The following is a 56,040-nucleotide window of genomic DNA, read 5'->3' on the forward strand; positions in this document are numbered from 1 at the left end:
AGGTGACCGCGTAGTAGTACTCGCCGGGCACCCTGTCACCGACCACGTACCGCTGCCCCGCGGGCAGGGAGTACGACAGCGGGGACACCGCCTGCGCGGGCACTCCCGCCGGGTAGGCCGAGGCCTCGGGGTAGGCGCGCCCGTACACGGGGACGCTGCCCAGGCCCGGCTTGGGAGTGACCACGAACCCGGACGCGTTCACCGCGGCCGGGTTCTTCCTCGTGTTCCTGAACCACGCCTTCTGGCCGAGGTACCAGATCGCCGTCCAGTCCCGGTAGTGGCCCGCGACCGCGTACTGCTGGCCGGTGGACACCCGCGAGCCGACATCGTTGACGTCGATCGTCGAGGCGGCGTTTCCATGCAGACCGACGTCCTTGATCAGCGCGGAGTTCTCGTCGTGGTCGGAGTACAGCCGCACCTCGCTGGAGCCGTGCGCCGCGCAGGGCTGGTCCTTGGTGACGCAGCCGGTGTACACGGGCTGGTTGGCCGAGTAGCCCGGGAGGATCGTCACCAGTCCGCCGGCCTTGCCCGCGGTGCGCTCGAAGGGCCGGCCCAGCAGTGCGAAGTAGTGCCGCCAGTCCCAGTACGGGCCGGGGTCGGTGTGCATTCCGGGAATGGTCGACGTGGTCGGACCCGGCACGTTCTCGTGGCCGAGGATGTGCTGTCGGTCCAGCGGGATGCGGTACTTCGCGGCCAGGTACCTGACCAGCCGCGCCGACGAGCGGTACATGGCCTCCGTGTACCAGGCGTCGGGCGCGGCGAGGAAGCCCTCGTGTTCCAGGCCGATCGACTTGGCGTTGATGTACCAGTTGCCCGCGTGCCAGGCCACGTCCTTGGTCTTCACATGCTGGGCGATGAACCCGTCCGTGGAGCGCAGCGTGTAGTTCCACGACACATAGGTGGGGTCCTGTACCAGCTTCAGCACGCCGTCCCAGGAACCCTCCGTGTCATGGATGACGATGTACCTGATGCTCTGCGATGCCGGGCGGTCGCCCAGGTCGTGGTTGCCGTAGTCGTTGTCGCCGAACTCCTCGTACGGGGCCGGGATCCACTCGCAGGACACGGACCTCGGGCACTCGGTGCCCTCGTCCGAGACCGTGCGCAGGCCGGTCCTGCCGATCTGCGCCGTGTCGGGGGCGAGGTTCGGCCGGGCCGCCAGGGCGACCTGCTGCCCACTGTCCGTGGTGCGCTCCTCGCCGGTGCGGATCACGTCGTACACGTCGTTGGCGTACGCGGCCGCCGTCGCGGTGTCGTCCGCGCCCGAGAAACGCGCCACCGCGCCGTACCAGTCCGCCGGATCGGCACTGAGCGGCTCGCCCAGATCCTTCTGTGCGGCGGCCAGCAGGGCGGCACCGCCCGCCACGTTGGCGGCAGGGTCCGTACGCAGCCGCCCGGCGCTCAGCCCGGTCAGTCCGGCCGCCTTCGGCAAGGTCCTGAGCCGGGCGGGGAGTTCGGAGTTCTCCGGCACCCTTGTTTCCGGGTGCAGGGCGGCGCGGGCGCTGTCGCCGCGGGCATCCTCCCTGCCCTCGCTGTGGTGCGAGGCGGTGGCGAGCGCGGTGCGGGCGTCGGTGAGGTGCATCGGGCCGTACCCGCCGCTCACGCTCGGCGCGCCCTTGTGCGTGTCCCAGCGGGATTGCAGATAGGAGACGCCCAGCAGCACGCTCTGCGGTACGTGGTACTTGGCGGAGGCCGAGGCGAACGCCCCTTGGAGCCCGTCCGCGGAGGACTGGGCGTCGGACGGCGCCGCGCCCAGCAGCGGCAGCATCAGCGCCGCCGCGGCAAGGGCGCCGGCGGCCCTGCGGGCGCGTCTGTGGCCGGGAGCGGACGTGGGGTCGGTGACGGATCCTCGCAATGCAGCCTCCTGGGACGTACGAGCGTGGCGGGGCGTGCAGGGCCGAGCGGTGGGTCTGTGTTACCGGCTGGCCGACGATCCGTCAATCATGCCCAGAGGCGGGGGATTTCCCATGTCAACACGAGGATGGAGGAGTTTCGTGGCGGCGCCCTGCGGGCCTGCGGGGCGTCAGTGGCGTACACCAATGGCCCGCCGCGAAGGTATTTTCCGGGCGGGCCGCGCGGACCCGGACATACGAAGGTCCGCGGAGCGCCGCTGTCCAGGGCGCACCGCGGACCTTCGTCCCCTCAGCGAGTGCCGACCGCCGCGCGCACGGCCCGTCGGGCCAGCTGGCAGTCGTCGTGCAGCCGCCTCAGCAGCAGCCGCTGTTCCTCGCCGGACGGCGCAGCACCCGGGTGGGCCGCTCCCGGTGCCGCCGGGGTCGAGTCGTGCATCGAACGCTGCACGGCCGTTTCGTAGGTACGGATCTCACGGGTCAGTACGAGCATCAGGTTCACCAGGAACGCGTCCCGAGAGGCGGGGCCCGCCGACTGCGCGATCTGGCTGATCTGACGGCGCGCCACCGGAGCGTCCCCGAGGACCGACCACAGCGTCGCCAGGTCGTACCCCGGCAGATACCAGCCCGCGTGCTCCCAGTCCACCAGCACTGGACCGGCCGGTGAGAGCAGGATGTTCGAGAGCAGGGCGTCGCCGTGGCAGAACTGGCCCATGCCGTGCCGGCCCGAGGCGTGCGCGATGCCGTGCAGCAGCTTCTGCAGGTCGCCCATGTCGCGGTCGGTGAGCAGGCCTAGCTCGTGGTAGCGGGAAATACGTGCCGCGTAGTCGAGCGGGGCGTCGAAGGTGCCGGCCGGGGGCCGCCACGCGTTCAGCCGGCAGATGGCGCCGAGCGCCGCCCTGACGTCCGCGCGCGGTGGGGCCTCGGCCGGGTGCCGCTGCAGGGCAGCCACCCTTCCTGGCATCCGCTCGATGACCAGAGTGCAGTTGTCCGGGTCCGCCGCGATCAGCCGGGGCACCCGCACGGGCGGGCGGTGCCGGACGAACGAGCGGTACGCCGCTATTTCGTGGCGGATCCGCTCGGCCCACGCGGGGGAGTGGTCCAGTAAGCACTTGGCGACGGCCGTGCTGCGTCCGGTCGTACCGACCAGGAGCACGGATCGTCCGCTGCGGCGCAGCACCTGCACCGGAGCGAACTCCGGGCAGATCCGGTGCACCGACGCGATCGCCGTACGCAACTGGGCGCCCTGGGGGCCGGACAAGTCGAGTCTCCCGCTGAGCGGTTGGGTGCCGAGCCCCGGCAGCCGCCGGGCCCTGCCCGCGCCGAGCGCGGGAGCCGCCGGACGGGGCGCGGGGTCGAGATAGGGACCGCTGCCCGCCGGGCGAGGCTGCAGCGGCCGGGGCGGGGCGGACACGGAGGACGATGCTGTGTACATGGGCGAAACAGATCCCTTCGTGTGCCTGCGACGTCAATGCGCTGCCCGGCCCGGAACCTCAGGTGCACCCTGGGGAATGTCCCTCGGCAACCGGGTCGGGGTGGCGCTTTCCTACCTGACACCCGATGCCCAGTGGCACACCATCTGGCGCACCCTGGCGAACCCTGGCGAATAGTCGCCCGGCAACTTGCACCGGGCTACTGTCAACTCAGCCGAGAACCTGGGGGCTTGACGTGAGCGGACAACCCAACACCCGCCTGGCGGACCTGTTCGGCCTGGCCGGCTGGTCCAAGGGCGAACTCGCGAGGCTGGTCAACCGGCAGGCGGCGGCCATGGGCCACCCCCAGCTGTCGACCGACACCTCCCGGGTGCGGCGTTGGATCGACACGGGAGAGATCCCGCGCGATCCGGTGCCGAGGGTGCTGGCGGCGCTGTTCACCGAGCGTCTCGGCCGTGTCGTGACCATCGAGGACCTCGGTCTGGTCCGGCACGGGCGTGTGGGGAAACGGCAGGACGCCGGGAGCGTGGAACATCCCGACGGTGTGCCGTGGGCGCCCGAGCGGACTGCGGCGGTCCTCACCGAATTCACGGGAATGGACCTCATGCTCAACCGACGCGGTGTGGTGGGTGCGGGTGTCGCGCTCACCGCAGGATCCGCACTCAGCAGCGCCATGTACGACTGGCTGCACACAGATCCGACTCTCTCCGCCGACGCCCCCGACTACGACAATCCCCTGCATGCCGACCCCGCTGGGTTCGACCGCTACGAGGCAGCCCCCATCGGGTCGCAGGAGATCGAGGAGCTGGAGCGCTCGGTCGAGGTGTTCCGGGCCTGGGACGCCGCCCGCGGCGGCGGGCTGCAGCGCAAGGCAGTCGTGGGCCAGCTCAACGAGGTGGGCGGCATGCTCGCCTACCGCCACCCCGACCATCTCCAGCGCCGCCTGTGGGGCGTCGCCGCCAACCTCGCCGTCCTCGCGGGCTGGATGTCGCACGACGTCGGCCTGGAGCCCACGGCTCAGAAGTACTTCGTCATCGCCGCCCACGCGGCCCGTGAGGGCGGTGACCGGCCCCGCGCCGGGGAGGCGCTCTCCCGAGCGGCTCGCCAGATGGTGCACCTCGGCCGGCCCGACGACGCACTCGACCTGATGAAGCTCGCCCAGTCCGGTTCCGGCGAAGAGGTGCTGCCGCGCACCCGGGCGATGCTCTACACCATCGAGGCCTGGGCTCAGGCCTCCATGGGCAAGGGCCAGGCGATGCGCCGCACTCTCGGCCGGGCGGAGGACCTCTTCGTCTCCGACAAGGGCGACGTGCCGCCGCCGAGCTGGATGCAGATGTTCAAGGAGGAGGACCTGTACGGCATGCAGGCCCTGGCCTACCGCACACTGGCCGAGCACGAGCCCGGAGCGGCCGCGCACGCCCAGCACTACGCGGAGAAGGCCCTGGCGCTCAGGGTCGACGGCCGGCAGCGGTCGAAGATCTTCGACTTCCTGTCCATGGCCTCCGCCTGCTTCATCGCCGACGACCCCGAACAGGCCGACCGGTACGCACGGCTGGCCCTGATGTCGATGGGAACCAACTCCTCCCACCGCACCTGGGACAGGCTGCGCCAGATGTACCGGCTCACCGCCGAGTACTCCAGCTACCCGAAGATCCACGAGCTGCGGGAGGAGATCAAACTGTCGTTGCCGAGGACGGCGAAGAGCGGCAACAGCGCACGGGCGTAGGGGGTTCGTGCAGCTGCCGCCGATTCATCTCACCGCTGGTTCACATCACCGCTGGTTCACATCACCTTGGCGAGGAGTACGCACGCGTCGTCCTGACGATCGGCCTCGCCGAACTCCTCCATGACCATCCGCACGCAGTCCTGCGCGGTCCGTGCCTCGCCGAAGCGGGGGGCCAGGTCGAGGAGCCGGTTCGCACTCTCCGTGCCGTTGCGCCCGGGCACCAGCCCGTCGGTGTGCAGCAGGAGCAGGTCGCCTGTCTCGAGGGTCTCTTCGACCTGCTCGTAGGAGGCACCCGAGGTCGCGCCGAGCAGGACGCCGTCCGGTGCGTGCAGCCTGCGCCCCGTCCCGTTGCGGAACAGTAGCGGGGCGGGGTGTCCGGCTTGTGCCCACGTCAGTGTGCGGGTGGCGGGGCGGTAGCGGCAGCAGACGGCGCTGCCGAGGGCGGGTTGCACGGTGGCGTCGAGTAACTGGTTGAGCCAGGACATCAGTTGGCCGGGTTCGGTGCCGGCCATCGCCATGCCGCGTACGGCGCCCAGCAGCGTCGCCATGCCCGAGGTGACGGCGACGCCGTGTCCGGTGAGGTCGCCGACGCTGAGCAGCGTCTGGCCGTCGGGCAGTTCCAGCGCGTCGTACCAGTCGCCGCCGATCAGTGCGCTCGTCGACGACGGCAGATAGTGCGCCGCCAGATCCAGTGTCTCGGGGCCGTGGTGCGGGAGCCGCAGGGAGCCACGCCACGGCGGCAGCACGGCCTCCTGCAGCTCGACCGCGAGCCGGTGCTCGGTCTGCGCGCGGTGCTGGTGGCTCTGCAGCGAGTCACGGGTCTCGCTCACCACCTTCTGGCTGCGGCGCAGTTCACTGACGTCACGCAGTACGGCCCACATCGAGGCGGTGCTGCCGTCGGTGTCGAGCACGGGCTCGCCCATCATGTGCACCGCGCGCACCTCGCCGTCGGGGCGCACGACGCGGAACTCACCGTCGATGGGCTTGGCGTCGACCAGGCAGTCCGTGACCATCGCCGTCAGCTTCGCGCGATCCTCGTCCAGTACCAGGGACGGCAGTTCGTCGAGGGTGAGCGGGGGAGCGGCGGGGTCGCGGCCCAGGATCTGGTAGAGCTCGCCGGACCAACTCGCCTCGTCCGTCAGCAGGTTCCACTCGGCGCTGCCGACCCGGCTGAGCAGTGAGCCGCGCCGGGGAGCGTGCGGCACGGCACGGACAGGTGCCGACTCCGCGATCGGGGGCACGGGGGTCGGGCCGTCCCGCAGCTGCCCCAAGTGGGCGGTGAGGTCGGTGAGTTGGTGCAGCGCCAGATCGCACAGCGCGCGCTGCCACCGCTCCTGGGGGTCCGAACCGTCGCTGTGCGCGTCCCGCCGTACGGCGTCCACCTCGCCCTTGAGCCGGCGAGTCTGCGATATCAACGCGTCGACCGAGCCGCGTCCTGGCGGCTGGGCGGCTGGGTGATCCGCAGAGAGATGGGACGACATGACGCACTCCGATGCGGGACGGTACGACCGGGGCTGACGGCTTGGGGACCGTTACGACTGTGGCACAGCCCGCGACGCCCTGTAAGGGATTCGGCAACACCCGATACGGTGGTGCTTCTGGCATATGCCACAGTCTTCACGGAGCGACCGTGCGGTGCGGATGGCGTACGCCGCTGACGGGCCAAGTCGTAGGCAGAGTACGCGATTTGATGTCTCGGTGAGGACTCCCGGTGGGCGTTCAAGCGCACGTTCGACGGCTGCTTGTTCTATGGGGTCTCAGTGATCCCGCCTCGCCTCATGCGCGGCAGGAAAGGCTCTGGCTGCCAAGTGACGCAGGTCACACAAACCCGCAAGCGCTTCCACGTAATGCGAACGGCACTTGGGTGCTCGTACAAGCACACCGGTCAATCCGGCCGACCTCCTACCGCAGCGGAGACCGACCATGGACATCACCCTCCGACAACCCGCCCACGGCCGTCTGATCACCGCCGACGAGCAGGAGCTCCCCGTTCCCGCCACGTTGCGTTATGCCGCCACGGATCCGCTGGCCGTCTACCTCGACTTCCCGCCCGAGGTCTCCCTCGACGGCACGGGGGTCACCTGGACCTTCGGCCGTTCCCTGCTGGAGGAGGGGCTGCGCGGCCCCGCCGGCGGGGGCGACGTGCACATCTGGCCGTGCGGCCGCGCCCGTACCGTCGTGGAGTTCCACTCGCCCTACGGCCTGGCCCTGCTGCAGTTCGACACCGACGCCCTGCGCCGGTTCCTGCTGCGCACGTACGCCGTGGTCGCCGCCGGGCAGGAGGACATCGGCGCGGCCGTGGACGAGGGCCTGAACTCGCTGTTCGGCAGCGTCTGACGACCCCCGCCCCTGTGGAGAACGGTTTCGACTCCTGTTCATCTCGGGCTCACCGCACAGGTACGGCCCCTGACGAGCACCCCGGGCAGCCTTGCCGCGGTGTGCCGCCCGGGCACCCCGGTGGTGACGAGGACGGGGCGAATGACACCGATCAGCCGAAGGGGCTTCGTGAGTTTCGGGGCGACCGTCGCGGCGGGTATGGCGACGGGCGTCGGTTCGGGAATGGCGACGGGCGTCGGTTCGGGAATGGCGACGGGAGTCGGTGCGGGTATGGCGCCAGGAGTGGGTACGGGCACGGAGGCCGCTGTGCGGAGTGCGGCGACCGGCACGATCTCGGACGTGAGGCACGTGGTGATCCTCATGCAGGAGAACCGCAGCTTCGACCACTACTTCGGGCGTCTGAAGGGCGTCAGGGGCTTCGACGACCGCAGCGGCATCACCCTCGCCGGTGGTCACCCGGTCTTCAACCAGCCGAACGGCTCGGGCCGCCAGTACCCGTGGAAGCTCAGCGCCACCCCTGACGCGGGCGGCAGGGACGGCGAGACCCTCGCCCAGTGCAACGGCGAGCTGCCGCACACCTGGTCCTCGCAGCACTCCGCCTGGAACAAGGGCCGCCTGGACAACTGGGTGTCCGGCGTGGGCAACGTGCGCTCGCTCGGCTACCTGGACCGCTCCGACATCCCCTTCCACTACGCACTCGCCGACAACTACACCGTCTGCGACGCCTACTTCTGCTCCGCGCTCAGCGCGACCGGCCCCAACCGCACCTATCTGTGGAGCGGCAAGGTCGACTCCTCAAGCCACGACGGCGGCGACGAGTCCGGCCTGACCTGGCAGAACTACGCCGAGGCGCTGCAGAACGCCGGAGTGAGCTGGAAGGTCTACCAGAACGCGGCGGACAACTACGGCGACAACGGCTGCGCCTACTTCAAGAACTTCGCGAACGCCCGGCCCGGCACCCCCCTTCACGACCGCGGCATGGCCTCCGTTCCCGGGGTGACGGGCTCGACCCCCGACGACATCGCGGCCGCCATCAAGGCCGACGTCCTCGCGGGCACCCTGCCGCAGGTCTCCTGGGTGGTCGCCAACCAGGCCTTCTCCGAGCACCCCTTCGCTCCGCCCGGCGACGGCGCCCACTTCGTCGACCTCGTCTACCGGGCCCTCGCCGCCGACAGCGACGTCTTCGACTCCACCGTCCTGTTCCTCAACTACGACGAGAACGACGGCTGCTTCGACCACGTCCCGCCCCCGGTCCCGCCCGCGGGAACCGCCGGGGAGTTCCTCGACGGGGTGCCGTACGGCCTCGGATTCCGCGTCCCGATGATCGTCATCTCGCCCTGGACGCGGGGCGGTTGGGTCTCCTCGGAGGTCTTCGACCACACCTCGGTCCTGCGCTTTCTGGAGACCTGGACGGCGGCTCTGGGCAAGCCCGCGACGTGCCCCAACATCAGCGCCTGGCGCCGCAAGGTCAGCGGTGACCTGACCGGCGCCTTCGACTTCGCCCACCCCGTGTACGGTACGGCGCCGCTGCCCGCGACGAGCGTCCTCGGCTACGACACCTGCCGGCCGCTGCCCAACCCCGTCCCCACGACCAACGCTCTGCCCGCCCAGGAGCCCGGCACCCGCCCCGCCCGTGCGCTGCCGTACCAGCCGAACGGCTTTCTGGACCGTCTGGAGTTCGGGACGGGCGGCAAGATCCTCGCCTGGTTCACCATGGCCAACCAGGGCGGCGCCGCCCGGCGTGCCGCGCACTTCTCCCTCCACCCGGGCGCCTACCGGGACACCACACCGTGGCAGTACACGGTCGACCCGGGCGGCACGGCCATCGAGTCCTTCAACGTCGGTGCCGGGTACGGCGACGGCAGGTACGACTTCACCATGGTCGGCCCCAACCGCTTCCTGCGGCGCTTTCGGGGCGACGCCACGAAGGCCGGCAAGTCGGCCGAGGTGAGCACCCGTTACGCCGTCGAAGCGGGCACGGGAAAGCTCGCGATCTACTTCAGGATGGTCAACTCCGGTTCCGTACCGGTGCAGTTCACCATCACCGCCGGCCACTACCGCGGCGACGGCCCATGGACGTACACCGTCGCCGCGGGGGGATCGGCGGAGGACCCCTTCAACGCGGTGGCGTACCAGGACGGCTGGTACGACTTCACGCTCACCGTCGACTCCGACGCTTCCTGGTCGCGCCGGTTCACCGGGCATCTGGAGACGGGTGCGCCGAGCGTCAGCGGCTGACGCTCGGCGCGGTACTCGTGCCGGGCGAGGTTCAGTAGCGCAGTATCCCCGCGATCCCGTGGGCGTCCCCCAGCATGCCGTCCGGTACGAACCGGACGTCCGCGCCCGTCTCCAGGCACTGCTCGACGATCTCGTCCACGATGTCCTCGCGGGAGTCGAGGTCACCGCTCGCCGCCGGGACGAGGTGGTCGCCGAGGACATCGCGCACCGTCATGCGGTAGTTCTCCTCGACGGCCAGCAGCCGTACCCGGCCCTCGCGGGCGCTCTGCCAGACCTCGTCGACACCGGCCGCGAACGCCTTGCGGCCACGGGCCGTCTCGAGTTCCCGGGCCACGGCGTCGCTGCTTCTGCGGGCCTCGGCGGCGACCATCGGCCGTACCGCCTGCCACACGGCGTCGGGAGTGCCGTGCGCGAGACCGCCGTGGGGCAGGTGCAGCGCCTCCTTGGTGACGCTGCCGACCTCGTCCAGCACGGACAGCGCCGCCTGTTCACCGGTGACGTAGAGGGGCCGCGGCTGCTCGCGCAGGACCATGCCCATCGTGGCGTCGGCCTCCCGCAGGAAGTGCCGGGTGCCCTCGTCGCGGTAGGTGCTCGGGAAGTCGCCGATCCGCTCCTGCCGCTCGGCGTCGAAGTTCTCGGGGCGCCGGGTCAGGGGGAACCCGCCGGCCCGGTCCTCCATGACGCGATCCGTGCCGCCGCTCCACAGGGTCGCCTGGTCGGAGGAGACCGACAGCACCCAGAACGGCCGCTCGGCGGCGTGCGCGGAGACGAGGTTGCGGGTCAGGAAGGTGTCGGAGAGCACCACGCGCTCCGGCACGGTACGGGCGAGCGACCACACCTGGTGCTCACCCGGAGCGGCGAAGATCACCAGACCGTCCTCGGCATGCGCCAGATCCACCTCCGTGAGGGCCTGGTCGAGCTGATGAACCACGTCGTGGCGCCGTTCCCGGGTGACCGAGGGATCGGACTCCAGCTGTTTCTTGGCCTCGGCCACCACATTGCGCAGCCGGACCGGATCCTGGGCGTTTTCGGGCTCCCGGCGGTGTGTCGGCGTCAGCACGGACACGGCCGGATAGGCGCGCGGGCGCCGGAGCTCGGACAGGGTTGAAGGACTCAGGTCGTGCTCCATAACAAGCACCATAGGACCCTTTCGCCGATCGGGCATTAGGGGCAGTCGAGCCAGGCATACGGGACAAGGCAGACGCCTCAGTCGTCCTCCTCCTCGGGCCCGCACGAACTGCCGGTCGGCGGCAGGCTGCCGTACAGCAGGAAGCTGTCGACCTTCAGGTGTACGCACTTGGACGACGCGTAACCGGTGTGTCCCTCGCCCTTGTTGTCGAGCACCACGGCCGAGGAGCCGAGCCGCTGCGCCGTCTCCACGGTCCAGCGGTACGGCGTCGCCGGGTCGCCGCGGGTGCCGACGAGGAGCATCTTCGGCGTGTGGACGTCGTGCACGTCCTTGCGGATGAAGTCGGTGCCCTTGGGGCGGCCGTAGCACATCAGCAGCTCGGTGAGGCGGTAGCGGCCGAAGACGGGGGACGCCTGCTCGTACTCGGCGCGCAGCCGGCCGAGGTCCTTGAGGATCCTGTCCGCGGCGGGGCGATCGGGGTCGTCCGCGCAGTTGATCGCCATCAGCGCCGCCGGAAGGTTGTCGAGCGGGACGTCGTTGGCGTCGACCAGTCCGCCGCCGGTGCGCCCGCGTACGGGGAACACGGCGCCGCCGGTCGCGAAGCCCATCACTCCGCGTGTGTCACCGTCCTCGACCAGCTGGCCGAGCGCCCGCTCCAGCGACGGCCACAGCTCCTTGCTGTAGAGCGCCTGGCTGATGGCGCCCACGAGGTCCTGCCCGGAGAACTCCTGGCCGAAGTCCGTCGGTACGGGGTCCTCGTCGAGGGAGTCGACGAGGTGGACGACCTGCTCCCGGCCGTCGCGCGGATCCTGTCCGAACGGGCAGGCGATGTCCTTGGCGCACCACGTGATGAAGTCCTCCAGCGCCGTCTGCTGCCCTTGGGCGCCCGCGACTCCCTGTTCGGACATCGGTTCGGTCAGCGTGTCCACCCCGTCGAGCACCAGCCGGCCGACCTTCTTGGGGAACTGGGCCGCGTAGACCGCGCCGAGCCGGGTTCCGTAGGAGAAACCGAGGTAGTTGAGCTTCTTGTCGCCCAGCGCCTCGCGTATCACGTCCATGTCGCGCGCGGAGTTCACCGTGCCGATGTGGGGGAGTACCGGACCCGAGTGCTTCGCGCACTGGGCGGCCGCGGTCCGCAACGCGTCGAGCATGGCCCGCGGATCGTCGGCCGCCGCGCTCTCGTCGGTCGCCGCCGAGGCCTCGGCGGCGCCGTCTCCGCAGCTGACGGGCGAGGACCTGCCGACCCCGCGCGGGTCGAACGTCACCACGTCGTAGCCGTTCGTCAGGCCCATGAAGTCGTCGCCGCCCGCGGCGAGTTCAGGGACACCCGCGCCGCCTGGACCGCCGAAGTTCAGCAGCACCGAGCCGCGCTTCTTGCCCGTCGCCCGGTAGCGGGCCAGCGCCAGGTCGAGCGTGCCGGCCTTCGGCTCGGTGTAGTCGAGAGGGACCGTGAGCTTGCCGCACTGAAGGTCCTTGGGCATGTCGTCGCCCTGGCACGCGGACCAGACGATCTTCTGCCGGTAGAACCGTGTCAGATCGGGGCCGGAGCCGTCCGAGGCTGCGGCGGGCAGACCCGCGGCCACCAGGGCCAGACCCACGGCTGCGCTGACGGCGCAGCGTCGGACAGCGGGCCGCGTTGACAACTTGGCCAGCATCGATGCCTCCAGGGGCGCCCGCCGGGGACCGGGAGAACGGCGCCTCGATCACGATAAGCGGGCGCTGCGGGGCCCGCCTCCGGGCCAGCGGGACCTCACGGAGTGCCCTACCCTGCGCACCCTCCGTGCGCATACGGCAGTTTTGCTGCTAGTTCGATAACCGTGCCGCTCGATGGGGTGAAAGACCGATAAGCCATAACCCGGATGGTTCGCCCGCGTTTTAACCCGTGCGGGCCAGTGCCCGCTTCTCCGGCGCGGGTACGTGCCCGCGACCATGTCTGGAAGGCAGGGAACCTATGAGAAGGGTTACCCGAAATGGTGTGATCGCCGTCGCCGCGGCTTCGGGCGCGATGGCTCTGGCGGGTCCGGTGAGCGTCGCTTTCGCGGCCGACGGGGGCTCCGCCGCGAGCGGTGCCACCGCTGATTCGCCCGGCGTGCTCTCGGGCAACACCGTCCAGCTGCCGGTGCACGTCCCGGTGAACGTGTGCGGGAACACGCTGAACGTGGTGGGGCTCCTCAACCCCGCCGTGGGCAACAGCTGCGTCAACAGGAGCGCGAGCGGCAAGCACGCAGCGGGCAAGGCCACCTCAGGCGGCAGCGCGGCGCACGGCAGCGGAAAGGATTCGCCGGGCGTGGTCTCGGGCAACACCGTCCAGCTGCCGGTGCACGTCCCGGTGAACGTCAGCGGGAACACGGCGAACGTGGTCGGCGTCGGCAACGCAGCTGTCGGCAACGAGTCCGGGAACGTCTCCGGCCACGCACACCACTGCGCCAAGCCGGCGCCGAAGCCGTCCGCTCCGGCCAAGGCGCATCCGCAGCCGGTGACCGCCCAGCGCGCCACGCCACGGCAGGCCCCGCCCTCCCTCGCCCACACGGGCGCCGACCAGACACTGCCCGCCGCCGCGGCGAGCGTCGCGCTGGTCCTGGGCGGAGTCGCCGTCCACCGGAGCTTCCGGCGACGGGCGACACGCTGACCGCACGGCACGCACGCACGCATCGCAGCGGAGAAGGGCCCTGCCGGGCGGGGGACCGGCAGGGCCTTCCGTGACCTCGGTGAGCCCGGTGGGGCCGCGTCCTCCAGCTCGGCTAACGGGCCACCGCGGTCATCAGCACCATCCCGGAGTCCCCGTACTCCGGCAGCGTCGGGTCGCTGTCGATCCGGGTGACGGACAGGTCGCGGGTCATCGGGGTGAACACCCTGGTGACGATCTCCGGGTTCACGGGGCAGCCCGGCCAACGGGACGCGGGCCCGATGCGGTAGGTGGGCATGTTCTCCATGAAGGCGGCCACCAGGTACCCGCCGGGGACCACGCAGCGGACGAAGGCGCGGCAGAAGTCGGTGAATTCCGCGTAGTCCTCGGTGGCGCCCTCGGCGACGAAGTGCATGGACGCCAGCTCGTATCCGGCGGGCTCCAGCTCCCTGACGTCGGCGTGGACGACGTTGACGTGTGCCAGTGCCCCGGCCAGCGTGGTCGGCAGGTCGGGGTTCAGGCGCCGGGACAGCGCGTGGAACGGCTGCCAGCTGGCGTCGGGGCCGCAGAGGATCTGGTCCTCCAGGTAGGCGATGTTGCCCGCCCCCGCCTCGACGGCCTCGATACGGCGGCTCGCGGCGGCCGCGAGGATCAGGGGATAGAGGTTGGGGCCGGCCCCGAACTCCACCGAGCGGCCGACGGAACCCGGCACGAACCGCCGGTAGAACGCCGAGTGGTGGCTGATGACCGCGGCGTCGGACCGGTGCAGGTCGCGATAGTTCTCCGCGAGGTAGTCGGCGACCGGCCAGGTGTCCCAGTCGACGTCGTCGTTGTGGGTCGCCATGGCGGGCTCAGCCCTTCGCCTTCAGCGGGAAACGCGCGGACAGCCGGGTCAGGGTGCCGTTCAGCCGGTCGATGTCGGCGTCCGAGTTCAGAGCCGTGATCTGGACCCGGAAACCGACCCGGTCGCGCGGCACGAGCGGATAGGCGGCCAGCGTCACATAGATGCCCTCCTCCCAGAGGAACGCGGCGACCGCGTCGAGATCGTCCGCGTTCGCCAGCGGTATCTCGATGATCGGCAGCCGGTCCGTATTGAGCGTGCCGACATCCAGCCCGTCGAGGTGGTCCAGCACCCGGACCGTCCTGAGGTACAGGTCGGCGCGCAGGACGTCCCCGCGCCGGTCGTTGACGTCGAGCCCGGCGAGTGCCGTGGCCAGGGAGGCCGTGGGGGAGGGGCCCGAGTACAGGTAGGGTCCGGCGGCCGTCTTCAGCCGGTTCTTCAGCTCGGTGGGCAGAGCCAGGAAGGCGAGCAGCGACGAGTACGCCTTCGAGAAACCGGAGACCAGGACGATCCCGTCGTAGGACTCGCCGGTGTGCCGCACCACGCCGTTGCCGCGCGAACCGTACGGACAGGGCTCCAGCGGTCCGCGTTCCCCGATCACGCCGAACCCGTGCGCGTCGTCGACGTAGAGCGTTGCGCCCCCCGCGCGGCACACCGAGGCCAGCGCGGGCAGGTCGGGAACGTTGCCGCTCATGCTGTTGACCCCGTCCAGACACACCAGCCGCGGCAGACCTGCGGGCACCGAGGCCAGCAGGGACTCCAGCTCTTCGGGGCGCTCGGCGTGGAAGCGGTGCAGGGTGGCACCCTGGCCGCGGGCCACGACACAGCCGTCGTACACCGTGCGATGCGCGGTCGCCTCCACGAACACATGGCCGCCCTCGGCCAGGACGGGGATCACCGACGAGTGGATCAGCGTCAGGGTGGGCAGCAGCAGCGTGTCCGGGGCGCCCAGCAGTGCCGCGAGCCGTGCCTCGATCTCCGGGTACAGGCGCGGGCTGCCCAGCAGCCGTGACCAGCTGGGGTGTGTGCCCCACCGTCGCAGTGCGGGGTCCACGGCCCCGATGACGTCCGGGTCCCAGTCGAAGCCGAGGTAGTTGCAGGACGCGAAGTCGATCAGCCAGTGACCGCGGCTGCGGATGCGCCGGCCGCGCACCTCGTCCAGCACCGCGTCGGTCATCGGGCTGGTCCGCCGCAGATGTTCGAGGTCCGCCCCGAGCGCCGCGCGGCGCTCCGGGGACGAGGGCCGCGCCGTCGGCACGAGCGCCGACTTCGGGTGGCCTTTCGCGCGCGGGTAGCACCGCCCGACGCGCTCCCGCAGGACCCGCTCGCTCTGCTCCAGCGTCATCGGCCTGTCGAACAGGTACCCCTGCCCGAACCGGCACCCCATGCCGGCCAGCAGATCGCGCTGCGCCGCGTCCTCGATCCCCTCGGCGATCACCTGCATGCCCAGGGTGTCGGCGATCCGCACGATGCCCTCGACCAGCGCGACCTGCTGGGCGTCGCGTGTGATGTCGTCGATGAACGTCTTGTCGATCTTCAGCGTGTCGATGGGGAAGTCCCGCAGATAGCGCAGTGAGGAGAACCCGGTCCCGAAGTCGTCGACCGCGATGTGCACGCCCAGTTCCTTCAGCGAGCGCAGCACCGACTGGATCTGGGTGTCGCGGCGCAGCAGCACCGTCTCGGTGAGCTCCAACTGCAGCGAACCGGGTGCCAGGCCCGGCGTGCGCAGCGCCTGGTCGACCTGTTCCAGGAATCCGGCGTCGCGGAACTGGCGGGCGGACACGTTCACGCTGACGTACGGCGGACTGACCGGGCCGGGCAGCCGCTGCAGGCCGACGATGTCACTGACCGCGTTCTCCAGGACCCACGCCCCGAGCGGCGCGATGTGCCCGGTCTCCTCGGCCAGCGTGATGAACTGCTCCGGTGTGACGGGCCGGTGCGGTGCTCGCGGCCAGCGGACCAGCGCCTCGAAGCCGACGACCTCGCCCGCACCGATGTCCACGACCGGCTGGTAGCGCAGGGCGAACTCCTTGCCGGCGACCGCCTCGGCGAGCCGGCTCTGCAGGTCGTGGCGCTCGACCATGCGGGTGTGCAGCAGCGGCTGGAAGCGGCGCCACTGACGCTTGCCGGCCGACTTCGCCGCGTACAGCGCGAGATCGGCGTGACCGAGCAGCTCCTGTGCGTCCGTGCTGTCGCGGGCGGTGGCCACGCCCACGCTGGCGGACACGGTCACCGACTCGTCGGCGAGGTCGAACGGCCTGGTCAGCGTCTGGATCACCTGGGCCGCCAGGATTTCCGCGTCCAGCGGTTCCCGGGCGTCCTCCATCAGCACGGCGAACTCGTCGCCGCCGAGCCGGGCCGCGGTGTCGGTACGCCGCAGGGTCTTGGAGAGACGGTTGCCGACGGCGATCAGGAGGTGGTCACCGGCCGAGTGCCCGAGGGTGTCGTTGATCAGCTTGAAGTCGTCGAGGTCGATGAAGAGCAGACAGGTCATGGAGGACTCGCGGTGGCCGCGCAGCAGGGCGCGTTCGATCCGCTCCAGCAGCAGGGTGCGGTTGGGCAGGCCGGTCAGCGAGTCGTGGAAGGCCCGCTGGGTCAGCTCGTGCGCCAGCCGGCGCTGCTCTGTCACGTCGCGCAGGGTGACGACCAGTCCGGCCACGGTCCGCTCGTCCCGGAAGTCGCTGCACCGCACCTCCACCTCGACGCGGCCCGCGCGGTGCCGCACCCACCAGTGGTCGTGGGTGGCCCGCGGGCCGTTGTCCCGCACGGCCGTCAGTTCCCGCGTGGCGCGTTGCCGGTCACGGGGGTCGACCAGGTCGGGCAGCGACTCACCGACCACCTCGGCGGTACCGAAGACGGTCGCCGCCGAGGGACTGGCGTACCGGATGGTGTTGTCGTCCTCGACGATGAGGATGACGTCCGAGGTGTTGCGCACCAGGGTGCGGAAGTACGCCTCGCTCTCCCGGCTGCTGATCTCCTGGCGCAGGGCGATGCGCTCCATTGCCAGCCCCGCGTGCGAGGCCAGGATCTCCATGGAACCCCGTGTCTCGGTGAGCGGTCCGGCCGGCCCGGTGACCAGGAGGACGCCCGGAACATCGCCGTACGGGCGCTCGGGCGGGGTCATCAGGCACACCAGGACGGTCGTCGCGCCGTCCAGCTCGGCGACGCTGCCGGGACCGAGGTCGCGGGCGTGCGCGATCCGCGCGTGGTACGGCGCCAGGTCCGCCGCCCGCTCGGCGGGCAGCAGCAGGGTCCGGTGGCCGACCTCGGTGCCCAGCAGCCGGTCGACGGCGGCCTCGCAGGACTGCGCGACCTCCAGCGGCCGGACGGCCGAGACCAGTGAGGCGGCCGCCTGGCGCAGCGCCGTTTCCCGTGTCACCGCCCTCCGGTGGGCCACCACCATCCCTGCCAGCCGCCAGATCACCAGCAGGAACAGGAGGGCCGAGAACGCGGCGATGGCGGCCGCGTCGTGCGCCGAGCGCGTCAGCGCCTCGTACAGCAGGATCCCCGGCGCGATGAGCGTCGTCACGGCCAGCATCAGCAGCCGGCGCGGCGGCGGCAGCAGCGACCCCTGCCGGGGCGCGGCAGCGGTCAGCTCCACCATGTCCGGATGCAGCGCGGCCTGGCCCCAGGCCGTGTAGAAGATGATCCATCCGACATCCAGCCCCGTGCCCGCCTGCCAGGTGTCGTTGAGCTGCAGGATCCCGTACGCGATGTCGAAGCCGAGCAGCGTCACCGTGCCGACGACCAGGAACTGCACGGACCGGTTGGGCGCGTCGACCGGATTCGGTGCCAGCAGCCGCACCAGCAGGGCCAGGACCAGTACGTCGCCGAGCGGGTAGGCGATGCTGATGGCCCGCTGCTCCCAGGTCAGCCCCTCCACCTGCGTGAGCGGCTGCACCAGATACACCCACACGGGCAGCGCCAGACCTGCCGTGATGATCAGCGCGTCCAGCAGGCTCGGCAGGTCGTGGCCCGCCCACCGGTAGCGGACCAGGCCGGACAGCCCGATGGCGAACAGCGGGTACGTGGTCAGGTACGCGGCGTCCGAGGGGGAGGGGAAGGGGTTGGAGGCCTGGAAGTACTGCTCCACGATGTTGTAGTACGTGTCGCCCGCGATGAAGGTGAGCAGGGCGGCGGCCAGTACCCACCAGGGCCAGCGGTGGGCGGGTCGGTTGACATGGCTGCCGACCATCACGGCGGCCGTGCCGGCGAGGCCGATGACGGCCCAGACGGGGGCACGGGCGGCGGGCAACGCCATGTAGAGGGACGTGGCGACGGCGACCAGTGCGAGGTGGGCCGCCATCAGCCGATGTGCCGACAACAAGGGCAAGCGCCTCCTCCCTTGGAGGAGACCGGGCCGTCCACCTGGTCTGGTTCCCCATAGATGGTAGGCACCGCGGCCCGGACCTGCATCTCGGGAACAGCGGCCCCGGGATGCTCAGGCGCCCCGCCCGTGAAAGCGCCGGTGCAGGGCCCGCACCTCCTGAGCCAGCTCGGGCACCGGGCCTTCCACCACCAGGTCCGGCGCGACCTCGTTCACCGGCAGCGCCCGCACCGGCGCCGCGGGAACCCCCAACTCGGCCAGCCACGAGGACAGTTGCCGCGACGAGGCGGCGTACACGATCCGGCCGAGGCCCACCCAGGCGTGCGCGGCCGCGCACATCGGGCAGTGCTCGCCGGACGTGTACACCGTCGCGGCCGCCCGCTCCTCGGGAGTCAGACGGGCCGCGGACCAGCGGGCCAGCTCGAACTCGGGATGCCGGGTGCGATCGCCGGAGGCCACCCGGTTGTGGTCCTCGCCGAGCACCGTCCCGTCGCCGCCCACCAGGACCGACCCGAACGGCTCGTCCCCGGCCTCCAACGCCTCCCTGGCCAGCTCGACGCACCGGCGCAGATACGGCAGTTCGGCGTCCTTCACGACCATGGTGCTCGACCTCCTCGCGATGTGATCTTCGCAGCGCAGCCTAGGCGCGCCCCCGTGCTGCCGGAAAGGCGTGGCGACGGGCGAGGGCCACGGTGACGAGGGCGGTCGTGATCAGGGGGAGCGCGATCCAGGGCAGTGCTCCCGGGCCCAGGTTCTCCAGGGTCACGCCGCCCGTCAGCGAACCGGCGGCGATGCCCGCGTTGTACACCGTGGTCTGCAGGGACGTGGCGACGTCCGCGTGAGCGGGGCCCGAGGCGTCGACCAGCGCGGTCTGGATCAGCGTGGGCGCACCGCCGAACGCCACGCCCCACAGGGCCACCGAGCCGAGAAGCACGGCGGGGGCCTGGGCGTTGAGACCCAGGGCGGGCATGACGGCCGCGCACACCGCCAGTGCGGCGAGCAGCGTGGCCCGCAGACGCCGGTCCACGAGGACCCCGGTGATCCAGATCCCGGCCACCGTGGCCGTCCCGAACACCAGCAGCACCACGTCCGTACGGCCGAAGCCGGCGTGCGCGGCGAACGGGGCGACGTACGTGTACATCACCTGGTGCCCGAGGAGCAGGAACAGCGTGACGGACAGGACGGCCGGCAGGCCCGGCAGCACGGCCACCCGGGCGAGCGGCACGCGCGCGTGCGGCGCCTCGCCGTCGAACCCGGGCACCCGCCACCACACCCAGACCACGAGCAGCACCGCGACGACCGCGAGCACCCCGAAGGCCGTCCGCCAGCCCACCGCACCGGCCAGCGCCGTCCCGGCCGGCACGCCCAGCGACAGGGCGAGCGTGATCCCGGCCAGCACGATCGCGATCGCCCGGCCGCGCCGCTCGGCCGGCACCATCCGCGCCGCGTACCCCACGAGCATCGCCCACAGCAGCCCGCCCATGCACCCGGCGACAAGCCGTGCCGTGAAGGTGAGGGCGTACGACGACGACAGCGCGACCACCGCATTGCTCGCGGCGAACCCCAGCAGGGCGCCGATCAGCACCGGCCGCCGTGGCAGCGCCCGCAGCAGTGCGGTGAGCGGGATCGCGGCCCCGAAGGAGGCAAGGGCGTACCCGGTGACCAGATATCCGACGCGTGCCTCGGAGACGCCCAGCGCCGGGGCCATCCTCGGCAGCAGCCCTGCGGGCAGGAGTTCGGTCATGACGGCGGTGAAGGCCGCCGTGGACAGGGCGAGCAGCCCCGGCCACGGAAGCGCGGCGGGCAGGGCTGTGCCCTTGGCCATGGATGCGGTGGACATGCGACCATGGTCGGACCTTCACATCAGTGTGAAGGCAAGGGCGACCTCCGGAGGCGGGCATGAGGATCGGCGAACTGTCCCACCGCACCGGCGTTCCCACCAGGCTGCTGCGTTACTACGAGGAGCAGGACCTCCTCAGCCCCGGCCGCACCGAGAACGGCTACCGGGACTACGGCGAGCCCACGGTCCAGGACGTCCAGCAGATCCGCGGCCTGCTCGACTCGGGCCTGACCACGGAGATGATCCGGGCGATCCTGCCCTACCTGTCCGGACCGGACGAGATCCTGCTGCCCGCCGACCGGCTGACCCCGGAGACCGCCGCACTCCTGCAGGCCCACATCGACCGCATCCAGGCCCGAATCGACTGTCTGGCCCGCAACCGCGACCGGCTCACCGCGTACCTGGCGGCGGTGCGGCCGGAGGGCCGCCGGTAAAGCCGTTGCCCGGCCCGGCCCAGGATGCTGGAGTGAGCGCATGGATCATGCCGGAGTGCTCGCCCTCTTCGACCACGACATGCGTCAAGGCGCCCAGCCCGACGGGCTCGACGCGCGCGTCGAGCGGGTCGGCGGCGTGGTGCGCCAGGTTGGCTCGGCGCGCGGCTGGAACGGGGTGGTGTGGTCCGACCTGGCCGAGAGGGACGCCGACGCGGTGATCGCCGAGCAGATCGCGTACTTCTCCGGGCTGGGCCTCGAATTCGAGTGGAAGCTGTACGGGCACGACCTGCCGCTGGATCTGGGGCGGCAGCTCAGGGCCGCCGGCTTCGAGCCCGAGCCCGCGGAGACGCTGATGATCGCCGAGGCCGCCCGCCTCGACCTCGACGCCGAACCGCCCGAGGGTATCCGCCTGCTGCCCGTCACCGACGCGGCGGGCGTCGACCTGCTCGCGGACGTGCACGAGAAGGCCTTCGGCACCGACGGTTCCCGGCTGCGCCACCAGCTGCTCACCCGGCTCACGGGGGAGCCGGACACGATCGTCGCCACCGTCGCCCTCGCCGGCGACGTACCGGTGAGCGCGGCCCGCATGGAGCTGGTGCCCGGCACCCGCTTCGCCGGCCTGTGGGGTGGCGGCACCGTGGAGGCCTGGCGAGGCCGGGGTGTCTACCGCGCCCTGGTCGCGCACCGGGCCCGCGCCGCGGTGGAGCGCGGCTACCGCTACCTCCAGGTCGACGCCTCCAGCCAGAGCCGCCCCATCCTCGAACGCCTGGGCTTCGAGCCACTGACCACGACGACGCCGTACACGTACGTGCCGTAGCGACTTGCCGGAACAGCCACGTGCCCCCTCCGCACCGCTGGCCACGACCCTTTCGGAGCGGGATGTCACATCCGTGACCGCCTGACCCGTCGCATCGTCATGACGACGAACCAGATGAATCAGACGAGCCAGACGAGCCAGACGAGCCAGACGAGCCAGAAGAACCAGAGCGTCCTCCTCGCCGGTGCGAGCGGCATCCTCGGCGGCCACATCACCCGGGCCCTGACCGAGGCCGGCCACAAGGTCACCGGCCTCGGCCGTGGGCCCGCGAACGGCGTCCGGGCCGATCTCATGGATCGCGACGCGCTGCTGCGGGCCGTCGACGGACAGCACTTCGACACCGTCATCCACGCCGCGACCGCCCTGCGCAAGGCGCCCATGCGTCACCGCGACATGCTCGCCACCGACGCGCTGCGCATCGCCGGCACCGCCCACCTGGTGGAGGCCGCACAGGCCACCGGCGCCGACCGCTTCGTGAGCGAGTCGATGGTCTTCGGCTACGGCTACGGAGACTTCGGCGACCATGTGATCACCGAGGACGACCAGTTCGGCCCGCACGGCACCACCCCGGAGCTGGAACGGCACATCGAGGGCATGCGCATCAAGGAGCAACTCACCTCCGAGGCACAGGGGTTGGCGGGCATCTCGCTGCGCTTCGGCCTGTTCTACGGTCCCGGCGGCACCGATGCGATCGTGCTCATGCTGCGCAAGCGGCAGCTGCCCGCCCCGGGCGACCAGGGGCGAGTCCTGCCGTGGGTCGAACTCACCGACGCGGCGCGGGCGGTGGTCGCCGCGGTCGAGCACGGCAGCTCCGGCCAGGCGTACAACATCGCCGACCCCACCCCGTTCGGGTTCCGCTCCCATGTCCTGTGCGTGGCCGAGGAGTTCGGCCTGCCCAGGCCGATGACCGTGCCGCTGTGGATGACCAGGCCGATGTCCTACGCGCACACGATGATGCGGGCGAACATGCGCGTGTCGTCGGCGAAGGCGGAGCGGGAACTGGGCTGGACGCCGCGGTACCCGTCCAGCCGGGACGGTCTCGCCGCGCTGGCGGCCGGCCGTTGAACGCCCGGCCGAGGCCGCTCGGGCGGCGTTTCGGGGCCGCAGCAGTGCCTACCGCGGCCGGGCGGGGCGCCGTTGCGTCCCACCCGGGCCCGAAACAGTTGTTGTCCGCCACACTTGTCGTGTCAGCGGCGTGCCTTCGACCGGTCCAGCGCGGCCACGCCGAGTGCGGCGAGGCCGATCTGGATGAGCCACTCGATCCAGTCGATGCCGTTGGTGTCGGACACGTCGAACGCGTTGGCGATCGCCGAGCCGATCAACGCGGCCACGATGCCGACGACGATCGTCAGCAGGATGCCGATGCGCTGTCGTCCCGGGACGACGAGCCGGCCCAGCACACCGATGACGATGCCGATCACGATGGCACTGATGATGCCTGAGATCTCCATCTCCGCCCCTCTTTGTCAAAGCCCCCGCACCATCCGGATTCCCCCTGGAGACGGGGACAGTCCGTTCCGCTTAAACCAGGGGTCAACGCGGGGTCAATCTCCGTCCCGGTGCGCCCGGTGACGCCTGTTCACGCCCCCTCCTGCCATGTACGGTTCAACCGATTCGGCCGCACGGCAGTCGTGCAGCCGAATGTCTACGCGCGCAGATGCCCTTCGTCTACGCGCGTAGGTTCGACCCCGCACCGCCCCGCTCTTCCCCAACCCCACACGGAGGTACGTCGGATGCGCGGACTCACCAGATCCCGTCACGGACTCACCACCGCTCTGGCCGCGTTCGGTCTGCTCACCGCAGCGGCCGCCGCTCAGGCCACGGTCACCGCCACCCCCGCCCACGCGGCCACGACGCATCGCATCCTGTTCGACGACGGCCACGCCGAGGAGGCGGGCAACGCCGACTGGATCATCTCCACCAGCAAGCCCGACCCGCTCTCCCAGGATTCCTCCCCGTCCGCCGAGACGGACTGGACCGGCGCGCTCTCCTCGTGGGGCGTCGCCCTCCAGAAGACCGGCGGCTACAGCCTCAAGACCGCCACGAGCGCCCTCACCTACGGCGGCTCGTCCACGACCGACCTGTCGAAGTTCGACACCCTCGTCCTGCCGGAGCCCAACACCCTCTTCACCACCGCCGAGAAGACGGCGATCATGACCTTCGTCAAGAACGGCGGCGGACTGTTCATGATCTCCGACCACACCGGCGCCGACCGCAACAACGACGGCGAGGACGCGGTCGAGATCCTCAACGACCTGATGACCAACAACAGCGTCGACTCGACCGACCCGTTCGGCTTCTCCATCGACACGCTGGACGTCAAGTCGGGCTACCCGGCCGCGATCAGCGACAGCAGCGACCCCGTGCTGCACGGTTCCTTCGGCACCGTCACCAAGAGCCTGATCGCCGACGGCACGACCGCCACTCTCAAGCCCTCCGACAACTCCGCCGTCAAGGGCCTGGTGTACCGCAGCGGTTACTCGGGCAACACCGGTGCCTTCTTCCTCACCAGCACCTTCGGCAGTGGCCGCGTCGCCTTCTGGGGCGACAGCTCACCGATCGACGACGGCACCGGCCAGTCCGGCAACACCCTCTACGACGGCTGGAACGACACCGGCGCCACCAACGCCGCCCTCGCCCTCAACGCCACCGCCTGGCTCGCCGGCGACGGCAGCACCTCAGGCGGCGACGGCGGCGGCGGTTCCGGCACCTGCACCGCCGCCCAGCTGCTCGGCAACAACGGCTTCGAGTCGGGCAGCACCGCCTGGAGCGCCTCCAGCGGCGTCATCACCAACTCCAGCAGCCAGTCGGCCCGTACGGGCTCGTACTACGCCTGGCTGGACGGCTACGGAACCGCCACCACCGACACGCTGTCCCAGTCGGTGACCATCCCGTCCGGCTGCACCACCGCCACCCTCAGCTTCTACCTGCACGTCGACACGGCGGAGACGACCACCAGCACGGCGTACGACACGCTCAAGGTCCAGGTCCTCAACAGTTCGGGGACCGTGCTCGGCACGCCGGCGACCTACTCCAACCTGAACGCCGCCGGCGGCTACACGCAGCGCAGCTTCAGCCTCGCGAGCTACGCCGGTCAGACCGTCACGCTCAAGTTCACCGGTACCGAGGGTTCCACCCTGCAGACGTCGTTCGTCATCGACGACACGGCACTCGACGTCAGCTGACGTCCCCTGGGGCCCGGTCCCGACCGGGCCCCAGGCGGTCATCCCGCGGGAACCGTCTGCTCCGGCGTGTTCCAGCCGGAGACCCGCACTCGTGGCGCCGACCCGTGCAGATCCGCGGTCCGGTAGGTGGCCGTGAGGGTCGCCGTCTCGCCGGGCCAGAGGCTGACTTCGTTGTCCGACCACTCGATGGGCAGTACGGGCTTGCCCGTCGCGTCGACGAGATGGACGTCGGTGAGCAACGAAGGTGTCTTCCCGCCGCCCGTGTTGCGTACGGTCACCGTCGTGGTCGACGTCCCGCCCGATGTGTCCGTCGACGCCGCCGCCGAGACCGGCACCGGCGCCATCGCGCTCAGGCCCCTGAGATCGGCGTAGCTCGTCGTCGGTGTGTAGTACCAGTCGGTGTGGGCCCAGTCGAGCGTGTCCGGCCCGGTGGACAGCCAGTAGACGTTGCGACTGACCTCCTTGCCGGAGGCGTCGGTCAGGGTCAGCCGCACCAGATACGTCGTCGACAGCCCGCTCACCGACGCCGGCAGGGTGAGCGCGGTGCTGTGCGCGCCGTCGCCGCTCACCTTCACGCCGGTGACGGTCCTGTCGTATTTCTGCGTGCCGTCGGGGTTGAACACCGTGGCACGGGCGGTGAGTTCGGTTGCGGCCGTGTGCCGGTTGTTGACCACGACCACCGAGCGGTCGTCGTAGGAGTACTGGACGTGCAGCGGCTCGTTCGCCTTCTTCGCCCCGAAGTAGGCGCCTCCCTGGTCGAGATGACGGTCCATCAGCTGCCATTGGAGCGAGGTCCAGCCGCTGTTGAACATCCAGTAGACGACGCCGGTCGCGGGCTTCGAGGAGTCGGTGGCGTTGCGCTCGTACGCCTCGAACTGGGCGCGGACGTTCTCGTACTGCGCGAGCTGGGCCTTGCGGACGTAGTCGGTCAGGCCCGTCGGGGCGCCGTAGCGGCCGGTGAGCGCGTTGTCGTAGAGCTTGAGCGTGCCGAAGGTCGACGACGGTGAGCGGTGGTACTGCTTGGCGTCCGGGTTCTTCCAGAGGGTGTCGAGTTCGGCCGGGGTCATCATGCGGCGGAGGGTGTCCAGGGTGGGGATGTCGGGACCCGCGCTGGTCTCGGAGTTGAAGCCGGTGGCGCCGCCCTCGCGCTTGGCGTACCAGTAGTTCGGCGGGACCCAGTCGTACGGGCCCGTCATCTTCATGCCCGAACTGCCCAGTTGTGGGGAGGATTTGTCGGACGCGGCGGCGACTACGGGGGTCGGCCAGTCGGCGGCCTTCAGGGCGTCGAGGTAGTTCTTCTCGATCGTCGCGTCGGGTGCGAAGTCGCTGCCGATGAGGAAGGAGATCACGCTCGGGTGGTCGCGCAGCCGGGCGGCCTCGGCCGCCATCGACGCCCTCGCGACCGGGTAGTCGGCGGCGGTCCACTTGTCGCCGGACTCGCCGCCGTTGACCTGGCCCTCCCACTTGTCACAGCACTCCCAGCCCGGCAGTGTCAGGATGCCGTAGCGGTCGGCGAGGTCGAAGAACTGGTCCGGTTCGAGGTGCCCTTCGAGGCGGATGGTGTTCAGGCCGAGATCCAGGGCGTACTTCAGCCGGTCCTCGACATAGGTCCGGTCCCAGCGCAGGTACTCGTCCGGCGACCAGCCGCCGCCCTTGATCAGCAGCTTGCGGCCGTTGACGCGGTACTGGCGCGCACCGTCGGAGTTCAGCGGCGCCTGGACGTCGCGGATGCCGAAGGTCTGGTGCGCTGTGTCCGAGACGGTGCCGGAGCCGGTGCCGGAGACGGAGGCGGTGAGGTTCAGGTCGTACAGGGGCTGCCCGCCCATTCCGGCCGGCCACCACACCTTCGGCGAGGCCAGGTGGAGGCCGGGGACGTCGGACGGGGCGAACGTGACCGTCTTCGTCTCGTGCGCGGCCAGCGCGACGGTCTTGCCGAACCTCGTCGTGCCGATGCTGCCGGCGACCTCTGCCGTCGCCGGCGCCCCGGAGTCGTTGCGGACCTGCGCCTTGACCGTCAGGTCGGCCGAGGCGAGCGAGGGCACGTCCAGCTTGGTCACCACGTGGGCGTCTCGCAGCGCGACCGGGCCGCCCCGGCGGACGAGGACGTCACGGACGATGCCCATGTTCTCGTCGGGCGGCGGCTGCAGCCAGTCGATCCAGCCCATGGTGAGGTTCTTGTCCGGATCGTTGGGCTGGATCCGGAAGGCGACGGTGTTCGTACCGGAGCGGACGAGTGAGGTCACGTCCAGCTCGTGCCGGGTGTAGGCGCCGGTCACGTCCTTCGCCGTGGCGACCTGCCGGCCGTTGACGTAGACGTCGGCCGCCGAGACCACGCCGCTGAAGTCGAGGTAGGTGCGCTCGGAGGTGTCGGCGACTGTGAAGTCGGAGCGGTACCACCAGGGGACCCGGAAGTCGGCCCTGGGGATCTTCTGCTGGTTCGTCGAGTAGAAGGGGTCGGCGTACACGCCGTTCGCCAGCAGGGCCGCGAGGACGGTGGAGCGGGGGCCGGCCGGGTACCAGCCGGCCGCCGGGTAGCCGGGGGAGGACACGTCGGCCGCCGGATCGGAGACCTTGGCCGTCGACTGCACCGTGTAGCCGTCGAGGGCGGTCGTGCTGCCCGGTGCGGAGGAGACCCGGGTGGGCGGCGCGTGCGGTCCCGTCCGATGGTCGTGCGCTTTGGCCCAGGCGCCGGTCGTCAGCGAACCCAGCAGCCCCAGGACTACGGCGGCCGTGGCGAGACGGTGTCCGTTCACGGAGTCTCCAGCTCTTCGTAAAGTTAGGAAACTTTACTAACGGCGGTCACGGTAGGGCGCCCCGTGAACGGTGTCAATCACCGCGGCTCGTGGGCGAGTTGGTCAGGGCGCCGCCGACCTGCGCTCGAACACGACGTCCCGCGCGGTCCCGAGCGCCGTGGCCACCGCGCCGAGCAGCACCGCGTCCTCCCCGAGTCTGCTGGGCACGACCTTGGGCCGCAGGGGAGTGAGCGCCCGCAGGTGTTCGCGCACCGGGTGCAGCAGCAGATCCACACTGTGGCCCACGCCGCCGCCGAGGACCACGAGATCCGGGTCGAGCACGGCGGCGGCCGCCGCCACCGTGTGCGCGATGCGCTCGCCCTCCAGCCGGACCGCCTTGACCGCGGCGTCGTTTCCCTGCCGGGCCGCGTCGAACACGGCCTTCGCGGTGAGCTGCCCGCTCATGCCGAACCTGCGCGCCGCCTCGACGACGGCCACCCCCGACACCGCGTCCTCCAGCCGCTCCGGCTTCTGCTGCCCCGGCCACGGCAGGAACCCGATCTCCCCGGCCAGCCCGTGCGCCCCCGTGAACAGCCGCCCCTCACTGACCACGCCCATCCCGAGGCCGGTGCCGATCAGGATGTACGCGAAGAGCCGGCTGCCCGTGCCGACGCCGTACGCGTACTCGCCGAGCGCCGCCAGATTGGCGTCGTTGTGGACCTCCAGGGGAACGCCCAGCTCCTCGCGCATCCGGTCGAAGAGCCCGGCGCGCCCCCAGCCCGGCAGGTGCATCGCGTAGCGCACCCGGCGCTGCTTCTCGTCGTACACGCCGGGCGTGCCCACTACCGCGTGCACCACCTCGTCCGGGGCCACGCCCGAACCGGCGACGACCTGACGGGACGTCGCCACCACCAGCTCGGCCATCGCGGCCGAGCTGCGGGCCCGGTTGCGCACGTCGGAGCGGGCGACGACGCTGCCGTCCAGGTCGGCGACGGCCACCCGCAGCCAGCTGCGGCCTACGTCGATGCCGAGGACATGGCCGGCAGCCGGGTCCGGTGCGTACAGGACGGCGGTGCGGCCGCGCTCGGGGGCGAGGGTACCGACCTCGTGGACCAGTCCGGCCGCCTCCAGCGCGGCGAGCACGCTGGAGACCGTCGGTTTGGACAGGCCGGTCTCGCGGGCCAGTTGGGCGCGCGACGCGGCGCCGCCGGCACGCAGTCGGTCGAGCAGGAGCCGCTCGTTGGTGCTGCGCAGCCGCCGACGGTTCCAGGGCTGTTGCTGCTGGTCCATGGCATCACTGGCGGGCATCGCACCATTCTCACCGATCCGAGGGGACCTCTTGACGCATCAAGTAAGGCTCCTTAACTTTATCGGCCAGTCAGCCTCGCCGGGCCAGCCAGCCTTGGGCAGCCCAGCGCCCGGTGCGTCAGGAGCCCCCATGTCCGGTAGTCCGTCCAGCCCGCCACCCGCCGGCGGTTTCGTCCGCCGCGTCGGCCTCTTCCCGGCCACCGCCATCAACATGAGCCAGATGTGCGGCATCGGCCCGTTCGTCACGATCCCGCTGATGGTCGCCGCGTTCGGCGGCCCGCAGGCGGTGATCGGCTTCATCGCCGGCGCGATCCTCGCGCTCGCCGACGGACTGGTCTGGGCCGAGCTGGGTGCGGCGATGCCCGGCTCCGGCGGCAGTTACGTCTATCTGCGCCAGGCCTTCCAGTACCGCACGGGGCGGCTCATGCCGTTCCTCTTCGTCTGGACGGCGATGCTGTTCATCCCGCTGATCATGTCGACGGGCGTGGTCGGCTTCGTCCAGTACCTCGGATACCTCGCCCCGGACCTGGGCAGGACGTCCGGCGACCTGGTCGGCCTCGGCATGATCGCGCTGGTCGTGATCCTGCTGTGGCGGGGCATCGAGCACATCGCCCGGATCACCGCCGTGATGTGGGCGGTCATGATCACGTCCGTCCTGCTGGTCATCCTGGCCGCGGCGACGGACTTCAGCGCACATCTCGCCTTCACCTACCCGGCGCACGCCTTCGACCTGGGCAGCAACCACTTCTGGCTGGGCTTCGCCGGCGGCCTGACCATCGGCATCTACGACTACCTCGGCTACAACACGACGGCCTACATGGGCGCCGAGATCAAGGATCCCGGGCGTACCCTGCCCCGCTCGATCATCTTCTCCATCCTCGGCATCATGGCGATCTATCTGCTGCTGCAGATCGGCACACTCGGCGTGATCGACTGGCATCGCATGACCGACGCCGACGACATCGCCTCCACGTCGGTCGCGTCGGCCGTGCTGGAGAAGACATGGGGCAAGGGGGCGGCCGACACGGTCACCGTGCTCATCCTGATCACGGCCTTCGCCTCGGTCTTCACCGGACTCCTGGGCGGCTCGCGCGTCCCCTACGACGCGGCCCGCGAGCGCGTCTTCTTCCGCCCCTACGCCAAGCTGCACCCCCGGCACCGCTTCCCGATGCTGGGCCTGGCGACGATGGGCGTGATCACTGCCGTGGGTTTCCTGATCGGCCGGCACACGGACCTGGCGACGCTGATCCAGTTGCTCACGACGGTGATGGTGATCGTGCAGGCGCTGGCCCAGATCATCGCGCTGACGGTACTGCGCAGGCGGCAGCCGACACTCCGCCGACCGTACCGTATGTGGCTCTACCCGGTGCCGAGCGTCATCGCCTTCGCCGGCTGGTGCGTGATCTACGGCTACGCCGACAAGAACTCGCCGGGCCGCCATCCCATCGAGTGGTCGCTGGCCTGGCTGGGCCTGGGCTGTGTGGCCTTCGCGCTGTGGGCGCGCTTCGAGAAGGTGTGGCCGTTCGGACCGAAGGAGATCTCGGAGGAGTATCCGGCCCCGGCACAACCGGACGCGTCGCCGACGGGTGCGTGAACCGTCCGTCTGCGGCAACTGCCGTGCCCGCGTTGGAGAGCCGAGGTGGTGGCGGGAGGGTCGAGGTGATGGCGGAGGGCCGGTCCGTGCGGGGTGCGGACCGCCCTCGTGCCGTTCCTTCCCGGCTTGGCCCCTATGCCCTCGGAGCGCTCCGCGCCGCCGTGGCGGCGCACATCGCACCCAGGATGAGGGCGAGCGCCCCGATGATGACGTTGTTCAGGATCACACCAGCGTCCGGGGCGTCACCGACGACCCAGGGCGCGATGATCATCCAGACGCCCACCGCGCGGAACGCCCAGCTGAGGCCGTACATGCGCTCATTGTGCTCTTATTTATTCTTTATGTGTAGAGGTGAGAGGCGCGTCGGCCCTCCGTGGACGGCGCATGTCAGTCAAGGCCGCGGGCCTGTTTGAACCGAGCGAGGCCCTCGGACAGCTCGACGATCGGGTCCGGGTAGTCATCGCGTCCGGCACGGTCCCGGCCCCGCGGCTTCCACGGCTCGTGCACCGCCGGGCCGTCGATCCCGGCGAGTTCGGGGACCCAGCGGCGGACGTAGGCCCCGTCGGGGTCGTAACGCCTGGCCTGGGTCACGGGGTTGAGGACACGGTTGGGGCGGCTGTCGGTGCCGGTGCCCGCCATCCACTGCCAGTTCATCTGGTTGTTGGCGAGGTCACCGTCGACCAGGAGGTCCAGGAAGTGGCGGGCGCCCACGCGCCAGTCGACGTACAGGGTCTTGGTGAGGAAGCTCGCGGTCAGCAGGCGGCCCCGGTTGTGCATCCAGCCCTCGTACCGCAGCTGGCGCATCGCCGCGTCGACGACGGGGTAACCGGTGCGGCCCTCCTTCCAGGCCTCGACGTCCTCGCGAGCCTCGCGTCCGGAGCGCCAACCATCGTGTTTCGTACGGTAGTCGGAGCTGGCGACGCCAGGCCGGGCGGCCAGGACCTGACGATGGAAGTCGCGCCAGGCGATCTGCCGGACGAAGGCCTCGCCGCCCGGACCGCCTGCCCTGCGCGCCCGGTGGACCAGTTCGACGGGGGAGAGGGTGCCGAAGTGCAGGTGGGGCGAGAGGCGGGAGGTGGCGTCGCCTGCCAGGTCGTCGTGCCGGTCCTCGTACGTGCCGATCCCGCCGCGCAGCCAGGCGGTCAGGCGCTTGCGGCCCTCCGCCTCGCCACCTGTCGTCAGGCCCTCGGACAGGCCTGCCAGGCCGGAGCGGGAGGGGAGCCTCTCGGAGCCCACGGCGTCCGGGACGCGTACGGTGCGCGGTGCGGCGAGCGGGTCGCGTTGGTGGACCTGGACCCATCGGCCGAAGTAAGGCGTGAAGACGGCGAAGTGGTCCGAGGAGGCCGGGGTGACCTCGCCGGGGGCGACGGCCGTGGTCACCGTGTCGTGGACCTGCAGCCGCCGCCCCTGCGACTCCAGGGCGCGGCGCAGCCGTCGTTCACGCAGATGCGCGTAGGCGCTGACGTCGCCCGCCATGTGCACCTCGTCGGCGTCCGTCTCGGCGACCACCTTGCACACCTCGTCGACGACGTCGCCGGAGCGCACGATCAGCCGGCCGCCCCGCTTCCGCAGAGCGCTGTCGAGGTCGCGCAGGCTGTCGGCGAGGAACGCCAGCCGGTTGGGCGCGGCGAACCCGGCCTCCTCGACGGCCTTGTCGCGTACGAAGAGGGGGACCACCTCGTCGGCCTCGTTCGCGGCCCGCAGCGGCGGATGGTCGTACACGCGCAGGTCGGCGGTGAACAGGACGACCGAGACGTTCATGGTGCTTCTCCGAGGGAGGAGGAGGGGGAGGGGGAGTGTCGGGCGGCCGGTGAGGTGCCTGCGGCCGGGTGGACGTGGCGGGCGCGGCCGTCAACCGCTGGACGCGGGTTCCCTTGCCGGGGCGGTCGGGGTCCGGGCCGCGGCGAGCGCGATGTTGCGGGCCATGCCGCCGAACACGACGGCGTGGAAGGGGGAGACGCTCCACCAGTAGGCATGGCCCAGCAGTCCGTGCGGGTGGAACAGGGCCCGCTGGCGGTAACGGGTGCGGCCGTCGGCCCCGGTCTCCGCGTACATCTCCAGCCAGGCCGGGCCCGGCAGCCGCATCTCGGCCCGCAGGCGCAGCAGACGGCCCGGCTCGATCTCCTCCACCCGCCAGAAGTCCAGTGAGTCGCCAACCCGCAGCCGTGCCGCGTCACGTCGTCCCCGGCGCAGCCCCACGCCGCCCACCAGCCGGTCCAGCCTGCCCCGCACCGCCCAGGCCAACGGGAAGGAGTACCAGCCGTTGTCCCCGCCGACCCCCTCGATCACCCGCCACAGTGCCTCACGCGAGGCGTCGACCGGCAGCTCCCGCTCGTCGGCGTACAGGCTGCCGCCCGCCCAGTCGGGGTCGGTGGGCAGCGGATCGCTGGGCGCGCCGGGCGCCGAGGCCGACGACCAGCGGGTGGTGACCTGCGCCTCGCGGATGCGCTGCAGGGCCAGACGTACCGCCTCGTCGAACCCGACCGGATGCCCGGCGGAATCGGGCACGTGGCGCGCGATGTCGTGCTCGCGGCAGACGACCTCATGGCGCAGCGACTCCGTCAACGGCCGTGCGATCGACGCGGGGACGGGGGTGACCAGCCCGACCCAGTGACTGGACAGGCCAGGGGTGAGCACGGGGACGGGGACGATGAACCGGCGGGGCAGACCGGCGACCGTCGCGTAGCGCAGCATCATGTCGCGGTAGGTGAGCACGTCCGGTCCGCCGATGTCGAAGGCACGGCTGACATCGGCCGGCATCCGGGCGCCGCCTACGAGGTAGCGCAGCACGTCCCGCACCGCCACGGGCTGGATGCGGGTGCGCACCCAGCTGGGAGTGATCATCACCGGGAGGCGTTCGGTGAGGTAGCGCAGCATCTCGAAGGACGCCGAGCCCGAGCCGATGACGATCGCCGCGCGCAGCACGGTCGTGGGCACGCCCGAGCCCAGAAGGATGCGGCCCACCTCGGCCCGGGAGCGCAGATGCGGGGACAACTCGGCCTCCGGCACGCCCGAGGGCGTCAGGCCGCCGAGATAGACGATGCGCCTCACCCCCGCGGCGCGGGCGGACTCGCCGAAGATCCGTGCCGCCCTGCGGTCGGTCTCCTCGAAGCTGTCGCCCGTGCCCAGCGCGTGGACCAGGTAGTAGGCGACGTCGATGCCGCGCATGGCCTCGGCCACGGAGCCGGGGTCCGTGACGTCGCCCTCGACCACCTGCACCTGTCCGGCCCACGGGTGGTCGCGCAGCTTGCCGGGAGAGCGGGCCAGGCAGCGCACACGGTGGCCCTCGTCGAGCAGCTCCGGCACCAGCCTGCCGCCGATGTACCCGGTCGCCCCGGTCACCAGGCAGTGCAGGCCCGGTCCGTGCTGGTCAGCGTTCATCGGTACCGGCTCCTTCGGGTCGGTCCCCCCTTTGAGCACCTCCACGGATCCCGCCGTGGTGGAAGCGGGCGTTTCGCGCCTCGACCGTGTACCCACGCAGGGGGCCGGCCGACGCTCCCGGTCATCGTGCCGGTCGTTACGGCTCGGCACGCATGTCGACGCGCATCGCGGGCAGGCGGACGCTAAGAAGTCGTCACGCAGGTCGCTGGTGGAGGTGCTGCCGCTATGGGCGCGAAGGTGTTGGAGCGGTTTCCTGCGGGAGCTCCGCGCGGATCGTGGCCGGCGGAGGAGTACGCGGCCCGGTGCCGCGCCGAGGGCCGGCCCGCGAAAGTGATCATGGACCTCAAGTCGGACGCGTTCCTCGTGGTGATACCGGCCGACGAGGACTGACCCGCCGCCGACGACTGACCGGCCGATGACGTCTGACCGGGTGACGACTGACCGGGGCGCGACGACCGATCGGCCGCTGCGTCACCGGGCCGTCACCGGGCCGCTGCCTCACCGGGGCCGGCCCGCTGTATCACGGGGACGCTCCGCCCCACTCCCGCGCCCTGCGCACGAACACCTCGTACAGGTCCTGCGCGGCCTGTGGCACGGACTCCGCCCTGCGGCGCTGCAGCATCAGCAGTACCCGGGTGGTGTCCTCGGCGATCGGCCGGTAGGTGATCGTGCCCTGCCGCTCCAGCGGATCCCCGATGATGCTGAAATCCGGCAGAACCGTCACTCCAAGGCCCTCGGCGACCATCAGCTTGCCCATCTCGGCGCCGTCGGTGGAGTACGAGAAGGACGGGCTGCGGCCGTGCAGCAGCCGGTGGACATAGCGGTGCATGACGTAGCCGGTGCGCATCGCGATCACGGGCTGGGCGAGCAGGTCGTCCACCGTCACGCTCGTCAGCGAGGCGAGCGGGCTGTCGGGGCGCACGCACACCACCGGCCGCCCGCGCAGCAGTTCCGTGCACGCGAAGCCGGCGGGCACGTCGTCGCCGTCCAGTTGGTTGACCAGACCCAGGTCGAAACCGCCCTCCGACAGGGCCCGGTGGATCTCCGTCTGCTGCGCGGCGACCACCTCGACCTGGGTGAGGGGATGCGCGGCCCGGAACTCCCGGACGACCGGAATGAGCAGGGGCACGGTCGCCGCGTTCACCGTGCCCACCCGCACCATGCGGCTGATGCGGTGCTGTTCGCCCGCCGCCGACCGCAGCCGGTCCACCGCGTCCAGCACGTTGACGATGTGCGGCAGCAGTTCCCGGCCCTCCGCGCTCATCGTCGCCCCTGACCGCTTGCGTTCCAGGAGGTCGACGCCCAGCTCGCGTTCGAGGTTGCGCACCGTCTCGCTCAACGCGGGCTGGGAGAGGCGCAGTTCCTCCGCCGCCCGGCGCAGCGAACCGAGCCGCGTCACGGCCGCGATGTATTCCAGTTGTTCCGTCCGCACGACCAGCAGAATGCAGCTGATTCGACGGGCGGTTCAAGGGTTTCCCTGTCACACGTTCGTGAAATTCAATGGTCCGGGATACGAGACCGGTCGGGTTTTCCTTGACGGTCCTCGCCGTCGGCTGCCACGATCGAGGACATGAAGATGCGACTGGACCTCACGCGGCGACGCCACGTCGACCTCGCGCGCGTCTCCAGCGCCTCCTGTTGCTCCGCGGCCTGATCGGCTCCCCGAGATCCGCCGCGCTTTTCCTTTTCTCCGCCTGAATTCACCGCGTCTGCGCGCGATGTGAATTCGGCGTGCCTGGAAACATTCCGCAACAGGAGTTCCGCATGTCCGCAGCGCCCGTGACCGCAGCGCCCGTGAAATTCGCCTACTGGGTCCCCAACGTCAGCGGAGGACTCGTCACCAGCAAGATCGAGCAGCGCACCGACTGGGGGTACGAGTACAACCGCGAACTCGCTGTCCTCGCAGAGAACAGCGGCTTCGACTACGCGCTCAGCCAGGTCCGCTACATGGCCGGCTACGGCGCCGAGTTCCAGCACGAGTCGACCAGCTTCAGCCTCGCGCTCCTCCTCGCCACCGAGCGCCTGAAGGTCATCGCCGCCGTCCACCCGGGGCTGTGGCACCCCGGCGTCCTCGCCAAGCTCGGCGCCACGGCCGACCACCTCTCGAACGGCCGCTTCGCCGTCAACGTCGTGTCGGGCTGGTTCAAGGGCGAGTTCACCGCCCTCGGTGAGCCGTGGCTGGAGCACGACGAGCGCTACCGCCGCTCCGAGGAGTTCATCCGCGCCCTGCGCCAGATCTGGACCGAGGACCACACCGAACTCGCCGGGGACTTCTACCGGTTGCGCGACTTCTCCCTCAAGCCCAAGCCCCTCAACACCGTCGAGCGCCCGCACCCGGAGATCTTCCAGGGCGGCAACTCCAGCGCCGCCCGCGCCATGGCCGGCCGGGTCTCCGACTGGTACTTCTCCAATGGCAAGGACTTCGACGGAGTCGTCGAGCAGATCGAGGACGTACGCGCGTCCGCGGCCCAAGCCGGCCGTACGGCACCGAAGTTCGGCCTCAACGGCTTCCTCATCGCCCGCGACACGGAGGCCGAGGCGCGCGACACGCTCCGCGAGATCGTCGCCCACGCCGACACCGAGGCCGTCGAGGGCTTCGGAGCGGCGGTGAAGCAGGCGGGGCAGTCCACCTCCGACAGGAAGGGCATGTGGCAGGACTCCTCCTTCGAGGACCTCGTCCAGTACAACGACGGCTTCCGTACGGGGCTCATCGGCACACCCGAGCAGATCGCGGAACGCATCGTCGCCTACAAGAAGCTCGGCGTCGACCTCCTCCTCCTCGGCTTCCTGCACTACCACGAGGAGGTCGAGTACTTCGGCAAGCGTGTGCTGCCGCTCGTGCGTGAACTGGAGGCCGGGCTCCCGGACCTGGAGACCGAGTCCCTCCCCGTGCACGCCTGATCGCCCCCACCGCGAGAGAGGTCAACGAGCATGAGCGCCGCCGCCGAAGGCCTCGACCGGTTCTGGCGCAACGTCCGCACCCACACGCTGCACGACCCCGTCGCCCCCAAGTGGCGCGAGGCCGGCCGCCGGGTCCTCGAGGGCGAACTGCCCGAACCCGCCTGGTACTCCTGACCGCTTCCCCGGGGCGACCGCCACGCGCGCGGTCGCCCCGCCTCCCGAAAGAGGACCCATGGCCACCATCCTGTCCGTCTCCGGCAGCCCCTCCGTCTCCTCCCGCACCAACCGTCTGCTGCGCCACCTGGACAAGAGGCTGAGTGCACAGGGCCACGAGGTGATCCCGCTCGACGTCCGCACCGTCCCCGCGGAGGCGCTGCTCGGCGCGGACTTCCGGCACCCCGCCATCGTCGAGGCCACCGAACTCTTCGCGCGGGCCGACGGCGTCGTCGTCAGCACCCCCGTCTACAAGGCGTCGTACTCCGGTGTCCTCAAGGCACTGCTCGACCTGCTCCCGCAGTACGCCCTGGCCGGGAAGACCGTGCTGCCGCTCGCCACCGGCGGCTCCACCGCCCATGTCCTGGCCATCGACTACGCGCTGCGCCCGGTCCTCAGCTCCATGGGTGCGGGCCACATCGTGCAGGGCTGGTTCACCCTCGACAAGGACATCACCGTGCACGAGGACGGTTCGCTGACCGTCGCGCCGGGCGCCACCGAGGCCCTCGCCCAGGTGGTCGACCAGTTCTCGACGGCCCTCGGCCGCACCCCGCTCCTGGCCGCGGTGAGCTGAACGCCGTGTCCGCCCATGTCATCGCCGACGACGCGGAGGCCCTCGCCGTCGCGGCCGCCCTGGCCGAGGAATTCCGGGCGGGAGCCTCGGCCCGGGACGCCGAACGCAGGCTCCCGCGCGAGGAGTTGGACCAGCTGTCGGCCTCCGGGCTGCTCGCCGTGACCGTCCCCGCCGAGCACGGCGGCGCGGACGTCACCGCGCTGACGCTCGCCGAGATCTTCCGGCAGCTCGCCTCGGCCGACGCCAGCCTCGCCCAGATCCCGCAGAGCCACTTCGCCTACGTCAATGTGATCAACCGTCAGGGCAGCGAGGAGCAGCGGAAGTTCTTCTTCGCCGAGCTGCTCGCCGGGCGCCGCTTCGGCAACGCCCAGTCCGAGGCGGGCACCAAGCACGTCCAGGACATCCGCACCCGCCTCCAGCCGCAGCCGGACGGCTCCTACGTCCTCACCGGCGTCAAGCACTACTCCACCGGCGCCCTCTTCGCCGACTGGATCCCCGTGCCGGCCCGTGCCGAGGACGACAAGCTGCAGGTCGCCTACGTTCCCGCAGACGCTCCCGGCCTCCAGGTGATCGACGACTGGGACGGCCTCGGTCAGCGGACGACGGCCAGCGGCACCGTCCGCCTCGACGCCGTCCCGGTACCGGCCGACCGCGTCCTGCCGCACCACCTCACCTTCGAAGGCCCGCAACTCCACGGCGCCGTCGCCCAGTTGTTGCACGCCGCCATCGACGCGGGCATCGCGGCGGGCGCGCTCGCCGAGGCCGCGGAATTCGTCCGGACGAGGAGCCGCCCCTGGTTCGAGAGCGGCGTCGAGACAGCCGCCGAGGACCCGCTGCTGATCCAGCGCTTCGGTGAACTCGCCCTGCGGACAAGGGCGTCGGAGGCGCTGCTGCGCGAAGCCGCCCGCGCGGTCGACGCGGCGCGCGCCGACCTCACCGACGACACGGCGGCGGAGGCCTCCATCGCGGTCGCCGCGGCGAAGGTGCAGTCCGCGCAGACGGCGGTCGAGGTGGCGAGCGCCCTCTTCGAGGTGTCGGGCACCCGCTCGGCGCTCAACTCCCTCAACCTGCACCGTCATTGGCGCGACGCCCGCACCCACACCCTGCACGACCCGGCCCGCTGGAAGATCCAGCACATCGGCCGGTACGTGCTGAACGGCACCCGGCCGCCCCGCCACGGCCTCCTCTAGCGGCACCAGCGACACCCTGATCGGAGACCCACGTGTCCCTCACCTTCCACTGGTTCCTCCCCACCAACGGCGACAGCCGCCATGTGGTCGGCGGCGGCCACGGCACCCCCGCCACCGTCTCCGGACGGGACCGGCCGCCGACGGTGGCCTACCTCAGCCAGATCGCCCGTGCCGCCGAGGACCTGGGCTTCGTCGGCGCGCTCACCCCGACCGGCGCCTGGTGCGAGGACGCATGGCTGACCACCGCCATGGTCAGCCAGAACACCGAACGCCTGAAGTTCCTGGTCGCCTTCCGCCCCGGTTTCGTCTCGCCGACGCTCGCCGCCCAGATGGCGTCCACCTTCCAGCGCCAGTCCGGCGGACGACTCCTCCTCAACGTCGTCACCGGCGGCGAGAGCCACGAGCAGCGGGCGTACGGCGACTTCCTCGACAAGGACGCCCGTTACCGTCGTACCGGCGAATTCCTGCAGATCGTCAGGGCGTTGTGGGAGGGCAAGACCGTCGATGTGCACGGCGAGCACCTCCAGGTCGAGGACGCCAAGCTGGCCCGGGTGCCCGACCCGGTTCCCGAGGTGTACTTCGGCGGATCCTCGCCCATCGCCGGGGAGGTCGCCGCCAAGTACGTCGACGTCTACCTCACCTGGGGCGAGCCGCCCGCGCAGGTCGCCGAGAAGATCGCCTGGATCCGGGGCCTCGCGGCCAAGGAGGGGCGCACCGTGCGCTTCGGCATCCGGCTGCACGTCATCACCCGCGACACCTCCGAGCAGGCGTGGGCGGAGGCGAACCGGCTCCTCGACGGGTTCGACCCGCAGACCGTGCGGTCCGTCCAGGCGGGGCTCGCCCGCAGCGAGTCCGAGGGACAGCAGCGGATGCTCGCCCTGCACGGCGGCGGCGGCAACCGCGACGGCCTGGAGATCCACCCCAACCTGTGGGCCGGCATCGGCCTGGTGCGCGGCGGCGCCGGCACCGCCCTGGTCGGCAGCCACGACGAGGTCGCCGAGCGCATCAAGGAGTACGCGGCCCTGGGAATCGAGGAGTTCGTGCTGTCCGGATATCCGCACCTGGAGGAGGCGTACTGGTTCGGGGAGGGAGTGCTGCCGCGACTTGACGGGGAGGGGTTGTGGCGGCATCCGTTCCGAACGGCGGCCGCCCCCACGGCCCAGGTGCCTTTCGCCAGCTGAATGAATATTCAACTGGTCGTGATTCAACGGTTCTCCGGGATTTTTTCTCGTGTCGAACTCTTGTCGTTCCGTCATTAGCATGGAGGTATGAACAGCACACCGGAGTTCTATGTGGTACGGGAGGGTGACACACTCTCCAAAATCGCGGCCAAGGTCCATGTGAGCCTGGCCCAGATCGAGAAGTGGAACCCCCAGATCAAGAATCCGAACGTCATTCATGTGGGCGAGCGGGTCCGTGTGACGGCGCCGAGTGGCCAGCCGGTCAGCGAGGACGAGCCGTTCCCGGGCAGGGACTTCTTCCAGCCGTCCGTGAGTAGCCCGATCATCGAGGTCATGGGCTGGCGCCTCATCGAGGAGGGCTGCTCGGCGTATCCCGACGACGAGCCCGACTTCCAGTGGAGCGCGAAGGACCGGGAATCCTACGCCAATTGGCAGCGCAAACTCGGATTCGGCGGCGGCGACGCCGACGGAATGCCGGGGCGGCAGTCGTGGGAGCGACTCCATGTACCCGCCCTGACTCGCTAGCCTGCCAGAGCGTCAGGAGAGCCCGCCATGGCCACTTCCGTGGCGGCCCGGGGAAGCCCCCGGGCCCGTACGCGCCGACGGCTCGAGTCCGGGCTGCATCCACGGCCGCCGCGGTCGCCTTGGCGGGCCCGGGCCAAAACCCGACTCGCTTATCTTGAGGTGCAGCTGAAACGCCAGGAGGCCAAACCGCCCTCCGCCGACCGCAAGGCCCTGCTCCAGGGAATGGAAAGCCACCTCGACAAAGCTCACGCGGCGGCGGACGAGACGTTCGGATGGCGGCGGTTGTGGTCGGGGTCGACCGCCCAGGAAGGCGTCTGGTCGAACCTGCGCAGCGCCGACGTGCTGCTGCTCCAGTTGGTGTCCGACCGGGAGGCCGCGGGCCGCGCCAGCGAGGTCATGGCGCTGGTCAAGCGCCATCTCGGTAAGGACGACCCACAGCGCGTCAGACTCGCCCAGCGCATCCGTCCCATCGTCTCGGGCGAGATGGCGCCGACCGACCGGGAACTGATGGTCCGGGCGCTGGACAGCGCGTACACCACCCTCGACGCCGAACTGGCCCGGGTCCGGAGCCTGCGCAACATCCTCTGGACCGCCACGTTCGTCGTCCTTCTCGGGGTCGCGGGCCTCGCCGTGTACGGCTGGTTCTACCCCAAGTCGCTCAGTCTGTGCTTCGCGCCCAAGCTCGGCCCCGGCAGCGGGGAAGGCATCGACATCGTCTGCCCGAGCAGAGACTTCCACCGTATGCCGGCAGACACCGTTCCCAGCAGTCTCGCCGAACCGAAGGACATCCTCACGGTCGAGGTGGCCGGGCTGGCCGGCGCGGCCTTCACCGTCATCGCCTCACTGCGCCATATCAGGGGCACCAGCGCGCCCTACATGCTTCCCCTGGCCTCGGCGGTGCTGAAGTTCCCCACCGGCGCCCTGTCCGCCTTCCTCGGGGTGCTGTTGATCAGGGGCGCCTTCGTCCCCGGACTCAGCGACCTGGACAGCCGAGCGCAGGTCCTCGCCTGGGCCGCCGTCTTCGGCGCCGCGCAGCACCTGGTGACGCGCCTGGTCGACGACCGCGCACAGATGACGCTGTCGGAGGTGGGCAAACCCACCGACTCGGTGGTCGACCCGGAGAACGCCGCCGTCATGGAGGCCACCGGGGACGGCGGGGGTGAGCAGACCGACAGGAGTCAGGGCCCGGAGGCACCTGTGGAGCAACCCGCCGGGCCGCGCCCGCGGTGAAGGGTGGCCGGCCTGCCTCACCTGGTCAGCGAGTCGAGGTGGGCCGCCCTCGATTCCTGCGTCTGCCCCTGGACCAGCAGGAACAGCCCCTCCCGTGCCAGGCGTTGGGCTCTGTGCGTCAGCAGCATCGATCGGCCACCGCCGCTCACCACCGCGGCCGTGGTGGCCGCCTGCATCAGCTCGTACGCCCGCGTCCTGAGCGCGAGGCGTTCGGCGATGTGCTCGTGTGGTGGCGCGCCGTCGGCCAGGACGTAGGCCTGCCGGCGCACCTCGGCCAGACGTGCGCGTAGAGGAGCCGCCGTCTCCTCGTCCAGGAGGGACAGGGCCGCCCGTGCGACGCCGAAGACCGCCGGGCCGGCGTTCAGTGTCTTGAGCCGGTCCGTCGCGGACCAGCGGTCGTGCGGGGTGCGCAGTACCACGGACTCGTCGGGCAGCCTCAGGCCGTCCAGTTCCAGCGAGACCGTTTGCGCGGCCGTGAGTGCCGCCAGCCGCATCGGCTCCGAGGCCCGCAGTCCCGGCTGTTCGCGGGCGTCGGCGAACGCGAACACGGTCTCGTCGGAGTCGGTCACGCCCGCGAGCAGCATCATGTCGTTGAGGCCCCAGCCCGTGAACCAGGGCACTGTGCCGTCGAACCGCCAGCCGTCCCGTTCCGCCGTGGCCCGCACGGGGACGCGGGGGAAGGCGCGGACATGGGCGTAGGCGATGCCGGCCAGCAGTTCGCCGGACGCCAGCGGGGCCAACAGCCGCTCCCGTACGGGGAGTTCGGACTTCGCGAGCAATCGCACCGGGGTGTGGTGCTGGGTCTGCACGAACCAGGTCGAGCAGCATGCCCCGGCCAGGATCTCCTGGACCTCCCGGGCCACCGCGTCGGGGGCGCCCGCCCCGCCGTACTCCTCAGGCGCACTCACCCCCAGCAGCCCCGACCGCCGGACGGCCTCGATGTGGCTCGCGGGCACGCCCTCCTGGTCGATCCGCGCCGCGTTCGGGGCGAGGAGGTCGTCCGCGAGGGACCGGGCGGTGGAGACGAGCGGGTGCGATGCGGCGGTCATGAGAGAAATTCTCCCGATCTCGTCGTGCGCGGTGTCGATCCGGGGGTGCGCCGTTCGTGTAAGAGGTGAGAGAACGACACGACGCCAAGGAGAACGTCATGCAGTACTACCTGCTCAGCGTGATCACGCCGACCGAGGGAACGCCGCCCGGGCCGGAGGCCATGGCGGAGATCGTCCGCAACCTCGACAACTTCCACGCGGAACTGCGCGAGGCCGGCGCCTGGGTGTTCGCCGGCGGGCTGCACGGCCCCGAGACGGCCACCGTGCTGCGGCCCAAGGACAGCGACGTCCTCATCACCGACGGCCCGTACGCCGAGGGCAAGGAGTATCTGGGCGGCATCTGCCTGATCAAGGCCCCCGACCTGGACGCGGCCCTGGAATGGGGCAGGAAGGCGACCTGGGCGACCACCCTGCCCATCGAGGTCCGCCCGTTCATGCACCAGGCCGAGGACTGATGCCTCACCCTCTCGACGTCGAGGCCGTGTTCCGTGCGGAGTACGGCCGCGCCGTCGCCGTCCTCGTCCGCTTCCTCGGCGACATCGACCTCGCCGAGGAAGCGGTGCAGGACGCCTTCACCACGGCCGTGCAGCGCTGGCCGGAGACCGGAGTGCCGCCGAGCCCGGCCGGCTGGATCATCACCACCGCACGCAACCGGGCCATCGACCGGCTGCGCCGCGAGTCCTCCCGCGAGGCCCGCCACACCGAGGCCGCCCTGCTGCACACCCCCGACGCACCGGCCGAGGAGGGCCCCGTGCGCGACGACCGGCTCCGCCTGATCTTCACCTGCTGCCACCCCGCGCTCGCCCCCCAGGCGCAGGTCGCCCTGACCCTGCGCCTGCTCGGCGGCCTCACCACACCCCAGATCGCCCGCGCCTTCCTGGTACCCGAGCCGACCATGGCGCAGCGCCTGGTTCGCGCGAAGGCGAAGATCCGCGACGCCCGGATCCCGTACCGGGTGCCCCGCGACGCCGACCTCCCGGACCGGCTGAAGGGCGTCCTGGCCGTCGTCTACCTGATCTTCAACGAGGGCTACGCCGGCAACCCCGACCTGTGCGCCGAGGCCGTACGCCTCGGCCGTCTGCTGTCCGAGCTGATGCCGGACGAGCCCGAGGCCACCGGCCTGCTCGCCCTGATGCTCCTCGTCGACTCGCGTCGCCCCGCCCGCCTGGACGACCACGGCGAACTGGTACCGCTGCCGGAACAGGACCGCGCCCGCTGGGATTCCGGGCTGATCGCCGAGGGCCACTCGCTGGTCCGCCGCTGTCTGCGCCGCAACCAGCCGGGGTTCTACCAGATCCAGGCTGCTGTCCAGGCCGTCCACAGCGACGCGCCGACCGCCGACACCACCGACTGGGGCCAGATCCTGCGGTTGTACGACCAGCTCATGGCTCTCGCCCCCAGTCCGGTCGTGGCACTGAACCGGGCGGTCGCCGTGGCCGAGGCCGAAGGGCCCCGGCAGGCCCTCGACCTCGTCGACGCACTGGACCTCGACGGCTACCACGTCTTCCACGCCGTACGCGCCGACCTGCTTCGCCGCCTGGGCCGCGGCACCGAGGCGGCCCAGGCGTACGAAGCGGCCATCGCGAACACGCAGAGCGCGGCGGAGCGGGCCTTTCTGGAACGGCGGCGGAACGAACTCGTACGCAGGTGAGGGCTCGCAGCGCGTGACGAGGCGCTGCGGAAGGTAGTCCTGCGGGCGTCGGAATTTATTTTGGTGTATGAAAGGTTGGCATATACATCTGACCGTCCAGCAGTGAGGCATCGTGAACCACTCCACCCCCGAGCAGCCCGCCGACGTCGTGGCCCGGCTGCGCGCCACCTTCCGCACCGGCCGCACCAAGCCTCTCGAATGGCGCGCCGCCCAGCTGCGCCGCCTGCGCGACATGCTCACGGAGCAGGGCCCCGGTCTCGCCGCCGCCCTCCACGCCGACCTCGGCAAGAGCGCCGCCGAGGCCCACCGCACCGAGATCGACTTCACGATCCGCGAGATCGACCACACCCTCGACCACCTCGCCGAGTGGCTGCGCCCCGAAGCCGCCCCGGTCCCGGCCCACCTCGGCGCGGATGCGAGCGCCTGGACGCAGTACGACCCCCTCGGCGTCGTCCTCGTCATCGCCCCCTGGAACTACCCGGCCCAGCTCCTGCTCGCCCCGGTCGTCGGCGCGCTCGCCGCGGGCAACGCCGTGGTCGCCAAGCCCAGCGAACTGGCACCCGCCACCTCGGCCGCGATCGCCCGCCTGCTGCCCGCCTACCTCGACACCGACGCGGTCGCCGTGGTCGAGGGCGGTATCCCCGAGACCACGGCCCTGCTGGCCGAGCGCTTCGACCACATCTTCTACACGGGCAACGGCACCGTCGGCCGCATCGTCATGCGCGCCGCCGCCGAGCACCTCACCCCGGTCACCCTCGAACTCGGCGGAAAGTCCCCGGTGTTCGTCGACCGCGGCACCGACATCGACGTCGTCGCGGACCGGCTGGCCCGCGGCAAGTTCCTCAACGCCGGCCAGACCTGTGTCGCCCCCGACTACGTCCTCACCGACCCGGCCACCGCCGCCGCCCTGGAGCCCGCACTCACCCGCGCCGTCGAGGCCCTGTACGGCACCGACCCGCAGGCCTCCGGCGAGTACGGCCGCATCGTCAACGAGCGCCACTTCGACCGGCTCTCCGGTCTGCTCGGCTCCGGCCGCGTCGTCGTCGGCGGCGGCAGTGACCGTACGGCGAAGTACATCGCGCCGACCGTTCTGGCCGACGTCGACCCCGAGGCGCCCGTCATGCGGGAGGAGATCTTCGGCCCGATCCTGCCCGTGGTCACCGTGCCAGGCCTGGACGAGGCGATCGACTTCATCAACGATCGCGACAAGCCCCTCGCCCTGTACGTCTTCTCCGAGTCCGCGGACACGCGCGGCCGGATCGCTGCCGAGACGTCCTCCGGCGGCCTCGGACACGGCCTGCCGCTGGCCCATCTCACCGTCTCCGACCTGCCGTTCGGCGGTGTGGGGGAGAGCGGCATGGGCAGCTACCACGGCCACTACTCGATCGAGACGTTCAGCCACCGCAAGGCGGTGCTGGAGAAGCCGCTGAGCTGAAACCGGTGAGTCGAGTCCGGTGGGGTGAATCGGATGGGCCGCATCCGGTGGGGTGGGCTGCATCCGGTGCGGAGAACGCTCGGCCGTGGACAGGGCCGGGCGTTCTCGGTGTTCCGGCCCGCCCCCGGATTCACTTGCTGCTTGTATAAGTCCTGCCTGATGCGATTCGCGAATGCACGCCTTCGATGTGCTCGCAGGCCCGGTACGCCGACGGTTCCTGGAGCCCGCATCTGGACGCCTTGGCCACCGAGCCGGCCCGCGGCAGGCGTGAGCGCCGGCTCCGCGGCACCGACGACACCCAGAGGAGCACCTCATGACGTGACCCATGACATCAGCGCCGTACGCCGGCAGGTCGGCAGGCGCACCTTCAAGGCGGGAGAGGCTCGTGTGGTGACCCTCGCCCGGTCCTACGACGCTCCGCTCGACGACGTGTGGGACGCCTGTACGAATCCCGAGCGCATCCCCCGCTGGCTGCTGCCGGTGTCGGGGGAGCTGCGGCTGGGCGGCCGCTACCAGCTGGAGGGCAACGCCGGCGGCGTGATCGAGCGCTGCGACCCGCCGACGAGCTTCGCCGCGACATGGGAGTACGGCGGCGAGGTGAGCTGGATCGAGCTCCGTCTGGCACCCGAGGAGGGCGGCACGCGATTCGAGCTTGATCACATCGCCCATGCCGACGACACGAAGTGGGCGGAGTTCGGCCCGGGCGCGGTCGGCGTGGGCTGGGATCTGATGGTCAGGGGTCTGTCCCTGCACCTCGCGAGCGGCGCTGCCCTCGACCCGAAGGCGTTCATGGCCTGGATGGGCTCGGACGAGGGTCGACAGTTCATGACCTCCAGCAGCGAGGCCTGGTACGCGGCCAACGTCTCCGGCGGGGAGGACGAGAAGACGGCACGCGCGTCGGCGGACCGGACCACGGCGGCGTACACGGGAGCCTGAGCCGAACAGCGCCGGAAGCACGGCCGCTCAGTGCCGCGTCGTGTGCGGCGAGGTCACTCGGCGGTCCAAACCTTCGGCCCGCCGCCGCGCCACTCGATCAGTCCGGACTGCTGCACCCACTCGTCGTCGACGTCCTCCAGGCCCGCGAGGCGCAGGAACTCGACGATGTCCAGCAGTCCGTACGCCATCCCCAGGAAGTGGTCGTCCACACGCACGCGACGGCCGCCGTCCGCAGCAGGCGGGTAGATCACGATGGGCTGTGTGCTGGCCATGGGACCAGCGTGCGGCCTGGGGCGCCTGCTCGCATGCGGGGCGCCGGTGCCGCACGAGCACCGCGGTCGAGGCGCCGGTGCCTGCTCAAGTACCGCTGCCGGCGCGCAGCGCTCCGTTCGGTGCAACTTGGCGACCGGGAACAGTGATTGACTGGTCTATACCCTTGACTGGTACAGACCAAAGCGGTTGAGTGTGCCTCCACAACCCCCCACCACGGCCGTACCCCTCGCCGGGTGCGGCCGTGCTCCGTAAAGGAGTTGATCCGTGTTGAGGCGCCGCATCGCCGCAGTCCTGTCCTCGCTCGCCCTCGGGGGCGCCGTCCTGGCGCTCCAGCCGGCCCCCACGGCTTCCGCCGCCGGCTTCGTGGTGAGTGAGTCGCAGTTCAACCAGATGTTCCCGGGCCGGAATTCGTTCTACACCTACAGCGGTCTGACCGCCGCGCTCAGTGCCTACCCCGGCTTCGCCGCCACCGGCAGTGACACCGTCAGGAAGCAGGAGGCGGCCGCCTTCCTGGCCAACGTCAGCCACGAGACCGGCGGCCTGGTCTACGTCGTCGAACAGAACACCGCCAACTACCCCCACTACTGCGACGCGAGCCAGCCCTACGGCTGCCCGGCCGGCCAGGCCGCCTACTACGGACGCGGCCCCATCCAGCTGTCCTGGAACTTCAACTACAAGGCCGCCGGCGACGCCCTCGGCATCGACCTGCTCAACAACCCCTACCTGGTCCAGAACGACGCGTCCGTGGCCTGGAAGACCGGCCTGTGGTACTGGAACACCCAGTCCGGCCCCGGCACCATGACCCCGCACAACGCCATGGTCACCAGCGCCGGCTTCGGCCAGACCATCCGCTCCATCAACGGCTCCCTGGAATGCGACGGCAAGAACCCCGCCCAGGTCCAAAGCCGCGTCGACGCCTACCAGCGGATCACCGGCATCCTCGGCGTGACTCCCGGCGCCAACCTCTACTGCTGACGGGGGCCCGCGCGACATGGTGTCATGCACCTGACCATCCGACCTGACTCGGACGAAGGGCATCACCATGCGCACCCCCCACGCCCTGCTCGCCACGACCGCGGCGCTCGCCGCCACGGTCGTGGCACCCCCGGCCCACGCGACCGCCGCGGTCCCGTCGCCGGGCGCCTACTACCTCCAGAGCGCCACGACCGGGCTCGACGCCGCCGACAACGCGGGAGCCGTCGAACAACACAGACCCAAGGGCGACGAGGACCACCAGAAGTGGAGACTGACGCCGAACGGTTCCTCGTACGTCCTGGAAAGCACCGACACCGCGGGCAGCTGCCTCGGCCGCTTGGGCGACCAGGCCCGCACCCTCGCCTGCGCCAGCGCCGACGCAGCCTGGGAGATCACTCCGTCCGGCGCCGACCAGTACACACTGAAGGCCCCGGGCGCCGAGCGGTATCTCACGGTCGCCGCCAAGCTCTCCGGCGGCAACTACCCCGCCCAGCTGACGATCGGCACGGCCGGCGGCCTCGCCGCCTGGTACCTCACCCCCGTCACCCCGACGACCGCCCCCATGCCGCCCCAGGACCAACGCACCCTGGACCAGGTCACGTTCCTCACCGCGCACAACGCCTACGCCAACGGGGTCGACGGCGGTTTCGCCCCGCCCTTCGTCAACTTCTTCCCCAACCAGGCACGCGGCATCGACCGCCAACTCACCGATGGCGTCCGGGGTTTCATGCTGGACATCCACCAGACCCCGGACGGCGCGATCCTCTGCCACGACAGCTGCACCCTGGTCAGCAGGCCGGTCGCCCTGTGGGTCGACCTCCAGCGCATGGTCGACTTCCTCAAGGCGCACCCCGACCAGTTCGTCACCGTGTTCCTGGAGGACTACGTCGACCCCGGCGTCCTCAGGTCCGAACTCGCCCGCGTCAACGGCCTGTCCGACGTCCTCTACCGACCGGACCGCACCGGCGTCCGGCAGAGCGGCTGGCCGAAGCTGTCCGACCTGATCGCCGCCAACCAGCGGCTGCTGATCTTCACCGACCACAGCCGCTCCGCCGACGAGTCGGCGGGCCTCACCCGTGACAGCTTCGGCGTGATGTACCAGCGCGAATGGACCGTGGAGAACTACTGGTCGATGGGCTCGGGTATCGGCTCATCCGACTGGTCCTGCTACAGCCGCTGGTACGCCGCCGACACCAACGTCCCCCTGACCCGCACGGAGTCCGGCTTCCGCCCGCTCTTCGTCATGAACCACTTCCGTGACGCGGCCGTCGCCGCCACCGCGACGACCGACAACACCAAACTCACCGACCGGGCCCGGCGGTTCTGCCAGCCGGCCGCGCGCAAGAAGCCCAACTTCCTGGCCGTGGACCGCTACGACCTCGGCGACCCGGCCGCCGCCGTGAACACCCTGAGCACCTACACGTATCCGTAGATACGTACAGGCGTCCGTAAAATGGCCGCGGCCGGGTCCGACACATGTGCGAGACTCCGCCGATGACCTCCGAAACGATCACCGCGGACGCCGCGGGCACCTGGAAAATCGCCGACCTCACCGTCAGCCGCATAGGCTTCGGGGCCATGCGGCTGACGGGCACCGCCGCCTTCCACCTCGGCACCCCGACCAACCGGGAACGCTCGATCGCGGTGCTGCGCAGGGCGATCGAACTGGGCGTCAACCACATCGACACGGCTGCCTTCTACTTCTCGCAGCTGCGCTCGGCGAACGAGATCATCAACAGCGCCCTGGCCCCGTACCCGGACGACCTCCTCATCGCAGCCAAGGTCGGCCCCTACCGCGACTACTACGGCGAGTGGGGCACCTCCGCCCGCCCCGACCAACTGCGCGGCCACGTCGAGGAGAACCTGCGTCAGCTCGGCCGGGACCACCTCGACCTGGTGTATCTGCGCCGCATGCGCCAGGAGTCCGTCGCCGAGCACTTCGGCGCCCTGGCCGAACTGCGTGAGGCGGGCCTGGTCCGGCACCTGGGCCTGTCCGACGTCGAGCCCCACCACCTCGCCGAGGCGCAGGCGATCGCACCGGTGTCGGCCGTCGAGAACCGCTTCGGCCTGGACTCCCACAACCCCGCCACGGACGAACTCCTGCGTGTCTGCGGCGAACAGGGCATCGCCTTCGTGCCGTTCTACGCTGTCGCGGGCAAGCAGGGACCGCAGGCCGCCGCCGACAGTCACGACGAAGAGGTGCTCGCGGTCGCCCGCGCCCACGACGCGACCCCCACCCAGGTCCGGATCGCCTGGACCCTCCACCAGGGCCCGCACGTCCTCGCCATCCCCGGCACGAGCAACCCCGACCACCTTGCCGAGAACGTCGCGGCAGGCGCGCTGCGACTGACGGACGACGAACTGCGACGCCTCGACGCCCTGCACCACGCGGCGGGCTGACGCCACCGGGCGGCCACGCCGCCCGGGCGATCTCGGCGACGATGCCGACGGTGGCGTCGTCGCCCCGCTCGCTCGGTGCGAGAACTTCCGCCGGCTTCCAAGGAGTAGTAGAAGCCATACGTGTGCGCACCGCCCGTACGTCGGGTCTCCGACCGGTCCACGGCCGGGCGGCCACGCCTTCGCCCAGCCGCTCGGCGCGCGCGACAGTTCCACAGCTGGTGTGCTGGTTCAGAAGCATTCCGCACTTTCGGGAGAGGTAGATGAGCACCTACCGAGTCGCCCAGGTCGTCGCCGCAGGAGAGCCCTTCCAGATCGTCGAACGTGAAGTGCCGAGGCCGGGACCCGGCCATGTGCGGATCGCCGTGGAGGCGTGCGGGATCTGCCACAGCGACACCGTTTTCGTGAACGCCTTGCTGCCGGGGGTCCGCTTCCCGGTGGTGCCCGGGCACGAGAGCGCCGGGCGGATCGAGGAACTCGGCGACGGAGCCGGGGACATGGGCTGGCAGGTGGGCGACCGGGTGGCCGTCGGCTGGTTCGGCGGCAGCTGCGGCCACTGCGGGCAGTGCCGGCGGGGCGACTTCATCGTCTGCGACAACCTGAAGGTGCCCGGATGGGCCTACGACGGCGGTTTCGCCGAATCGATGATCGCGCCGGTCGACGCACTGGCACGCATCCCCGACGCCCTCTCGGCGACCGACGCGGGACCCATGGCATGCGCGGGCGTCACCGTGTTCAACGGGCTGCGGCGCAGTTCCGCGCTCCCCGGTGACCTGGTCGGAGTGCTGGGCCTCGGCGGACTCGGTCACCTGGGCGTGCAGTACGCGGTGGCGATGGGCTTCGAGACCGTGGCGATCGCCCGCGGGGCCGACAAGGCGGACTTCGCCAAACAGCTCGGCGCCCACCACTACGTCGACAGCACCGCGGACATCCCCGTCGCGGAGGCGCTGCGGTCCCTCGGCGGCGCCAGGGTCGTCCTCGCCACCGCCAGCAACTCGGCCGCCATCACGGCCACCGTCGAGGGGCTGTCGCCCCGGGGCGAGCTGGTCGTCATCGGGGCCGATGCGCAACCCCTGGGCATCAACCCCAACCAGCTGCTGATGAGCGGCAAAATCATCCGTGGTCACCCCTCCGGTACCGCCCAGGACGTGCAGGACACCATGGCGTTCAGCGCCCTGCACGCCATCCGCCCGATGGTCGAGACCGTGCCCCTGGAGCAGGCCGACGCCGCCTACCGCAGGATGCTCTCCGGCGGCGCCCGCTTCCGGATGGTGCTCACCAACCGCTGACAGATGTCCGACCACTGCCACGCCACGCCCACGGCGAGGGTCACGGTCACGGCCATGGCGAAGGCGGCCGCTTCACGGCGAGCGCGGACGCCTCAGGCCGGCCACGACGCGAGCGGCCGCCTCAGACCACCCACGCGCCGTCCCTCATCAGGTGCCGCTTCGCCAGCTCGCGTTGCTCGTGCCAGGCCTGGACCGCGTAGGGCCGCACGCGAAAGAAGGCGTACGAAGCGCTGTCCTGCCGGGGATCCCAGCCCGTCTTGGCGAGGAACGCCTCGGCCGCCGCGCCCGGCACCTCCCGCAGGGTGCAGGTCTCGACATCCCCGTCGATGAGCACCACGTCCCGGGTGTCCCCGAACGCCAGCCGGGCCCGGCGGCCGTCCCGCAGATTGCGGCCGGTCGGATTCGTCGTGCGGGTCACCAGCCACACGGACTCGGCGTGCCACACGAACCACAGCGGGACCAGGCACGGCAGCCCGTCGGCGTCCGCCGAGGCCACCCAGATGTCGATCTCCTTCTGCAGTCGGCGCAGGACGTCCTGCCTGCGCTCTCGGGGGTCGCGCGGGGGCGTGTCGATCTTCATGGCCGGGACGCTAGCCGGTCGACGCCGGCCCGCGCCTCGGTCCTGGGTCCGGCCTGGGCTCGTACGCGGGTCCTAGGTCCGGACGTGACTGGCGTCAGGCGCGTTTTACGTATAACCTCTCCCGTCAATCACCCCTTGCGGAAGGCACCGATGAGACGCGTCGCCCTGGTCACCCTCGTCGTCGGCGACTACGACGAGGCGATCCGCCACTACACCGAGGCCCTCGGATTCCGGCTCGTCGAGGACGCGCCCCGCCCGGACGGCTCCCGCTGGGTCGTCGTCGAGCCCGGTGCCGACGGGCAGGGCACCGGCCTGCTGCTCGCCCGGGCCAAGGACGAGGCGCAGCGCGGCCGGATCGGGGACCAGACCGGTGGGCGCGTCGGGTTCTTCCTGCACACCGACGACTTCGCCCGCGACCACGCCCGCATGCTCGCCGCCGGCGTGACCTTCCTGGAGGAGCCTCGGCATGAGCCGTACGGCTCGGTCGCCGTCTTCCAGGACATGTACGGCAACCGCTGGGACCTGCTCCAGCCCGCCGGCTGACCGCCGCCCCCCACCACCCCGATCGCCCCGCCAGGAAAGACGCACCATGACCGCTACGCGCGTAGATCCCGCCATCATCCGCCGGCTGCCCAAGGCCGTCCTGCACGACCACCTCGACGGCGGCCTGCGCCCCGCCACCGTGGTGGAGCTCGCGGACGCGGTCGGCCACACCCTGCCCACCACCGACCCGGACGAACTCGCCGCCTGGTACTTCGAGGCCGCCAACTCCGGCGACCTGGTGCGCTACATAGCCACCTTCGAGCACACGCTCGCCGTCATGCAGACCCGCGAGGGCCTGCTGCGCACGGCCGAGGAGTACGTGCTCGACCTGGCCGCGGACGGCGTCGTGTACGGCGAGGTGCGCTACGCCCCCGAGCTGAACACGAACGGCGGGCTGACCCTCCCCGAGGTCGTCGAGACCGTCCAGGAAGGGCTCGCGGCGGGCATGGTGAAGGCGGCCGCGGCCGGCACTCCGGTCCGGGTCGGCACCCTGCTGTGCGGCATGCGGATGTTCGGCCGTGTGCGCGAGGCCGCCGATCTCGCCGTCGCCTTCCGGGACGCCGGTGTCATCGGCTTCGACATCGCCGGCGCCGAGGACGGCTTCCCGCCCGCCGACCACCTCGACGCTTTCGAGCACCTGCGCCGCGAGAACGTCCCGTTCACCATCCACGCAGGTGAGGCGCACGGACTGCCCAGCATCCACCAGGCACTCCAGGTGTGCGGCGCCCAGCGCATCGGCCACGGCGTGCGCATCACCGAGGACATCCCCGACCTCGCGGCCGGCAAGCTCGGCCGGCTCGCGGGCTGGATTCGGGACCGCCGGATCGCCCTGGAGATGTGCCCGACGTCCAACCTCCAGACGGGCGCCGCGACGTCGATCGCCGAGCACCCGATCACGGCCCTGAAGGACCTCGGCTTCCGCGTCACCCTCAACACCGACAACCGTCTGGTGTCGGGCACGACGATGACCCGCGAGATGTCCCTGCTGGTGGAGCAGGCGGACTGGACGGTCGAGGACCTGCGCACGGTGACGGTGAACGCGCTGAAGAGCGCGTTCATCCCGTTCGACGAGCGCAGGGCCCTCATCGAGGACGTCGTCCTGCCGGGCTACGAAGCGGCGCTCTGAATCAACCCCCGTACATAGGCGGCCTGTCCGACGTGCTGGAGATCGTCGGACAGGACACTGATCAGCCGCACACCCAGGGTGACCGGCGGATCCCAGCGTTCGTCGACGACGCGCTCCAGGTCGCCGGCGGCCACCGCGCGCAGAGCGCCGAGGCTCTGCTCGTGGACGGCGTCGTAATAGCCGGTCAGCAGGTCACCGGAGTCGACCCGCACCTTGGCGACCTGAGCGGAGCTGTGCCCGTAACCGGTGTCGCGGCGCGGCAGATCCAGCCCGAAGCGCTTCTCCCAGTCCTGCGTGAGCCACACCTGGTCGAGCCCGAAGGCGCCGGCGACGTGGTCGTCCTGGACGCGGGTGAGGTGCCAGACCAGCCAGGCCACGGAGTTGGCGTCTTCGGAGGGGCGGGCGTTCAGGGCGTCCGGGCCCAGGCCTTCGACGGCGGCGTGGACTTCTTCCTGGATGCGGTTGAACGCGTCGATGAGGATGTCCTTGGCATGCATGCATCCACCATCGCGCATCACACTCCGTCCTGCGTCCCCTGTTCCAGAAGTGCCATCAGCGCCCGGGCCGCCGGACTGGTCGCCTGCTGCGGCGGAAGCAGTGCCACGGTCTCGTAGACCGTCTCGCCCGTGCCCTTCACCTGCAGGGCGGTCAGCGCCTCGCGCTTGTGCCGGAAGTGCCGGGGCACGACGGCGATGCCGAGGTTCTCGTCCACCAGGTCCAGCAGGCTGTGCACGTCGTTGACCTCCAGCGCGACGGTGCGCCGTACGCCCGCCGCGGCGAAGGCCCCGTCGGTCGTGCGGCGCGGCCCCCAGTCCGGGTGGAAGTCCACGAACACCTCGCCGCCGAGGTCGTCCGGCGTAACCGCCGCACCGCCGGTCGCCAGGCGGTGGGTCGGGTGGCACAGCACGGTCATCGGCTCGGCGGTCAGTGACACCGAGCGCAGCTGGTCGGTGTCGGCCTGGGTCCGGTAGGCGAAGGCCAGGTCAAGGCGTCCGGCCGCGACCTCCTCCGCCAGCGCGCCCGAGCCCGCCTGCCGCAGCCGTATCTCCACGTCCGGGTGGCACCGCCGGAAGGCGGCGAGCAGCCCCGCCACATGCACTCCCGCGATGCACTGCTCGGTGCCCAGCGCGAGCGTGCCGCGCAGCACGCCCTGTACGGCCGCGACCGCCTCGTGGGCGGACCGCACCTGGGCCAGGATCCGCTCCGCCTCACCCAGCAGCGCGCGCCCGGCCTCCGTGAGGGTCACGCGGCGCGTCGTGCGCACGAACAGGGGGGTTTGCAGCTCCCGCTCCAGCGCCCGGATCGAGGCCGACAGGCCCGACTGGGACACCATCAGCCGTTCCGCCGCCCGGGTGAAGTGCTGGTCCTCGGCGACGGCGACGAAGTGCTGGAGGTGGCGCAGTTCCATGATTGAGAAGACTATCCGCTGAGTTCCATCGGATTCTCCTGTTGGACCACTGCCCGCAGGTCGCGAAAGAGTGGGTGCTGGTTTCCCATACGTTCCAGGAACCGGACATTCGTGTGCCAACCCCTCTGGAGTCGCGTTGTACACCGCACACCCCGACCGCTACGCGGACCTGCCCTACCGGCGCACCGGACGCAGCGGCCTGAAGCTTCCCGCGATCTCGCTCGGCCTGTGGCACAACTTCGGCCCCGACCGCCCCGCCGAGACCCAGCGGGCCATCCTGCGCCGCGCCTTCGACCTCGGCGTGACCCACTTCGACCTGGCCAACAACTACGGCCCGCCGCCCGGCGCCGCCGAGTCCGCGCTCGGCGAGGCGCTGAAGGCGGACTTCGCGGATTACCGCGACGAACTGGTGATCTCCACGAAGGCCGGCTACCTGATGTGGCCCGGACCGTACGGCGAGTGGGGCTCCCGCAAGTACCTGCTGTCCTCGCTGGACCAGAGCCTGAAGCGGATGGGCCTGGACTACGTCGACATCTTCTACTCGCACCGGCCGGACCCGGAGACTCCCCTTGAGGAGACGATGGGTGCCCTGCACTCGGCGGTCCAGCAGGGCAAGGCGCTCTACGTCGGCATCTCCAACTACTCGGCGGAGCAGACCCGAGAGGCCGCCCGCATCCTCGGCGAGCTGGGCACCCCGCTGCTCATCCACCAGCCGCGCTACTCGATGCTGGACCGCCGCCCCGAGGACGGGGGCCTACTGGACGCCCTC

General features: G+C 70.9%; 49 protein-coding genes and 2 pseudogenes (2 of these 51 running past the window's edge). 29 read left to right on the forward strand and 22 right to left on the reverse strand.

Annotated elements, in window-relative coordinates; translation table 11 throughout:
• Positions 1-1,852, reverse strand: the 5' portion of a protein-coding gene (locus OG870_RS44630; protein WP_327692143.1) for an N-acetylmuramoyl-L-alanine amidase. Its footprint begins 119 nt before the window's first position; the window shows 1,852 of its 1,971 coding nt (coding positions 1-1,852); the start codon lies at positions 1,850-1,852; the stop codon falls past the left edge of the window.
• Between the two features lie 287 nt (positions 1,853-2,139).
• A complete protein-coding gene (locus tag OG870_RS44635) occupies positions 2,140-3,282 on the reverse strand; it encodes an aminoglycoside phosphotransferase family protein (protein WP_266531434.1) in 1,143 nt (380 codons plus the stop codon).
• A gap of 233 nt (positions 3,283-3,515) precedes the next feature.
• On the opposite strand from OG870_RS44635, the gene OG870_RS44640 reads away from it, so the two are divergent.
• A complete protein-coding gene (locus OG870_RS44640; protein WP_266531433.1) occupies positions 3,516-5,006 on the forward strand; it encodes a DNA-binding protein NsdB in 1,491 nt (496 codons plus the stop codon).
• Between the two features lie 56 nt (positions 5,007-5,062).
• Here OG870_RS44640 and OG870_RS44645 read toward each other — a convergent pair whose 3' ends face one another.
• Positions 5,063-6,487 (reverse strand): PP2C family protein-serine/threonine phosphatase, encoded by a 1,425-nt coding sequence (locus OG870_RS44645; protein ID WP_327692144.1) that lies wholly within the window; start codon positions 6,485-6,487, stop codon positions 5,063-5,065.
• A gap of 442 nt (positions 6,488-6,929) precedes the next feature.
• On the opposite strand from OG870_RS44645, the gene OG870_RS44650 reads away from it, so the two are divergent.
• Positions 6,930-7,343, forward strand: a complete 414-nt coding sequence (locus OG870_RS44650) for an SsgA family sporulation/cell division regulator (protein WP_266531431.1) — start codon at positions 6,930-6,932, stop codon at positions 7,341-7,343.
• Positions 7,344-7,381: 38 nt separating this feature from the next.
• Here OG870_RS44650 and OG870_RS44655 read toward each other — a convergent pair whose 3' ends face one another.
• On the reverse strand, positions 7,382-7,705 hold the full coding sequence (locus OG870_RS44655) for a hypothetical protein (RefSeq protein ID WP_327692388.1): 324 nt from the start codon (positions 7,703-7,705) through the stop codon (positions 7,382-7,384).
• Between OG870_RS44655 and OG870_RS44660 the strand changes: the two genes are divergently transcribed.
• Positions 7,614-9,581, forward strand: a complete 1,968-nt coding sequence (locus tag OG870_RS44660) for a phosphocholine-specific phospholipase C (protein WP_327692371.1) — start codon at positions 7,614-7,616, stop codon at positions 9,579-9,581. The two genes, OG870_RS44655 and OG870_RS44660, sit on opposite strands and share 92 nt — an antisense overlap.
• A 31-nt stretch (positions 9,582-9,612) precedes the next feature.
• Here OG870_RS44660 and OG870_RS44665 read toward each other — a convergent pair whose 3' ends face one another.
• Positions 9,613-10,710 (reverse strand): baeRF3 domain-containing protein, encoded by a 1,098-nt coding sequence (locus OG870_RS44665; protein WP_266531429.1) that lies wholly within the window; start codon positions 10,708-10,710, stop codon positions 9,613-9,615.
• Between the two features lie 77 nt (positions 10,711-10,787).
• Positions 10,788-12,365 carry an alpha/beta hydrolase gene (locus OG870_RS44670; RefSeq protein ID WP_327692145.1) on the reverse strand — a complete coding sequence of 526 codons (1,578 nt, stop codon included), beginning with the start codon at positions 12,363-12,365 and terminating at the stop codon, positions 10,788-10,790.
• A 296-nt stretch (positions 12,366-12,661) separates the two neighbouring features.
• Between OG870_RS44670 and OG870_RS44675 the strand changes: the two genes are divergently transcribed.
• Positions 12,662-13,339 carry a chaplin gene (locus OG870_RS44675; RefSeq protein WP_327692146.1) on the forward strand — a complete coding sequence of 226 codons (678 nt, stop codon included), beginning with the start codon at positions 12,662-12,664 and terminating at the stop codon, positions 13,337-13,339.
• A 112-nt stretch (positions 13,340-13,451) separates the two neighbouring features.
• Here OG870_RS44675 and OG870_RS44680 read toward each other — a convergent pair whose 3' ends face one another.
• The 4 genes from OG870_RS44680 to OG870_RS44695 all read right to left on the reverse strand — a co-directional run bounded on the left by OG870_RS44680 (position 13,452) and on the right by OG870_RS44695 (position 20,284).
• A complete protein-coding gene (locus tag OG870_RS44680; protein ID WP_266531425.1) occupies positions 13,452-14,180 on the reverse strand; it encodes a class I SAM-dependent methyltransferase in 729 nt (242 codons plus the stop codon).
• A 7-nt stretch (positions 14,181-14,187) separates the two neighbouring features.
• Entirely contained in the window at positions 14,188-18,483 is a 4,296-nt protein-coding gene (locus tag OG870_RS44685) for an aminotransferase class I/II-fold pyridoxal phosphate-dependent enzyme (RefSeq protein WP_327692372.1), read from the reverse strand.
• A 135-nt stretch (positions 18,484-18,618) separates the two neighbouring features.
• The gene (locus tag OG870_RS44690) at positions 18,619-19,104 is read right to left on the reverse strand and encodes a nucleoside deaminase (protein ID WP_327692147.1); all 486 of its coding nucleotides are present in this window, start codon (positions 19,102-19,104) and stop codon (positions 18,619-18,621) included.
• 40 nt (positions 19,105-19,144) lie between these two features.
• Positions 19,145-20,284: an MFS transporter gene (locus OG870_RS44695; RefSeq protein ID WP_406350183.1), complete on the reverse strand. Its 1,140-nt coding sequence runs from the start codon at positions 20,282-20,284 to the stop codon at positions 19,145-19,147.
• Positions 20,285-20,403: 119 nt separating this feature from the next.
• On the opposite strand from OG870_RS44695, the gene OG870_RS44700 reads away from it, so the two are divergent.
• From OG870_RS44700 to OG870_RS44710, 3 genes are all read left to right on the forward strand, one after another.
• Complete coding sequence (locus OG870_RS44700) at positions 20,404-20,778, forward strand: MerR family transcriptional regulator (RefSeq protein WP_266531417.1); 375 nt, start codon at positions 20,404-20,406, stop codon at positions 20,776-20,778.
• 40 nt (positions 20,779-20,818) lie between these two features.
• The gene (locus OG870_RS44705) at positions 20,819-21,595 is read left to right on the forward strand and encodes a GNAT family N-acetyltransferase (protein ID WP_266587658.1); all 777 of its coding nucleotides are present in this window, start codon (positions 20,819-20,821) and stop codon (positions 21,593-21,595) included.
• 114 nt (positions 21,596-21,709) lie between these two features.
• Positions 21,710-22,660 (forward strand): NAD-dependent epimerase/dehydratase family protein, encoded by a 951-nt coding sequence (locus OG870_RS44710; protein ID WP_327692148.1) that lies wholly within the window; start codon positions 21,710-21,712, stop codon positions 22,658-22,660.
• Between the two features lie 122 nt (positions 22,661-22,782).
• Here OG870_RS44710 and OG870_RS44715 read toward each other — a convergent pair whose 3' ends face one another.
• Complete coding sequence (locus tag OG870_RS44715; RefSeq protein ID WP_266531412.1) at positions 22,783-23,046, reverse strand: GlsB/YeaQ/YmgE family stress response membrane protein; 264 nt, start codon at positions 23,044-23,046, stop codon at positions 22,783-22,785.
• A gap of 282 nt (positions 23,047-23,328) precedes the next feature.
• Between OG870_RS44715 and OG870_RS44720 the strand changes: the two genes are divergently transcribed.
• A complete protein-coding gene (locus OG870_RS44720; protein ID WP_266587662.1) occupies positions 23,329-24,780 on the forward strand; it encodes a hydrolase in 1,452 nt (483 codons plus the stop codon).
• 38 nt (positions 24,781-24,818) lie between these two features.
• On the opposite strand, the gene OG870_RS44725 is transcribed toward OG870_RS44720, so the two are convergent.
• The gene (locus tag OG870_RS44725; RefSeq protein ID WP_327692149.1) at positions 24,819-27,533 is read right to left on the reverse strand and encodes a glycoside hydrolase family 2 protein; all 2,715 of its coding nucleotides are present in this window, start codon (positions 27,531-27,533) and stop codon (positions 24,819-24,821) included.
• A 102-nt stretch (positions 27,534-27,635) separates the two neighbouring features.
• Positions 27,636-28,820, reverse strand: a complete 1,185-nt coding sequence (locus OG870_RS44730; protein ID WP_266587666.1) for an ROK family transcriptional regulator — start codon at positions 28,818-28,820, stop codon at positions 27,636-27,638.
• A gap of 130 nt (positions 28,821-28,950) precedes the next feature.
• Here OG870_RS44730 and OG870_RS44735 point away from each other — a divergent pair, with 130 nt between their 5' ends.
• Positions 28,951-30,414 carry an APC family permease gene (locus OG870_RS44735; RefSeq protein WP_266587668.1) on the forward strand — a complete coding sequence of 488 codons (1,464 nt, stop codon included), beginning with the start codon at positions 28,951-28,953 and terminating at the stop codon, positions 30,412-30,414.
• A gap of 133 nt (positions 30,415-30,547) precedes the next feature.
• Here OG870_RS44735 and OG870_RS44740 read toward each other — a convergent pair.
• The 3 genes and pseudogenes from OG870_RS44740 to OG870_RS44750 form a co-directional block, all read right to left on the reverse strand.
• Positions 30,548-30,733 (reverse strand): annotated as a pseudogene (locus tag OG870_RS44740) (SPW repeat protein); the annotation flags it as partial.
• A gap of 68 nt (positions 30,734-30,801) precedes the next feature.
• Complete coding sequence (locus OG870_RS44745; protein WP_266587670.1) at positions 30,802-32,175, reverse strand: cryptochrome/photolyase family protein; 1,374 nt, start codon at positions 32,173-32,175, stop codon at positions 30,802-30,804.
• A gap of 90 nt (positions 32,176-32,265) precedes the next feature.
• Positions 32,266-33,795, reverse strand: coding sequence for an SDR family oxidoreductase (locus tag OG870_RS44750; RefSeq protein ID WP_266587672.1), 1,530 nt, complete (start codon positions 33,793-33,795; stop codon positions 32,266-32,268).
• A 225-nt stretch (positions 33,796-34,020) separates the two neighbouring features.
• On the opposite strand from OG870_RS44750, the gene OG870_RS44755 reads away from it, so the two are divergent.
• Entirely contained in the window at positions 34,021-34,185 is a 165-nt protein-coding gene (locus tag OG870_RS44755; RefSeq protein ID WP_266530892.1) for a hypothetical protein, read from the forward strand.
• Positions 34,186-34,315: 130 nt separating this feature from the next.
• On the opposite strand, the gene OG870_RS44760 is transcribed toward OG870_RS44755, so the two are convergent.
• On the reverse strand, positions 34,316-35,227 hold the full coding sequence (locus tag OG870_RS44760) for a LysR family transcriptional regulator (RefSeq protein ID WP_327692150.1): 912 nt from the start codon (positions 35,225-35,227) through the stop codon (positions 34,316-34,318).
• Between the two features lie 144 nt (positions 35,228-35,371).
• On the opposite strand from OG870_RS44760, the gene OG870_RS48365 reads away from it, so the two are divergent.
• From OG870_RS48365 to OG870_RS44795, 8 genes and pseudogenes are all read left to right on the forward strand, one after another.
• Entirely contained in the window at positions 35,372-35,449 is a 78-nt protein-coding gene (locus OG870_RS48365) for a putative leader peptide (protein ID WP_353962189.1), read from the forward strand.
• A gap of 125 nt (positions 35,450-35,574) precedes the next feature.
• Positions 35,575-36,696, forward strand: a complete 1,122-nt coding sequence (gene sfnG / locus OG870_RS44765) for a dimethylsulfone monooxygenase SfnG (RefSeq protein WP_327692373.1) — start codon at positions 35,575-35,577, stop codon at positions 36,694-36,696.
• A 33-nt stretch (positions 36,697-36,729) separates the two neighbouring features.
• A pseudogene (locus OG870_RS44770) lies at positions 36,730-36,870 on the forward strand (acyl-CoA dehydrogenase family protein); the annotation flags it as partial.
• A 58-nt stretch (positions 36,871-36,928) separates the two neighbouring features.
• Positions 36,929-37,483, forward strand: coding sequence for an NADPH-dependent FMN reductase (gene ssuE, locus OG870_RS44775; RefSeq protein ID WP_327692151.1), 555 nt, complete (start codon positions 36,929-36,931; stop codon positions 37,481-37,483).
• Positions 37,484-37,488: 5 nt separating this feature from the next.
• Positions 37,489-38,673, forward strand: coding sequence for an SfnB family sulfur acquisition oxidoreductase (locus tag OG870_RS44780; RefSeq protein ID WP_327692152.1), 1,185 nt, complete (start codon positions 37,489-37,491; stop codon positions 38,671-38,673).
• Positions 38,674-38,705: 32 nt separating this feature from the next.
• The gene (locus OG870_RS44785) at positions 38,706-39,854 is read left to right on the forward strand and encodes an LLM class flavin-dependent oxidoreductase (protein ID WP_266587676.1); all 1,149 of its coding nucleotides are present in this window, start codon (positions 38,706-38,708) and stop codon (positions 39,852-39,854) included.
• An 87-nt stretch (positions 39,855-39,941) separates the two neighbouring features.
• Complete coding sequence (locus tag OG870_RS44790; protein WP_266587678.1) at positions 39,942-40,379, forward strand: peptidoglycan-binding protein; 438 nt, start codon at positions 39,942-39,944, stop codon at positions 40,377-40,379.
• Positions 40,380-40,538: 159 nt separating this feature from the next.
• Complete coding sequence (locus OG870_RS44795; RefSeq protein ID WP_266587680.1) at positions 40,539-41,609, forward strand: hypothetical protein; 1,071 nt, start codon at positions 40,539-40,541, stop codon at positions 41,607-41,609.
• A gap of 17 nt (positions 41,610-41,626) precedes the next feature.
• Here the strand turns inward: OG870_RS44795 and OG870_RS44800 are convergent, their stop codons facing one another.
• On the reverse strand, positions 41,627-42,658 hold the full coding sequence (locus OG870_RS44800) for an acyl-CoA dehydrogenase family protein (RefSeq protein WP_266587682.1): 1,032 nt from the start codon (positions 42,656-42,658) through the stop codon (positions 41,627-41,629).
• A 98-nt stretch (positions 42,659-42,756) separates the two neighbouring features.
• On the opposite strand from OG870_RS44800, the gene OG870_RS44805 reads away from it, so the two are divergent.
• The 4 genes from OG870_RS44805 (at position 42,757) to OG870_RS44820 (ending at position 46,680) form a co-directional block, all read left to right on the forward strand.
• Complete coding sequence (locus tag OG870_RS44805; protein WP_266588626.1) at positions 42,757-43,113, forward strand: YciI family protein; 357 nt, start codon at positions 42,757-42,759, stop codon at positions 43,111-43,113.
• A complete protein-coding gene (locus OG870_RS44810; protein WP_266587684.1) occupies positions 43,113-44,309 on the forward strand; it encodes an RNA polymerase sigma factor in 1,197 nt (398 codons plus the stop codon). Before OG870_RS44805 ends, OG870_RS44810 begins: the two co-directional genes overlap by 1 nt.
• Before the next feature lie 112 nt (positions 44,310-44,421).
• Positions 44,422-45,744 carry an aldehyde dehydrogenase family protein gene (locus OG870_RS44815; RefSeq protein WP_266587686.1) on the forward strand — a complete coding sequence of 441 codons (1,323 nt, stop codon included), beginning with the start codon at positions 44,422-44,424 and terminating at the stop codon, positions 45,742-45,744.
• A gap of 318 nt (positions 45,745-46,062) precedes the next feature.
• On the forward strand, positions 46,063-46,680 hold the full coding sequence (locus tag OG870_RS44820; protein WP_327692153.1) for an SRPBCC family protein: 618 nt from the start codon (positions 46,063-46,065) through the stop codon (positions 46,678-46,680).
• Positions 46,681-46,733: 53 nt separating this feature from the next.
• On the opposite strand, the gene OG870_RS44825 is transcribed toward OG870_RS44820, so the two are convergent.
• Positions 46,734-46,952: a hypothetical protein gene (locus OG870_RS44825; RefSeq protein WP_266530912.1), complete on the reverse strand. Its 219-nt coding sequence runs from the start codon at positions 46,950-46,952 to the stop codon at positions 46,734-46,736.
• A 265-nt stretch (positions 46,953-47,217) separates the two neighbouring features.
• Between OG870_RS44825 and OG870_RS44830 the strand changes: the two genes are divergently transcribed.
• The 4 genes from OG870_RS44830 (at position 47,218) to OG870_RS44845 (ending at position 51,614) form a co-directional block, all read left to right on the forward strand.
• On the forward strand, positions 47,218-47,928 hold the full coding sequence (locus tag OG870_RS44830; RefSeq protein ID WP_405623197.1) for a chitinase: 711 nt from the start codon (positions 47,218-47,220) through the stop codon (positions 47,926-47,928).
• A gap of 67 nt (positions 47,929-47,995) precedes the next feature.
• The gene (locus OG870_RS44835; protein WP_266587690.1) at positions 47,996-49,360 is read left to right on the forward strand and encodes a phospholipase; all 1,365 of its coding nucleotides are present in this window, start codon (positions 47,996-47,998) and stop codon (positions 49,358-49,360) included.
• Between the two features lie 62 nt (positions 49,361-49,422).
• Positions 49,423-50,328, forward strand: coding sequence for an aldo/keto reductase (locus tag OG870_RS44840; RefSeq protein WP_266587692.1), 906 nt, complete (start codon positions 49,423-49,425; stop codon positions 50,326-50,328).
• A gap of 260 nt (positions 50,329-50,588) precedes the next feature.
• Entirely contained in the window at positions 50,589-51,614 is a 1,026-nt protein-coding gene (locus OG870_RS44845; protein ID WP_266587694.1) for an alcohol dehydrogenase, read from the forward strand.
• Between the two features lie 121 nt (positions 51,615-51,735).
• Here the strand turns inward: OG870_RS44845 and OG870_RS44850 are convergent, their stop codons facing one another.
• Positions 51,736-52,194, reverse strand: coding sequence for a pyridoxamine 5'-phosphate oxidase family protein (locus OG870_RS44850; RefSeq protein ID WP_266587696.1), 459 nt, complete (start codon positions 52,192-52,194; stop codon positions 51,736-51,738).
• Positions 52,195-52,344: 150 nt separating this feature from the next.
• Between OG870_RS44850 and OG870_RS44855 the strand changes: the two genes are divergently transcribed.
• Positions 52,345-52,737, forward strand: coding sequence for a VOC family protein (locus tag OG870_RS44855; RefSeq protein ID WP_266530922.1), 393 nt, complete (start codon positions 52,345-52,347; stop codon positions 52,735-52,737).
• 46 nt (positions 52,738-52,783) lie between these two features.
• A complete protein-coding gene (locus OG870_RS44860) occupies positions 52,784-53,863 on the forward strand; it encodes an adenosine deaminase (protein ID WP_266530923.1) in 1,080 nt (359 codons plus the stop codon).
• Here the strand turns inward: OG870_RS44860 and OG870_RS44865 are convergent.
• Complete coding sequence (locus OG870_RS44865; RefSeq protein WP_266587698.1) at positions 53,845-54,360, reverse strand: mycothiol transferase; 516 nt, start codon at positions 54,358-54,360, stop codon at positions 53,845-53,847. The two genes, OG870_RS44860 and OG870_RS44865, sit on opposite strands and share 19 nt — an antisense overlap.
• A gap of 17 nt (positions 54,361-54,377) precedes the next feature.
• Entirely contained in the window at positions 54,378-55,271 is an 894-nt protein-coding gene (locus OG870_RS44870) for a LysR substrate-binding domain-containing protein (RefSeq protein ID WP_266530926.1), read from the reverse strand.
• Between the two features lie 136 nt (positions 55,272-55,407).
• Here OG870_RS44870 and mgrA point away from each other — a divergent pair, with 136 nt between their 5' ends.
• Positions 55,408-56,040 carry the 5' portion of an L-glyceraldehyde 3-phosphate reductase gene (mgrA, locus tag OG870_RS44875; RefSeq protein ID WP_266841950.1) on the forward strand. Its footprint extends 360 nt past the window's final position, so only the first 633 of its 993 coding nucleotides appear in the window; the start codon lies at positions 55,408-55,410; the stop codon falls past the right edge of the window.

The sequence above is a fragment of the Streptomyces sp. NBC_00461 genome (assembly GCF_036013935.1).
Lineage (GTDB): Bacteria > Actinomycetota > Actinomycetes > Streptomycetales > Streptomycetaceae > Streptomyces.

What these genes read in the sequence shown, in the direction of transcription:
- OG870_RS44635 (WP_266531434.1), bottom strand. Translation starts at nt 3,282, where the DNA reads ATGTACACAGCATCGTCCTCCGTGTCCGCCCCGCCCCGGCCGCTGCAG.
- OG870_RS44645 (WP_327692144.1), bottom strand. Translation starts at nt 6,487, where the DNA reads ATGTCGTCCCATCTCTCTGCGGATCACCCAGCCGCCCAGCCGCCAGGA.
- OG870_RS44650 (WP_266531431.1), top strand. Translation starts at nt 6,930, where the DNA reads ATGGACATCACCCTCCGACAACCCGCCCACGGCCGTCTGATCACCGCC.
- OG870_RS44660 (WP_327692371.1), top strand. Translation starts at nt 7,614, where the DNA reads ATGGCGCCAGGAGTGGGTACGGGCACGGAGGCCGCTGTGCGGAGTGCG.
- OG870_RS44655 (WP_327692388.1), bottom strand. Translation starts at nt 7,705, where the DNA reads ATGAGGATCACCACGTGCCTCACGTCCGAGATCGTGCCGGTCGCCGCA.
- OG870_RS44665 (WP_266531429.1), bottom strand. Translation starts at nt 10,710, where the DNA reads ATGGAGCACGACCTGAGTCCTTCAACCCTGTCCGAGCTCCGGCGCCCG.
- OG870_RS44670 (WP_327692145.1), bottom strand. Translation starts at nt 12,365, where the DNA reads ATGCTGGCCAAGTTGTCAACGCGGCCCGCTGTCCGACGCTGCGCCGTC.
- OG870_RS44675 (WP_327692146.1), top strand. Translation starts at nt 12,662, where the DNA reads ATGAGAAGGGTTACCCGAAATGGTGTGATCGCCGTCGCCGCGGCTTCG.
- OG870_RS44680 (WP_266531425.1), bottom strand. Translation starts at nt 14,180, where the DNA reads ATGGCGACCCACAACGACGACGTCGACTGGGACACCTGGCCGGTCGCC.
- OG870_RS44685 (WP_327692372.1), bottom strand. Translation starts at nt 18,483, where the DNA reads ATGGCGGCCCACCTCGCACTGGTCGCCGTCGCCACGTCCCTCTACATG.
- OG870_RS44690 (WP_327692147.1), bottom strand. Translation starts at nt 19,104, where the DNA reads ATGGTCGTGAAGGACGCCGAACTGCCGTATCTGCGCCGGTGCGTCGAG.
- OG870_RS44700 (WP_266531417.1), top strand. Translation starts at nt 20,404, where the DNA reads ATGAGGATCGGCGAACTGTCCCACCGCACCGGCGTTCCCACCAGGCTG.
- OG870_RS44705 (WP_266587658.1), top strand. Translation starts at nt 20,819, where the DNA reads ATGGATCATGCCGGAGTGCTCGCCCTCTTCGACCACGACATGCGTCAA.
- OG870_RS44710 (WP_327692148.1), top strand. Translation starts at nt 21,710, where the DNA reads ATGAATCAGACGAGCCAGACGAGCCAGACGAGCCAGACGAGCCAGAAG.
- OG870_RS44715 (WP_266531412.1), bottom strand. Translation starts at nt 23,046, where the DNA reads ATGGAGATCTCAGGCATCATCAGTGCCATCGTGATCGGCATCGTCATC.
- OG870_RS44720 (WP_266587662.1), top strand. Translation starts at nt 23,329, where the DNA reads ATGCGCGGACTCACCAGATCCCGTCACGGACTCACCACCGCTCTGGCC.
- OG870_RS44730 (WP_266587666.1), bottom strand. Translation starts at nt 28,820, where the DNA reads ATGCCCGCCAGTGATGCCATGGACCAGCAGCAACAGCCCTGGAACCGT.
- OG870_RS44735 (WP_266587668.1), top strand. Translation starts at nt 28,951, where the DNA reads ATGTCCGGTAGTCCGTCCAGCCCGCCACCCGCCGGCGGTTTCGTCCGC.
- OG870_RS44745 (WP_266587670.1), bottom strand. Translation starts at nt 32,175, where the DNA reads ATGAACGTCTCGGTCGTCCTGTTCACCGCCGACCTGCGCGTGTACGAC.
- OG870_RS44750 (WP_266587672.1), bottom strand. Translation starts at nt 33,795, where the DNA reads ATGAACGCTGACCAGCACGGACCGGGCCTGCACTGCCTGGTGACCGGG.
- OG870_RS44755 (WP_266530892.1), top strand. Translation starts at nt 34,021, where the DNA reads ATGGGCGCGAAGGTGTTGGAGCGGTTTCCTGCGGGAGCTCCGCGCGGA.
- OG870_RS48365 (WP_353962189.1), top strand. Translation starts at nt 35,372, where the DNA reads ATGCGACTGGACCTCACGCGGCGACGCCACGTCGACCTCGCGCGCGTC.
- ssuE (WP_327692151.1), top strand. Translation starts at nt 36,929, where the DNA reads ATGGCCACCATCCTGTCCGTCTCCGGCAGCCCCTCCGTCTCCTCCCGC.
- OG870_RS44790 (WP_266587678.1), top strand. Translation starts at nt 39,942, where the DNA reads ATGAACAGCACACCGGAGTTCTATGTGGTACGGGAGGGTGACACACTC.
- OG870_RS44800 (WP_266587682.1), bottom strand. Translation starts at nt 42,658, where the DNA reads ATGACCGCCGCATCGCACCCGCTCGTCTCCACCGCCCGGTCCCTCGCG.
- OG870_RS44805 (WP_266588626.1), top strand. Translation starts at nt 42,757, where the DNA reads ATGCAGTACTACCTGCTCAGCGTGATCACGCCGACCGAGGGAACGCCG.
- OG870_RS44810 (WP_266587684.1), top strand. Translation starts at nt 43,113, where the DNA reads ATGCCTCACCCTCTCGACGTCGAGGCCGTGTTCCGTGCGGAGTACGGC.
- OG870_RS44825 (WP_266530912.1), bottom strand. Translation starts at nt 46,952, where the DNA reads ATGGCCAGCACACAGCCCATCGTGATCTACCCGCCTGCTGCGGACGGC.
- OG870_RS44835 (WP_266587690.1), top strand. Translation starts at nt 47,996, where the DNA reads ATGCGCACCCCCCACGCCCTGCTCGCCACGACCGCGGCGCTCGCCGCC.
- OG870_RS44840 (WP_266587692.1), top strand. Translation starts at nt 49,423, where the DNA reads ATGACCTCCGAAACGATCACCGCGGACGCCGCGGGCACCTGGAAAATC.
- OG870_RS44845 (WP_266587694.1), top strand. Translation starts at nt 50,589, where the DNA reads ATGAGCACCTACCGAGTCGCCCAGGTCGTCGCCGCAGGAGAGCCCTTC.
- OG870_RS44850 (WP_266587696.1), bottom strand. Translation starts at nt 52,194, where the DNA reads ATGAAGATCGACACGCCCCCGCGCGACCCCCGAGAGCGCAGGCAGGAC.
- OG870_RS44855 (WP_266530922.1), top strand. Translation starts at nt 52,345, where the DNA reads ATGAGACGCGTCGCCCTGGTCACCCTCGTCGTCGGCGACTACGACGAG.
- OG870_RS44860 (WP_266530923.1), top strand. Translation starts at nt 52,784, where the DNA reads ATGACCGCTACGCGCGTAGATCCCGCCATCATCCGCCGGCTGCCCAAG.
- OG870_RS44865 (WP_266587698.1), bottom strand. Translation starts at nt 54,360, where the DNA reads ATGCATGCCAAGGACATCCTCATCGACGCGTTCAACCGCATCCAGGAA.
- OG870_RS44870 (WP_266530926.1), bottom strand. Translation starts at nt 55,271, where the DNA reads ATGGAACTGCGCCACCTCCAGCACTTCGTCGCCGTCGCCGAGGACCAG.